This is a genomic window from Corynebacterium sp. HMSC074A01 (genome assembly GCF_001831515.1).
Classification (GTDB): domain Bacteria; phylum Actinomycetota; class Actinomycetes; order Mycobacteriales; family Mycobacteriaceae; genus Corynebacterium.
Window position 1 is genome coordinate 109,684 of record NZ_KV825628.1, and the last position, 44,802, is coordinate 154,485.

Genomic DNA, 44,802 nt, shown 5'->3' on the forward strand with positions numbered 1-44,802 from the left:
GCCACCCGGCTGCGCAAAGAGTATCTTCCACCGCGCCCACCACAAGACGGGGTGCGCATCCAACGCAGCGAACAACACGACAAGTTCATCATTCGCCTGACCGGCCCCACCAACGACTTACAGGACCTGGTCACCACGTTTGAAACCCCCGGCGAGGACGGCAAACCCATTGACCCGATCGACTGGCTGGTCAACAACCGCCACATCGTCCAAGCACCGGTGGCGATACACGCGATTATCACCGACAAGGACATCGACCACGTCCTCGCCGGCACGGATGACCGACCCGACCAGGAACCGGTCGTGGTGACCAACACTGGTGTGAAGATGACCACCAGCCAGGTGCTACGCCGCCACATCCTGCCTGATGGCTACATCACCCTGGCCGCACCACACCTGGGTCCAATCAATACTCACCGGGCGCGGCTTGCCTCGCCGGTGCAGCGCCTCGCCTTGGAGGCGGACTCGCCAACCTGTTGCTGGCCGGACTGCACCACCCCGATCTCGAAGTGCCAGGCCCATCACCTGACCGACTACGCCCAAGGTGGTGAGACACACCCGTCGAACATGTGCTGGCTGTGCCCGCACCACAACGCGGTCAACGGCCAGCCAGACCGGGGCCGGATGGCGCGCATCGACGGCCGGATCGCCTGGATCGGCCCCAAATACGGCACACCACGATTCACCGGCCGCGACTACGTTGACGCCGAAACCATCATCGGCGGACCCGCCCAAGGCACACCGGCCTCGCCCGGCTAGAACGCCATCGCCTGCGCGCGCCGAATCACCTCGCGCGCCCCGTGACCGTGCAACGCGTCGATCGGCCGACCCGGCAGCGAATCGTCTTCGGTGAAGAGATAGGAAAGGATTTCTTCCTCGGAGAAGCCGCCGTCGAAAAGCACGGTAATGGCCCCCGTAATGAACTTGCTCATCTCGCCATCGGCGAAGAGCAGGGCGGGCACCGCTTTGCGGCCATCCTTGCGGTAGAGGACGAGCTTGCGCGCGTTGACGAGGTCGTGGACCTTCGTCACCGGGACGCCGAGCATTTCGGCGACCGCGGGCAGGGACAGCAGTTCTTCGCCAGCGAGGAGATCATCAAGAGTATTCACGGCCCCGTAGTTTAGCGCCGCGGGGCCCATGTGCACCATACTGGTCTGCATGGATGTGGGAGACTACCTGGATCACCGATACGTCATCGACCGGCCGATCGCGCGCGGCGGCATGGCGACGGTCTACCGCTGCGTCGATACCCGGCTCGGCCGCGAGGTCGCCGCCAAGGTCATGCACCAGCAGTACGTCGACGACCCGGTCTTCCTCGAGCGTTTCCGCCGCGAAGCCCGCGCGATGGCGCAGCTGTCGCACCCGAACCTGGTCAACGTCTACGATTTCTCCGCCCAGGGCGACGAGATCTTCCTCATCATGGAGCTGATCACCGGCGGTACCCTGCGCGAGCTGCTCGCCGAGCGCGGGCCGATGCCGCCGCACGCCGCCACCGCTGTAATGCGCGGGATGCTCACCGGCCTTGCGGTGGCGCATGACAAGGGCCTGGTGCACCGCGACATCAAGCCGGACAACGTGCTGATCAACGGCGACCACCAGGTCAAGCTCGCCGATTTCGGCCTGGTGCGGGCGGCCGCCGACGCCTCGCACTCGACAGACCAGATCGTCGGCACCGTCAGCTACCTCTCGCCCGAACAGGTGGACGGCTCGGCGATCACCCCGGCCTCCGACGTGTACTCGGCCGGCATCGTGCTCTTCGAGCTGCTCACCGGCCGCACTCCATTTCGCGGCGACACCCCGCTCGCGCACGCGTACGCGCGGCTGAACGAAGAGGTGCCGCCGCCCTCGCAAGCAATCGACGGGGTGCCCATGCTTTTCGACGAGCTCGTCACCACCGCCACCGCCACCAACCCCACCGAGCGCTTCCACACTGCCGGCGAGTTCCTCGACGCACTTGTCGACGTCGCCCGCGAACTCGAACTGCCCGACTACACCGTCCCGGTGCCGCGGAATTCGGCGGCGAACCGCGCGGCGGCGCACCCGACGCGCTTCGGAGGCCGCGAGACCGCCGTACCGCAGCGAGAACGGCGCCTCTTCCCCGATCCGCCGGAGCCACAGACGCGAGTCGATGCGGCACCGGTCGCACCGCCTCCCGTTCCCCCGCCGGCCAAGCCCGCGCCGAAACCGCGCGTGCGGCGCGTTTCCAACCGCTCCGGGGCGGCGCTGGCGGCCTATGTGGTCTTCGCCGCGCTCGTTGCCGGCGCGGTTGGCGTCGGCGGCTGGTGGTTCGGCTCCGGCATGTACGGCGAGATCCCGCCGCTTGTCAGCCAGGCCGTGTCGGGCGCGTTTTAGTAGCGCAGCATCTCGGCGACCAGGAAGGCCAGCTCGAGTGCCTGCTCGGTGTTCAGGCGCGGGTCGCAGGCGGACTCGTAGCGGCCCGGCAGGTCGACATCCGAGATGTCCTGGGCACCGCCCAGGCACTCGGTGACGTTCTCGCCGGTGAGCTCGATGTGCACGCCACCGGGGTGAGTGCCCAGCTCGCGGTGGACCTCGAAGAAGCCTTGGACCTCGTCGATGATCTTGTCGAAGTGGCGCGTCTTGTACCCGTTGGAGGAGGTGAACGTGTTGCCGTGCATCGGGTCCGACTGCCAGACGACCTTATGGCCGGAGGCCTCGACAGCCTTGACGATCCCCGGCAGCACGGAGCGCACATTCTCGTGCCCCATGCGGATGACCATCGTGAGGCGGCCCGGCTCGCGATTCGGGTCGAGCTTGTCGGCGTAAGCCACAGCCTCCTCGGGCGTGACCATCGGGCCGAGCTTGATGCCGACCGGGTTGTCGATCATCGCGGCGAAGTTGACGTGGAAGTCCTCGATGCCTCGAGTGCGCTCGCCAATCCACAGCTGGTGGGCCGACAGATCGTAGAGGCGCTGCTTGCCGCGCTCGTCCTCGGCGAGGCGCAGCATCGCGCGCTCGTAGTCCACCAGCAGCGCCTCGTGCGAGGCGAAGATCTCGGAGGTGCGCAGGTTGTAGTCGTTGACCCCGCACGCATCCATGAACGCGAGCGAGCGGGAGATCTCGCGGGCGAGCGCCTCGTAGCGCGCCCCGGCCGGCGAATTCTTCACGAACTCGCGGTTCCAATCGTTGATGTGGTGCAGGTCCGCAGTCCCCGAGGCGACCAAAGCGCGCACAAGGTTCATCGCGGCCGAGGCGTTCGCGTAAGCGCGGACCATGCGGGCCGGGTCGTGGCGGCGGGACTCTTCGGTCGGCTCGACACCGTTGACGATGTCGCCGCGGTAGTTGGGCAGCCCGTTCGCATCCAGGTCGGAGGAACGCGGCTTGGCGTACTGGCCGGCGATGCGGCCGAGCTTGACCACCGGCATCGACGCCCCGTAGGTCAGCACCGCCGCCATCTGCAACAGCGTGCGCACGTTGGCGCGGATGTGCGGCTCGGTATTCGACTCGAAAGTCTCGGCGCAGTCGCCGCCCTGCAACAAGAAGGCCTTGCCGAGCGCCACGTCCTTCAGATGGTCCTTGAGCTCCTCGATCTCCGGGGCAAGCACCACCGGCGGCACCGACTCCAGGATCTTGCGCACATAGCGCGCCTGGTCCGCGTCCCAGCTGGGCTGCTGTTTCGCGTCGCGCTTGAGCACGTCCTGGAACTGCTCGTTAAGATCGCCCGGCAGCGGCGGGAGATCGGGCAGTACGTCTTTCGGGATATCAATTGTCCAACTCACGCCTTTATTCTTAGCACACCGGCTGTGTGCCCAGGACCGATTCCCGTGTACAGGTGTCCGCCGCTAGGTGTTCGGCGCGGTGGCGCGGCCAGTGGCATCCAGCGGCAGTATTTCCGCACATACGCGGTACTTTTTGACGTTGTGGCGGGCGTCGATAAGCGCATCGTGGTTGCCCTGCGGAGCCTTCGGCAGCTTCGGCCGACCCGCCATCTCCCAGTACTGTTTTAATTCATGCGTGAACCGCGGCATCTTGCGCGGCAGGCCCGTCATGTCGCCCCACAGCTGGGCGAAGAGCACGTGATCGTAGCCGCCGACCCACGCCCAGAGCTCAGGGCTTGTCGACGCCGCCGTAAGGAACGCGTACACCTCGTCGCGAATCACCCGCCGCGGCTTCCACGCCGGGTCACTGGCAGGCGGCAGCTTGGATAACACGTTGGCGCGCACCCACTCGCTTGCGTCGCGCGGGTCGAACTCCGTCGACACGGCGTAGTACTCGCGCCCATCTTCCGCCACGATGCCGATGGAGACGAGCTCGATGGTCGAGCCGTCCTCGATGAACTCCGTGTCGTAGAAGTACTTCATCCTATTTCTCGCCCTGCTCTTCCAGCTGGATGGGCAGGCGCTGCTCGCGCTCTTCGCGCGGGCGTGGCCAGAACATCACCAGCGCCACGATCGCCACCGCGATCGGCGCGGCGATCGTCGGGTGGAAGCCCACCTCCGAGGCGACGAGGTACAGCGCGACGGTGACCACAACGAGGACGACGCGCGTAATGAGATCCTTATCCATGTGCTTTACTCCTTGCGCGGCTCGGTGCCTTCCGGGTACTCGCCGGTGGCTTCGAGCGATTCCTTGATTTCACTGGCGTAGACGTCGACGTAGTCGTAGCCGGTCAGCTCAGCGAGCCGGTGCATGAGGTAATCGGTGAACGGGCGCGCCACCTCCCGCGACGCCGGGTCGAAGCCGTTTTCTGCGGCCCAGGCGTGGGGGTCGATCTGCTCGCTGATCTCGATGTGGATCTTCGCTGGCCGCGGGAAAGTCGTGCCGATCGGGTTGGCGTTGCGGGTGCCCACCATGCCGGTGAGCACGACCGGCACCCCTTCGGCCATGGCGATGCGGGCCACGCCCGTGCGCCCCTTGTAGATGCGGCCGTCCGGCGAGCGGGTGCCCTCCGGGTAGATGCCGAACAGGTCGCCGCCCTTCAGGACCCGGTGAGCCGCGGTCTGCAGCGCGTCGCCCGCGTCCTTGCTCTGGCGATCGAGCGGCACCTGGCCGACGGCGGTGAAGAACCACTTCTGGATCGCGCCCTTGAGCCCCGGGGTGGTGAAGTACTCGCTTTTCGCGGGGAAGGTCAGCTGGCGGCGCACCATCAGCGGCAGGTAGAAGGAGTCCATCACGGCCTGGTGGTTGGACACCATCAGCGCGGGGCCGGTGTCGGGGATATGGTCTGCGCCGTTGATCGTCGGCCGGTTCCACACTATGAGGAACGGGCCGAGGACGGCCTTGAACACCGAATACCACCTGTTTGTCATCGCCGTGCGCTTCCTATTGTTGTTCGTGCACCATCGTGCGGGCCAAATCAGCTACACCGATCATACCGGCCTGGGGTCCAAGCTCCGCGCACTGGATGTCGGCCACCGGCCGGTAGCCGGCACCGACCATGGTGGCGGCCATGGTCTCGCGCGCGGTATCGATGAACATGCTGGCGTCGGCGGCCACTCCCCCGCCCAGCACGATCAGCGCCGGGTCGAGCACGTCGGCGACGATCGCGAGACCGCGGCCCAGCCAGGTGGCGAAGCTGTCGAGCGCGGCGAGCCCGAGCTCGTCGCCGGCGCGCGCCGCCTCCATCACGTCCCGGCCCGTGGCGTGCTTGCCCACCACCTTGCGGTAGAGCCCGCAGCGCTTGTAGCCGCCGCGAGTGGCGATCTCGACCGCGCAATCCACCAGGGAGGAGCCGGAGGCGTAGCGCTCAAGGCAGCCCTGCTTGCCGCAGGAGCAGGCGCGCCCGCCGGGCACTACGGTGAGGTGGCCGAACTCGGGCGCGGTGCCAAAGGAGCCGCGGTAGATCTCACCGCGGTGCATGAGCGTTGCCCCGATGCCAGTGCCGACGGCGAAGAGCACCCAGGTCTCCGCGTCGCGGGCCGCGCCGAAGCGGTATTCGCCCCAGGCGGCGGAGTTGGCGTCGTGTTCGAGGCGGACGGGCAAGCCGAGCTCGTCGGCAAGCTTCTTGCGCAGTGGGTAGTCGTCGCGCCACGGCAGGTGCGGGGCGAAGCGGACGATTTCGCAGTCGGGGTCGAGGAAGCCGGCGACGGCAAGTCCGACGGCGGCGATGTCGTGCGAGGCGCGCAGCTGGTGTGCGAGCTCGACGATCGCGGCGGTCATTTCGCTCCCGGTTTGGGGGGTGGAGGTGGACGCGGCGTCGAGAATCTGCCCGTTGGCGTCGACGACGGCGGCGCGCAGGTTGGTGCCGCCGATGTCGAAGCCGATGGTGAGGGGGCCTGGGTGAAGTGACATAGGGGACGATTCTACTGCAAGTGTGCTGCCAGTCTTTCGGTGAGTACGTCCCACGCAAAATGCTTCTCGACGTGCACACGCCCCGCCTGACCCATCGCCCGGGCCCTTTCCGGGTCTCGCAGGATCTCGCAGGCGGCGGCCGCGAGCCCGGCGGTGTCGCGGCCGTCGACGACGATGCCGGTTGCGTCGGTGACGGTTTCCGGCGCACCACCAGAGTTGCCGGCGATGACCGGCACGCCGCAGGCCTGGGCCTCGAGGTAGACGATGCCGAGCCCCTCGACGTCTAAGCCCCCGCCCCGGGTGCGGGCGGGCATGGCGAAAAGGTCGGCGGTGGCGATGGCGTCGCGAAGCTGCGTGCGGGTGACCGCGCCGTGGAAGTGCACGCCTTCCGTGTCGCGGGCAAGCCGGCGCAGGCGGCGCTCGCCCGGCCCGGCACCGATGAGGTGCAGCTCGGTGCCCGGCACGGCGGCCCGGATGCGCGGGAGCGCCCGGATGAGTTGATCCTGGCCCTTGCGGGCGACAAGCCGGGAGGCGCAGACGATCACGGGGTTGGGTGTGTCCGGGCGCGGCTGGGGGCGGAAGAAGTCGGTGTCGACGCCGGAGGGCAGCGCGAGGAACTCCGGGTGGGGCCCGAAGGCCGATGCGAAGCGGCGGCGGGTGTACTCGGAGACGTAGGTGACCGTATCGGCGCTGTTGCCGATGCGGCGCAGCACCTGGCGGGCACCGGGAAGCATGGACCAGCCGACCTCGTGGCCGTGGGTGGTGGCCACGACTTTGCGCGCGCCCGCCTGCTTCGCCGCGGCGCCCATCACGGCGAGCGGGGCGGCCGCGCCGAACCAGACCGTGTGGATGTCGTGGGCGCGGATGAGCTCCTGCATCCGGCGGCGCACCCCCGGGGTCGGCAGCATGACGCTGGCCGGCCAGCGCACGACGGGAAAGGGCTGGGCGGCGTCCCACTCGCGCGCGGCGTCCGCGTCCTGGGTGGAGGCGAACACGACCAGCGAGTCGGGGCCGTTTCGTGCGGCGAGGTGGGAGGCGAAATCGCGCAGGTAGGACTGAATCCCCCCGAGTGTGGGCGGGAAATCGTTGGTGACCAGCAGCGTGCGCGACATCAGCCAGCAGGGCTAGTAGCGCACCGCGCCCTGCACCGGCATGGAGTTGACCGGCACAACCTGAACCGGGATGCCGTAGTCGGAAGCGTGGACGACCATGCCGTCGCCGATGTACATGCCGACGTGGGTCACCCCCGGGTAGTAGCCGATGATGTCGCCCGGCTGGAGCTCGCCCATGGACACCGGGGTGCCGCCCGCGAGCTGTGCCTGGGAGGTGCGCGGGATGCCGATGCCGTTCTGGCCGTAGGCCCAGACCATCAGACCGGAGCAGTCGAAGGCGTCCGGACCGGCTGCGCCCCAGCCGTAGGGCTTGCCGAGCTGGGCCATCGCGGCGGCGACGACGCCGGAGTCAGCGGCGGGCAGGTTCGCGCCGAGGCTAACGGGTCCGTCCTTCTCGATCCAGCGTTGGCGGTCCTCCTCGCTTAGGCCGTCGACCTTGGTCTCGATGTCGCGGATCTGGTCGTCGAGCTCGTCGCGCTCGCGGTTGAGCGTATCGAGCTGGGCAGCGAGCTGGTTGCGGTTGTACTGCGCTTCCGCCTTGGCGATGTTGGCGGTGCGGGCGCGGGAGGCGGCGAGCTCGTTGGCGTCGTTAAGCTCGGCGAGCGTGCGCTCCGCCTTGCGTGAGAGCGAGCCGAGGTAGGCGGCGCGGTCGATCGCGGCCTGCGGGCTGCCGGACTCAAGCGTGGTCAGGAAGACCTCCGAGTCCGTGTTGCGGTACTTCGACTGGGCCAGGTCGTTGACGTTGCGCTGGAAGCCCGTCTTCGCGCCGCGGGCCTTTTCGGCCTCGGCGCGAGCGGTGGCGGCGCGCTGGTCGGCCTCGGCGATCTTGCGTTCCGAATCGGCGACCTCGTCCTCGAGGGCCTTGATCTCCTCCGACTTCGCGGTCGCCTCGTGGGAGACCTCCTCGAGCTGCTCGATCAGCGCGTCGACGTCGTCGGCACCCGCGACCGGCGCGCACGTTCCCGCAGCGATGGCGATGATGCCGCTTGCCGCAAGTGCCCGGCGAGTGAAAAGAGAGTGTGAGCCCACGACAGATCCCCTTTGAAAAATCCGCAGCCGTGACCAAAGCGTGCTGCGATGTGTATAAAACCGTTACTACTATAGCCAGCTTGGCCCGCTAACAAAAGCACACCCGCCCAGTTCAATACGAACTGGTACGGGTGTGAAAGGTGGGGCGTCGAGAAGCTTTTTAGAAGCGGACGACGGAGTGCACCGGCATCATGTGCAGCGGGCGCTCGCCTACCGGCACGCCGCTGTTGAGCGCGTCGATGATGGTGCCGTTACCGGCGTAGATGCCGACGTGGGATGCGCCACCGTAGTAGACCACGATGTCACCCGGCTGGATGTTGTCCAGGGAGACCGGGGTGCCCGCGGAAGCCTGCGCCTGGGAGGTACGCGGGATGGACTTGCCAGCCTGCGCGTAGACCCAGGAGGTGAAGCCGGAGCAGTCGAAAGCGTTCGGGCCAGCGGCACCGTAGACGTACGGGGAACCAATCTTGGTGCGGGCGATCTCGACGATGCGCTCGCCCTGAGTCTTCTGCGGGGCCGGAGCCGGGGCAGCGACAGGAGCGGAGTACTGCTTAGCGACGGCCTGCGCCGGCTGCTGCTGCGGCAGCACCTGCGCCTCAACGTTGGCGATGAACTGGTTGAAGCCCGGCACGTTGGTGATACCCGGCAGCGCCTTCACCTGGGCGATTGCCTGCTGGTACTGGCCGCCATCGGCCTTACCAGCCAGGGACGGAACCCAAGCCTCGATGCCCGGAATGTTGGCGATGCCCGGGATGTTCTCAATGCCCGGGATCTCAGCGGAGACCGGGGAGTTCGGGACGCGGACCTCGGCGGCCTGCGCGGTGGTCGGCACCATCAGAGTGGCGCCTGCGACGACGGCGGTTGCGGCAGCCGCGGTGCGGACTGCGGTGTTCGTGGTCTGGCGACGGTGCTTTGCCATTGTAAGTTTCTCCATATCTTCTCTTCGCCTACCGGGTAGCCATTCGGGCTGGGCCGTGAGAATCTGCCCTGGCTCGCCTTGCTGCGCGCCATCCGCCCTCAATCAGTCAAGTGCGGTTCCCCGGTTCCACGACACTGAAGTCGTGGTGTGCGGCTCATATGTTCTGTTTTCGTACCTTGCAAGCAACGGCTGTTGTCGCAATGTCTCGAACAGATTACGAAACGGCAACAAGTTTGTCCAACCCTTGGGTTGTTACAAATCCGTTATTGAACCGTTTCCTTGCGTTTGCCAGAATTTTCTAGAGAATTCACACGGCCCCATGCGCGCGCTGCAATGCGAGATCCCGGCTATTACCTGGTGTTTTGCCGCAGTTCGGCTGGCTTCGCAAAGTACTGCCAATGTACCGCGCTGCATAAAAAGTTCTCGTGTGTTCTCCGTCACATCGTCGAAAAGCGGGCATATTGGGCCGTTATAAACCGTGATTTTCGGGCATAGAAAAAGGACCCATCCCCTTTCGGGATGGGCCCTTTCCTGACCGCTATTTCTTACAGCGTATTAGTGGCTGTTCTCGTGGGTCGCGTCGCGATCGTCGAGGTGCTTGGCCTCCTCGAGCTTGCGCAGCGTCTCCACCTCTTCGTGGTGCTTCTGCGCCTCAGAGTCGCGCACACGCTCGGTGACGCCAAGCTCAGCCGGCTTGAAGGCACCGATGGTCTCGGAGTCTGCGAAGCCAAGCTGGTTGAGCTGCTTCGGCACGCGAGCACCTGCGTACTCGAGCGGGATCGGGTGACCGTTCTCGTCGACCGGGCCGAGCGGCTGGTGGATCTCCACGAAGGCACCGTTCGGCAGCTTCTTAATCACACCGGTCTCGATGCCGTGCTCCAGGACCTCGCGGTCGGAGCGCTGCAGGCCGATGCACAGGCGGTAGGTGATGAAGTATGCCAGCGGCGGCAGCACGATCACGCCGATGCGGCCGAACCAGGTCATCGCGTTCAGCGAGATCTGGAAGAAGTGCGCGACGTGGTCGTTACCGCCGGAGATGGTCATCAGCATGAAGAACACGATGCCCATGACACCGATGGAAGTACGTACGGGGACGTCGCGCGGACGCTGCAGCAGGTTGTGGTGTGCGTCGTCGCCGGTAATCTTCTTCTCAATGAAGGGGTAGGTCAGCAGCAGGACGACCATCAGGCCACAGAGCAGGGCCACCCAGAACGCGCCCGGGATGGTGTAGTTGCCCAGGTAGAGCTCCCACGCCGGCATGACACGTGCGGCACCATCCGTCCAGAGCATGTACACGTCCGGCTGCGAACCGGCGGAGACCTGCGACGGGTTGTAGGGGCCAATGTTCCAAATGCCGTTGATGGTGGTCAGACCAGCCATGGCAGCGAGGACGCCGAAGACGAACATCATGAAGCCGATTGCCTTCACGGCGAAGACCGGCATGATGCGGATGCCCACAACGTTGTTCTCGGTGCGGCCCGGGCCCGGGAACTGGGTGTGCTTCTGGAACCAGACGAGCAGCAGGTGCGCGGCGATCAGCGCGAGGATGATGCCCGGCAGGATCAGCACGTGCAGGATGTAGAAGCGGTCCAGCATCAGGTCGGACGGGAAGTCGCCGCCGAAGATGGCCCAGTGCATCCAGGTACCGATGATCGGGATGCCCACAACGATGGCGGACATAATGCGCAGACCGACGCCGGAGAGCAGGTCGTCCGGCAGGGAGTAGCCCATGAAGCCCTCGATCATGCCGAGCAGGATCAGGGTGACACCGATGATCCAGTTCGCCTCACGCGGGCGACGGAACGCACCGGTGAAGAAGATACGCATCATGTGCGCGAACATGGCCATCATGAACATCAGGGCGGCCCAGTGGTGCATCTGGCGCACGAAGAGTCCGCCGCGGACATCAAAGGAGATGTTCAGTGCGGTGGCGTAGGCGCGGGACATTTCCACGCCGTTGAGCGGCAGGTAGCCGCCGTCGTAGATCACCTTGGTGATCGACGGGTCGAAGAACAGCGCCAGGTAGACGCCGGTCAGCAGCAGGATGATGAAGCTGTACAGGGCCATCTCGCCGAGCATGAAGGACCAGTGGCTCGGGAAGACCTTGTTCAGCTGAGGGCGCAGGACCCCCGCGATCGTGTACCGCGAGTCAACGTTGTCCGCGGCTTGTGCAAGTTTTGTACTCATTAGGACTTACGCTCCCAGAATGCCGGGCCGACGGGCTCGATGAAGTTGCCGTTGGCGATGAGGTAACCTTCTTCGTCAACAGTCACAGGAAGCTGCGGCAGCGCACGTGCGGCGGGGCCGAAGATCGGCTTGCCGTAGTGCAGCGCGTCGAACTGCGACTGGTGGCACGGACACAGGATGCGGTTGGTCTGCGCCTCGTACAGCGAGGTCGGGCAACCGATGTGCGTGCAGATCTTGGAGTAGGCGTAGTAGTCGCCGTAGTGGAAGTCCTCCTGGCCCTCACGCTCGACGACGCGCTTGGCGTCTGCGGAGCGCAGGCGGATCAGCATGACAGCGTTACGCGGGCCGTGCAGCGAGTGCATGTGCTGCTCGTACACGTCGCGCTTCGGGTCGTACTCCTTGCCGTCGTTGACGTCTTCCGCGTACAGCGGGAAGACCGTCTCCATAGACGCTGCAGCCAGGTCCTCCGGGCGCATGCGCACCAGGCGGGACACACCCGCGGTGGTGTAGTGCGAACCGGTCTCACCCTCGTGCAGCTCGGCGATTGCACCGGTGTCGCGGCCGAGGTAGACCTTGACGCCCTTCTCCTGGATGGTCCAGCCGTGGGTCCACAGCGTGCCATCGCCCAGGTAGTTGAGCTCGTGGCGCTCGCGCCACGGGTTCTTGATCATGCCGCCGAGCGGGGCAATGACCATCAGGCCGGCGAGGACGCCAGCGCCACCGAGGAGGCCCTGCATCGCCTTGCGACGACCAAAGGTGGAGGTCTCCCACGCGTCGTTCAGCAGCGCGGTGGTGGTGCGACGGTCAAGCTCGCTGGAGCGACCGTCGTGGCGGCGCTGCACCGAGATCTCTTCCGGGATGAACTTCTTCACGTACTGGATAATCGCGATACCCAGCGCGATGAAGCCCAGGCCAGAGGTCAGACCGAGCAGCGGGGTGTAGATCGTGTACAGCCACAGGCCTTCGTCACCGTGGAACTTTGCCTCCCACGGCCAGAACAGGTACACGCCCAGGAAAGCGATGCCGCACAGGATGGAGATCAGCAGCCAGATGTTGATGCCAGTGGCTGCGGCCTTCTCGCGCGGGTCGCCCTCGACTGGGAAGCGCTCCTTGCGGTAGGCCACCGTGACGTCATCAAGCTCGGTGCCGAGCGCGGCGAGCTCCGCATTGCTCATGCGGTCCAGCTCTTCTTTGGTGTAATTCTTCTTCACTTCACTCATGAGCGCGATCCAATCCAGATAGCAGCGGCAGCGACCAGGGTCACGCCAATGATCCACATAGCCATACCCTCAGAAACCGGGCCGAGGCCGCCGAGCGACCAGCCACCAGGGCTCGGGGTTTCCTTCGCGGACTTGATGAAGGCGATGATGTCCTTCTTCTCGTCTGCGGAGAGCTGGCGGTCGGAGAACTTCGGCATGTTCTGCGGGCCGGTCAGCATCGCCTGGTAGATCTCCTGCTCGTTGGCGGGATCAAGCACCGGGGCGTACTTACCGGAAGACAGCGCGCCACCACGGCCGGTGAAGCTGTGGCAGGAGGCGCAGTTCAGGCGGAACAGCTCGGAGCCGCGGGCAACGTCGGCGGCCTGAATCTGGCCGTCGTAGTTCTTGCCGCGCAGGGACTCCTTGGCCACCTCGCCGTTGTCGTCGTAGACGAGCTCAGGGCCGCCACCGTTGGCTGCGACGTAAGCAGCCAGGGCAAGCGCCTGGGACTCGGTGTAGCGCGGGCGCTTACGCTCAGCCTGCGCGTCGTTCGACATCATCGGCATGCGGCCGGAGTTGACCTGGAAGTACACGGCACCCTCGCCGGTACCAATCAGCGACGGGCCGCGATCCTCGACGCCCTCCAGGTTTGCGCCGTGGCACGTAATGCAGGCCACGTCGTAGATGTCCTTGCCCTCCTGGACCAGGGCCTGCTCATCGCGCTCGGCGGTGGCAACCTGAGCGTTCGGGGTCAGCGCGGAGGCCAGAAGGCCCGCACCGGTAAGCCCGAGCGTCAGCGCAGCGGCACCAGCGACGGTGCGTTGGGTCTTGCGACCGCGACGCTTCTTCTTAGGTGTGTTTTCCATCTTGCTTCCTTTTAGCGACTATTCAAGCTTTATCTGTTCCCTGGACTACTGCACCAGGTAGAGGGTGATGAACACGCCGATCCACACCACGTCAACGAAGTGCCAGTAGTAGGAGGTCACCATCGCAGCCGTTGCCTGCGCCGGGGTGAACTTCGACTTAGCAACGCGAAGCAGCACCACGATGAAGGCAAGAATGCCGGCGGTCACGTGCGCCATGTGGAAGCCGGTGATGATGTAGAACACCGAGCCATACACGCTGGACTGAACACTTACACCGTGCATGACCATCTCTGTCCACTCGTATGCCACGAGACCCAGGAAGATCACGCCGAGCAGCACGGTGACAGCAAACCACTTACGCAGGCCGTATACGTCACCCCTTTCTGCAGCGAACACGCCGAACTGAGAGGTCACAGAGGAAGCAACCAGAACGATGGTGATGATCAAGCCGAACATCACGTTCAGGTGTGCCGTCTGGTTCTCCCAGTCACCGGCAGCCAAGCCGTTTGCACGCGACGTAAAGTACATCGCGAACAAGCCAGCAAAGAACATCAACTCTTGGGCGAGAAACGCGATCGTGCCCACGCTGACCATGTTCGGTCGGTTCAGCGAGGGGACACGATTCTGCGGTGTCGCCATGCCTTGGTTAGAAATTGCGGTCGTCACGCATGTGATTATGGCCTGTTTTCGTCTGAAAGTCATCTCAGATACCCCCGAAATTATTCTGCCAATTCCGCCCCAACCAGCTATTTTCCCTGCTATGCGATTCTGGTAAAAACTTTTTTGAAAACCCGGGAACTTTTTTAAACGACTATCCGACGCGCATCCCTGCAGGTCACGGCAGCGCCACTTCCCTACCCCCGTTTTTCGCAACGTTTCGCCGATCGGTAGGCAGATATTCGCCCGCCAATTCGCTTCGGCGGCAAGTTCCCGAATGTGATCCTTCTCATACCCGCCAAGCGCAGAAAGCGGGTGGAAAACCTACTTTCGGATGACCCCTGTGCGGGTGGGCGTCGACAAGCATAAAGCCCCGACACCACAAGGTGCCGGGGCTTTGAGGCCTCCCGCGAAGGCGTGCGGGAGATGAAGGCGCTTAGTGCTTCTCGCGCGGGATGCCGTACTGCAGGTTGAGCTGCGTGGTGGTCCAGATGAGAAAGACCGCGCCGAAGGCGATCAGCCACAGCTGGTAGAAGGCGATACCCAGGCCGAGGAAGAAGATCGCACCGGACATAGCGGACGGCCAGATCGAGTGCGGGGAGAAGAAGCCCAGCACGCCAGCGCCGTCTTCAATCTCCGCTTCCTCCCAGTCCTCAGGGAGGACGTCCATGCGGCGCTCGGTGAAGTTGAGGTAGACCGCCATCATGAAGCACAGCGCCGTGGCGAGCACGAGCGCGACACCACCGACCCACTCGAGGCCGAAGAGGTAAGCATCCTCACCGATCCAGCTCGTGGAAACGATGTAGGCCACTGCCATCAGGGCCAAGAAGGTGCCGATTGCGTAGAAAACCTTTGAGCCAGCTCCCATTGTTCTGCACTCCTTCTTTCTTTAAACGGTGGTGGGGACGTTGGCGTTGCTACCGTCGCGGGTACCCAGACGGTCGGTAACAAACGGGTGGGTGGAGGTTGCGTACGGTTCCTCACCAATCGCCTTCAGTGCGTCCGAGTTCGGAGCCTGCGGGTTCTCGATACGGAAGTCCATGTACTGCTTGAACTTCTCCGGGGACACCGCGCGAACCTCGAAGTTCATCATGGCGTGGTAGGTACCGCACATCTCGGCACAGCGGCCGACAAACGCGCCTTCCTCATCGATGCGCTCGATCTGGAAGCTGCGCTGCTGCTGGTTGGACTCAGGGTGCGCGTAGACGTCGCGCTTGAACAGGAACTCCGGAACCCAGAACGCGTGGTTGACGTCACCGGAAGCGAGACGGAACTCGATCGCCGTATCGGTCGGGACCACGAGCACCGGAATCTCCTCGGAGGAGCCGATGGTCTCGATCTGGTTGAAGTTCAGGTACGACTGGTCGCCCATCGACATGCCGTGGATCGGGTTCGCGTTCGGCACGCCCTCCGGGTCGTACTTCGACTCTTCCGCTGCGGCCTGACGCTCCTCGTCACGGCCCTCATACTTCTGGCCGTTCGGGGTGAACTCGCCGTCAACCTCCGCGTAACCAAACTTCCAGTTCCACTGGTAGCCGGTGACATCAACGGTGACCTTCGGATCCTTGTCCAACGCAGTGGTCTTCGTCTGTGCCTGGACGGTGAAGAAGAACAGCACCATGACGATAAGAATCGGCACGATGGTCAGCGCCAGCTCAAGCGGCACGTTGTACTGCAGCTGCTTCGGGAACTCGCCCTCACCCTTCTTCTCCTTGGCCTTGCGGTTCCACTTGAAGATAGCGGTGAGGAACAGGCCCCACATCACGATGCCGATAATCCAGGCAGCAAGCCATACCCAGACCCAGAAGTTGTACATCTGCACACCCTCCGGGGTGACCGGGTCGGGCCAGCCCATGTCGAGCACCTTGGCCACAGCCTCCGGCGGGGCTACTTCACAGCCCGCGAGCGCGAAGCCGCCGAGCAGGAGCGAACCGGCCACGCCAAGCTTCTTGGCGAAGCTGCGCTTTGTTTCCTTTTCCACGTGTGTCTGCCTTCCTGTCCACACTTCACTTAAAACACTGAACGTCCATAGGTATGCCAGAGCATTCCTACCCATTCCTACCCAGTTAGATTAGTTCATCCCAAGCCCGTCCACGGAATTCTTACCGTCGCCCCCGAACTGCGGCGCTTTCGCTTCTCGACGCCCACCCGCCACCCTTGGCTTTTCCTGCCAGGCCACAGCAAATGTGTCCAGTGCCACACAAAAAGCGGAGATCTGACTAAAATGTTCATCCGAAAGTTGGCCCCCTTTCGGGGACGGGCTAAAGGTTGAAGCGCCACACCGGCGTCCGGTTCGCCGATCGAGGCGCGTGAACTCTATCCTTGGAAGGCATACCCGCGCGCATCCGTTGCGCACCATATATATAAGGAGAAGGTTCAACTTACGATGTGTGGCCTGCTTGCACTGCTTACCGCCGGTTCCAACGCCCGCACCTTCGTCCCCGCCGTGGACGAGGCGCTGCCCTGCATGTACCACCGCGGCCCCGACGCCGCCGGCACGTGGCACGACGCAGACGCGGTCTTCGGCTTTAACCGGCTGGCCATCATCGACCTGGAGCACTCCCACCAGCCGCTGCGCTGGGGCCCGGAGGACAATCCGACCCGCTACGCCATGACCTTCAACGGCGAGATCTACAACTACCTCGAGCTGCGCGAGGAGCTGCAGGCCGCGGGCTACACCTTTAATACTTCCGGCGACGGCGAGCCGATCGTGGTGGGCTACCACCACTGGGGCAAGGACGTGGTCAACCACCTGCGCGGCATGTTCGGCATCGTCATCTGGGACAGCGAGACAAAGACCATGTTCGCCGCCCGCGACCAGTTCGGCATCAAACCGCTGTTTTACGCCACCACAGAGGCCGGCACCGTGTTCGCATCCGAGAAGAAATCCATCCTGGCGATGGCGGAACCCCTTGGACTCGATCTCGGCGGTCAAGACAATGGGCTAGACCGGCGCGCGATCGAACACTACGTCGACCTGCAGTACGTACCCGAACCGGAGACCCTGCACACCGCTATTCGACGCGTAGAGTCCGGCTGCACCGTCACCCTTACCCCCGGTGGCGAGGTCGTCAGCGAGCGCTACTTCACCCCGCACTTTAAGTCCCAGCCAGTACCCAAGGGCAAGGAGCAGGACCTCTACGACCGCATCGCCGCTGCCCTTGAGGACTCGGTGGCCAAGCACATGCGCGCCGACGTCACCGTCGGTTCTTTCCTTTCCGGCGGCATCGACTCCACCGCTATCGCAACGTTGGCGAAGCGCCATAACCCGGACCTTTTGACCTTCACCACCGGCTTCGAGCGTGAAGGCTACTCCGAGGTGGACGTGGCCGCCGAGTCGGCCGAGGCGATCGGTGTGGAGCACATCGTCAAGATCGTCTCGCCCGAGGAGTATGCGAACGCGATCCCGAAGATCATGTGGTACTTGGACGACCCGGTCGCGGACCCCTCGCTCGTCCCGCTGTTCTTCGTCGCACAGGAAGCCCGCAAGCACGTCAAGGTCGTGCTCTCCGGCGAGGGTGCCGACGAGCTGTTCGGCGGCTACACCATCTACAAGGAGCCGCTCTCGCTCGCTCCTTTTGAGAAGCTGCCCTCTCCCCTGCTGCGCGGGCTGAACAAGCTCGGCCAGGTCCTGCCCGAGGGCATGAAGGGCAAGAGTCTGCTGCTGCGCGGCACCACCCCGATGGAGGAGCGCTACTACGGCAACGCCCGCTCCTTTAACTTCGAGCAGCTCAACCGGGTACTGCCCTGGGCCAAGCGCGAGTGGGATCACCGGGAGGTCACGGCACCGATTTACGCGGCGTCGACAAGCATGGACCCGGTCGCGCGCATGCAGAACCTCGACCTGTTCACCTGGATGCGCGGCGACATCCTGGTCAAGGCCGACAAGATGAACATGGCGAACTCGCTCGAGCTGCGCGTGCCTTTCCTCGACAAAGAGGTCTTCGAGGTGGCGCAGACGATTCCTTACGACCAGAAGATCGCGAACGGGACGACGAAGTACGCGCTGCGCCGCGCGATGGAGCAGATCGTGCCCGCGCACGTGCTCAACCGCCGCAAGCTCGGCTTCCCCGTGCCGATGCGCCACTGGCTCGCGGGTGATGAGCTGTACGGCTGGGCGCAGGACACGATCAACGAGTCGCAGACCGAGCACATCTTTAACAAGAAGGAGGTGCTCGAGATGCTCAAGGAGCACCGCGACGGCATCTCCGACCACTCGCGCCGCCTGTGGACCGTGCTGGCGTTTATGGTTTGGCACGGCATCTTTGTCGAGCAGCGCATCGACCCGCAGATCGAGCACAAGGAGTACCCGGTCAAGCTGTAGGGGGCGGCGCGGGGGCTGCGTTTGCCGCTCCCGTGCTCCGGCCGACCTGGCGTTTTGACGCCCGGCTTGTCGTTTTTGAGGCTGCTCCAAATGGAGCTAGCTCCATTTAGCAATCTCGTTTCCACGCGACCTGGGCTTTTCCGATCGCCGCAAGTCCAAATGGAGCTAGCTCCGTTTAGACCTCCAAAACCTGCGGACGCCAGAAGCCAGAAGCGGCCGCCACAAGGTAGTGCTAGCTCTACCCAAAGACTCCGCCTGCCACCATTGCCGACAAGCTCCTCGCGCAGCCAGAATCAAAGGCATGAGTACAACAAAGAAAGTTCTTCGTATCCTCGGCGGCGTTGCCGTCGCCCTCGTCCTCCTGATAGCGGCCGCCGGCTACGTTTGGGGCCCGACGCTGACCGCGCAGATGACCGGCCAGGCTCGCTTCTTCGGCACGGACACGCCGAAGCGTTACGCGAACACCGTGCTGGATCTGTCCGAATCGATGGGCATCTATGGCGACTCGGAGGAGTTCGCAGCCGCCCGCGCCGAGGTCGAGGAGGCGACCAAGCATGCGCGCCACAAGTACGAACTGATCGAGCCGCTCAACGCCGCGGTGCACGCCGCCGGCGGCAAGCATTCCAAGCTCCACTACGAAGAGGCGAACCAAGACACCGACGAGTCCCCGTCCGCCCAGGTCGGCGTCGAAACGACCGACGGCATCGCGCTCGCCACCGTGCCCGGTATCGGCCGCCACGACGACGTGCAAAGCTACGCTGACACGCTCTCCCGCGGCCTGATCGAGGCACGCGACGGCGGTGCCTGCGGCGCGATCGTCGACCTGCGCGGCAACGACGGCGGCGACATGGGCCCCATGGTCGCGGGCCTCAGCCCACTTCTCCCCGACGGCACCGCGCTCGAGTTCGTCAGCCGCATGAACACCACGCAGGTCACCGTCGATGGCAACGCCGTGCGCGGCGGCGGCACCCCGCTGGAAACCGCCGGCGGCAAGTGGGAGGCCCCCACAGCAGTGCTTGTCGACGACACCACCGCCTCCTCCGGCGAGGCCACCATGCTCGCCTTCCGCGGCCTCGATAATTCCCGCTCCTTCGGCACCCCCACGGCTGGTTTCGCCTCGGCGAATACGGTCTATGACTTCCCGGACGGCAGCGTGCTCATGCTCACCATCGCGAAGGACAAGGCCCGCACGGGCGAGGAGTTCGCCGAGGATCCGATCCAGCCCGACTCCCCCACCGCCACCGCCGACGAGGCCCTCGACGAGGCCAAAGCGTGGCTGCGCGAGCAGCACAGCTGCGGGGCGTAGGCGAGGTTCAGAAAGTGAACAACATCACGTCATCCAAATCATAAGCCAATTCACAGCATTCTGCTATTCTTTAGTTATGAAAAAGTCAATTGTGGCGCTAGGTCTGGCCGGCGCATGCATGTTTTCCCCAATGTCTGTACCAAATGCGCAAGCCACCGAGGTTGCTTCGCAAGAGGCTACTCAAGCAGAAGACAATGAGCTCTCCACAGGCGCAGCCGCCGCCATCACGATTGCCGCCATTCTTGCGGTAGTTGGCTTGGGTGCTGGCGCCACAGTTTGGGCAGTCCAGCAGCGACTCATCCCTAACCCCCTTCCGGGAGTTATTCCTGGGCCCCGCCCCCGAGCAAAAGCACCGGCACCGAAGCCAGCGCCGCGCCCGACAACCTCACCAGCAAAGGCTCCGCGGCAAGCACCCAAGCCTGCTCCGGCCCCGCGGTCTGTGCCCAAACCGGCTCCAGCACCAGCACCCCAAGCCCGCCCCGCACCTGCTAACCAGAACGGGAAGCGGCCTGCAAACGGCTACTACCGCAACTGCGCTGCAGCCCGCGAGGCTGGTGTAAATCCAATCTACGAATATGAGCCTGGCTACCGCTCTGCTTTGGACCGCGACGGCGATGGCGTCGCCTGCGAATAGCACAAAAACAATCGGCCAATGACAAATGAATCCCGCCCACCACACAGCTTGTCGCCTATGTGGTGGGCGGGATTCTTTCACGCGCGGGACTTAGTTGAAGGAGTCGCCGCAGGCGCAGGAGCCGCCAGCGTTCGGGTTGTCGATGGTGAAGCCCTGCTGCTCGATCGTGTCAGCGAAGTCGATCGTGGCGCCGGCCAGGTACGGCACGCTCATCTTGTCCACCACGAGGCGCACGCCGCCGACCTCGTCGGCCTTGTCGCCGTCCAGGTCACGGTCGTCGAAGTAGAGCTGGTAGCGCAGGCCCGCGCAGCCACCCGGCTGCACGGCGATACGCAGCGACAGGTCGGTGCGACCCTCTTGGTCCAGCAGTGCCTTCGCCTTCGCGGCGGCGGCGTCGGTCAGGTTCACCCCAGTGGCAGAGGTAGGTGCAGTCATGGAAATCTCTCCTTAAATATGTTGCCGGAGTTGGCCCCATCATAGTGCCCACCCGGAAGCGGCGCGCAACCGTCGCCGCCCAGGTGCCGGGCTCTTCATCTGTAACGCACCACCCCGGTGGCGTATTCCTACTTTCCTACGCCTGCTTGTAGCCTAGAGGGCGTGAAATTCCCCTGGCAGAAATCTGAGCAGAACACCGAGCAGCAGGCTGAGGCGGGCGCTGTGGACGACGGAGCGTCGATAAGCGAGGCCCAACCGGAGCCCACCTACCCCAAGGGCTACACCCCGCCGAAGGGCCGCCCGACGCCCAAGCGGCAGGACCAAGAGATCAAGCGCGGGGTCTTGCGCGACCCGGACGCGCTGACGCCGGCGCAGCGCTCGCAGCGCAACAAGGACCTGAAGGCCTCCATGACGAAGGAGGAATGGAAGGCGTATAAGAAGGAGCAGCGCGCGGAGAATCGCCGCGCGAACCGCGAGATCCAGGCGCGCATCGACGCGGGCGACGAGCGCTACCTCATGGACCGCGACAAGGGCGAGATCCGCCGTTACGTGCGCGACTGGGTCGACGCCCGCCGCTTCTTCAACAACTACGTCATGCCGGTCGCGCTCGTGTTGTTGCTGGTCATGCTGATCGGCACCTGGATGCCGCGCGTGGCCACCGTGCTGTCCGGGCTGACCATGGTGTTCATTCTGGCGATCTTCATCGAGGCTTTCATCATCGGCATCCGCGCGAACAAGGCGGTGCGCGCGAAGTTCCCGGAGACCACCGAGACCGGCTTCGGCCTGGGCATGTACGCCTTCTCCCGCGCGTCCCAGCCGCGCAACTGGCGCTCGCCGAAGCCGCAGGTCGCCATCGGTGCGAAGGTGTAAGCGATGACCGATCCCGCACCACGCTTTCCGGCCGTCGAGCCGCCGGACACGGGCCGCGCCCGCACGGTGTCGCGCCTGCTCGCGCGCAGTGTGCCGGGCCGCGCGCTCGGCCGGCTCGGCGATCTCGGCGCGCAGCTGGCAGGCGTGCAGGCTGGCGCGGACCCGGCCCCCTTTGCGCGCCCCCGCGCCGTGGTCGTGGCCGCCCGCCACGGCATCGCCGCGCGTGGGCTGTCCGCGTGGGATGAAGGCGCGACCGAGCGCCTGCTTACCCAGCTCACTGAGGGTGGGGGTCCGGCGCACAGCGCGGCGCGCGCGGCGGGGGCGACGGTGCGCGTGGTCGACGAGTTCGACGAGCCCACCGGCGCGATCGACACCACCCCCGCGATGACTGCCGCAGCCTGCGCAGACGCGATTGTCCGCGGCATGCAAGTCGCCGACGAGGAGGTCGACTCCGGCACCGACCTCATCATCCCCGGCAACGTCGGCGTCGGCAACACCACGATCGCCGCCGCGGTCTACGGCACGCTCACCCGCACCGAGCCCGTACTCGCAATCGGCCGCGGCTCCGGCATCGACGACGAGGTGTGGAAGGTCAAGGTCGCCGCGATCCGCGACGCGATGTTCCGCGCCCGCGGATTCGCCGACGACGTCGAGCGCGTGCTCGCAGAGATCTCCGGGCCGGACATGGCCTTCCTCGTGGGGCTCATCGCCCAGTCAGCGGTGCGCCGTACGCCAGTGCTTCTCGACGGCGCGTTACCCACCGTCGCCGCCTACGTCGCCGAGCGACTCGCCCCCGGCACCAAGCGCTGGCTGATCGCCGCGGGCTTAAGCCCCGAGCCTGCCCACATCGGCTGCTTACAGGCGCTCGATCTGACCCCCGTGCTCGCACTGGATATCACTGTGGGCCAGGCCACAGGCGCGCTCGCCGCCCTGCCGCAGCTCAACATGGCTGCGGAGATGGTCGGCGAGGTGCTCGAGTCGCTGCGCGCGGAGTAGGCGCGCTTAGGCCTCGACGAGCGTGGTGTTCCACCCGTGGGTGTCCTCCACGCTGCCGTCCTGGATGCCGCGGAGACGCTCGCGCAGCGCCATGGTGATTTCGCCGGCCTCGTTGTTGTTGATGGTGAACTCGCCGTCGGCGCTCTTCACGCGCCCTACCGGGGTGAGCACGGCGGCGGTGCCGCAGGCAAGCGTTTCGGTGATCGTGCCGTTTTCCACGCCCTCGCGCCAGTCCGCGACGGTGATCTTGCGTTCCTCGACCTCGTGGCCCATATCCTTGGCGACCTGCAGCAGCGACTTGCGGGTAATCCCCGCCAGAAGCGAACCAGACAGCGCCGGGGTAACCAGCTTGGCGTTGTCACCCGAGCCCTCGACGAACATGAGGTTCATGCCGCCCATTTCCTCGATGTACTTGCGCTCAATCGCATCCAACCAGACGACCTGGTCGCAGCCCTTCTCCTCCGCCTCGGCCTGGGCGAGCAGGGAGCCTGCGTAGTTGCCGGCAAACTTCGCGTCGCCGGTACCGCCCGGCGCGGCGCGGACGTACTCCTTGGAAACCCAGACGGAAACCGGCTTGACGCCACCGGAGAAGTACGCGCCCGCAGGCGAAGCGATGACGTAGTAGGTAAAGGAGTGCGAGGGCTTAACGCCCAGGGTCTTCTCCGTGCCGATCATAAAGGGGCGCAGGTAGAGCGCGGCCTCCCCGCCAGCAGCCGGGACCCACGCCTTGTCCACGTTGACCAGCTGGCGCAGCGACTCGATAAACAGCTCCTCCGGCAGCTCCGGCATGGCCAGGCGGTGCGCGGAGTGCTGCATGCGGGCCGCGTTCTGCTCGGGCCGGAAGGTGGAGATGCTGCCGTCGGCGTGGCGGTAAGCCTTCAGTCCCTCGAAGATTGCCTGCCCGTAGTGGAAGACGTTGGTCGCCGGGTCCAGGGTAATCGGCGCGTACGGGCGCACCTGCGCGTCGTGCCATCCTTTGTCCTCGGTCCACTCGATGGAGACCATGTGGTCGGTGAACTCCTGGCCGAAGGCCGGGTTGGCCAAAATGGCTTCGCGCTCTGCGTCCGTTGCGGGGTTGGGGTTTTGAGTAATAGCGAAATCAAGCGATGTCATGGGCACTACCCTACTCGCGGCCTCCGCCCCGTTTACCCGGGTACGCTGAAATAGCACTGGAATTTATTCAGGCTTGTAAAGAAAGGTGACTTTTTATGGCTTTTGATTGCTCGCTCCCCGTCCACGGCACGGCGGCGTCGGTAACCTGCGCGGAAAGCGCGCCTGCTGAGGCCGCGCGCCTCGTCCCGGTCGCGGCCGGCGAGTCCGGCCCCGAGCTGCCGGTGACCTCGCTTGTAACCGACGGCCTGCTCGATGCGCTGAGCAAGGTGGGCGCGAAGGGTAAGGTCGGCGAGTGCCACCGCCTGCTTGTCGACGGCACGTTGTTCATCGCCTTCGGCATCGGCCCAGCCGCGGACATCGACGACGAAGCGGTGCGCCGCGGCGTCGGCACTGCGGCCCGCTCTCTTGCCGGCGTGGAGAAAGCAGCGATCAGCGCCGAGTTCGGCGTGGGCCCGGTCGTGGAGGGCATCGTGCTTGGCAGCTACTCCTACCAGGGCTTCAAGGCCGCCGATGCGGCGGAGGCGGCCCAGGTAATCACCGAGGTCACCGTCGTTGACGCCGACGAGCAAGAATTCGAGGCGGCGCGCACCATCGCCGAGTCGGTGAACCTGGCCCGCGACCTGGTCAACACCCCGTCGAACTACCTCTACCCGGCCTCCTACGCCAAGGTCATGGAGGAAATCGGCGCGCAGGTGGGTCTGAAAGTCGAGGTCTTCGACGAGGACTACCTCGCCGAGCACGGCTTCGGCGGCATCACCGCCGTCGGTGGCGGCTCGCAGCGCCCGCCGCGCCTGGTCCACCTCGCGTTGAACCCGGAGGCCACCGGCACGCACACCGCGCTGGTGGGCAAGGGCATCACCTTCGACACCGGCGGCATCTCGCTGAAGCCCGGCCCGAAGATGGAGGACATGATCAGCGACATGGGTGGCTCTGCCGCGCAGTTCGCCGCGATTGTTGCCGCCGCGCGCCTGGGCATTGACATGCGCATCGACGCCTGGCTGCCGCTGGCCGAGAACATGCCGTCCGGCGCCGCCACCCGCCCGGGCGATGTCATCACCCACTACGGGGGCCTGACCTCGGAAGTCTTGAATACCGATGCCGAGGGCCGCCTCGTGCTTGCCGACGCCATCGCACGCGCCTCCCAGGACACCCCCGACTACCTCATCGAAACGGCCACGCTCACCGGCGCGCAGATGGTCGCGCTCGGCGCGCGCACCTCCGCTGTGATGGGCTCGGACGATTTCCGCGACGAGATCGCCGAAACTGGCCGCAGCCTCGGCGAGCCCGCCTGGGCCATGCCACTGCTGGAGGAGCAGGAGGCGCAGCTGAAGTCCCCGGTCGCAGACATCCGGAACATCCACAATTCTCGCAACGGCGGCATGCTCTTTGCCGGGCTGTACCTGTCCAAGTTTGTCAGCGAGGGGACCCAATGGGCCCACATCGATATCGCCGGGCCGTCGTTTAACACCGAGTCCCCCTTCGGCTACACCCCGAAGCGCGCCACCGGTGTGCCGGTGCGCACCATCATCGCCACCCTTTCGGCGCTCGCCGAGCGCTAGCTATACGGGTTCTCGCCGCGCTCAAACTTGGCGCGGCGTTCCCGTTGCTCGGCCCTTTTGCGCAGGATTCTCTCCTGCTCCATTTTTTTGCGCATGCGGTCTGGGTAACCGGTCTCCTCGACGTCGTAAAGCAAAATGCCCAGCATTTTCGCGACCTCATCGATGCCCTTGGGCCCGCCGATGCGGCGGCGGGTGTAGTTGCCCTGCTCATCGACGAGCACGACCGACATCTCGTTGACCATCGTCTCCGGCTCGATGTAGCCCTCGACGAACTTCCGGCCAGCGACCCACTGCTGTAAGTACTGCGCATCGTCAGGGCGGATGGTCTCACCGGGCGCGCGCGGGGGCTTGAAGGTGGAGGACTGCTTCCGTTTGCCGAAAAGGTTAAACACGCCCAACATCTTAGCGAGCGTACAAATCGCGCCCCCAAACGCGACGAGGCGGACGGAATACAGGTAGCCTGTTGACTGTATAGCTTCCGTTACAACGTTGAACTGCGAGGAGACTTAGAAAACATGGCGCACTCTGTAGAGATGCCCGAGCTGGGCGAGTCTGTCACCGAAGGCACGATTACCACGTGGCTGAAGGAAGTCGGCGATACCGTCGAGGTCGATGAGCCGTTGCTCGAGGTCTCCACCGATAAGGTCGACACCGAGATCCCTTCGCCGGTCGCCGGCGTACTCATCGAGGTCAAGGCTGAGGAAGACGACACCGTCGAGGTCGGCGAGGTCATCGCCATCATCGGCGAGGAGGGCGAAGAGGCTTCGGCTGGCGGCGATTCCGACAAGGCTTCCGACGACGCTGACGAGGCCGAAGACGAGGCACCTGCCGAGGAGAAGAAGGAGTCCAAGTCCGCACCGAAGTCCTCCGGGTCCGCCACGGACGTGGAGATGCCGGAGCTGGGCGAGTCCGTCACCGAGGGCACCATTACCACCTGGCTGAAGGAAGTCGGCGACGAAGTTGAGGTCGACGAGCCGCTGCTCGAGGTCTCCACCGACAAGGTCGACACCGAAATCCCTTCCCCGGTCGCGGGCACCCTGGTTGAGGTCCTGGCCGAGGAGGACGACACCGTCGAGGTCGGCGAGGTCATCGCGCGCATCGGTGATGCGGATGCGGCGGCGTCCTCTGATGACGCTGACGACTCGGATGACGCTGAAGAGAAGGCCGAGGAGCCTGCTGAGAAGAAGGAAGAAGCTCCGAAGCAGGAGAAGAAGTCTTCCGGTTCCGGCGCGGGCACCAAGGTTGAGATGCCGGAGCTGGGCGAGTCCGTCACCGAGGGCACCATTACCACCTGGCTGAAGGAAGTCGGCGACGAAGTTGAGGTCGACGAGCCGCTGCTCGAGGTCTCCACCGACAAGGTCGACACCGAAATCCCGTCCCCGGTCGCCGGCACCCTGGTGAAGATCCTCGCAGAGGAAGACGACACCGTCGAGGTCGGCGAGGCGATCGCCGTCATCGGTGACGCTGACGCGGCAGACGCAGACGACGCCGACGAGCCCGAGGCGGATGAGCCCGCCGAGGAGCCGAAGGAAGAGAAGGCCGAGGAGCCTGCAGAGAAGAAGGAAGAGGCTCCGAAGCAGGAGAAGCAGGAGCCGAAGGCGGAGAAGTCCGCTGCTTCCTCCGAGAAGCTGAACAACCGCGGCGGCGACGTCCCGTACGTCACCCCGCTGGTACGCAAGCTGGCCGACAAGCACGGTGTGGACCTGAACCAGGTCGAGGGCACCGGCGTCGGCGGCCGCATCCGCAAGCAGGACGTGCTCGCGGCGGCCAAGGGCGAGACCGCTGCTGAGTCCGGCTCCGCTGCAGCTGAGAAGCCGGCGGCGAAGGGCGCGCGCTCCAACTGGTCCACCAAGTCCGTGGATCCGGCAAAGCAGGAGCTGATCGGCACCACGCAGAAGGTCAACCGCATCCGTGAGATCACCGCCGCGAAGATGGTCGAGTCCCTGCAGACCACCGCGCAGCTGACTCACGTGCAGGAGGTCGACGTCACCCGCGTCGCCGAGCTGCGCAAGAAGTTCAAGCCGGCGTTTGTGGACAAGCACGGCGTCAACGTCACCTACCTGGCATTCTTCGTCAAGGCGACCGCCGAGGCGCTGGTCTCCCACCCGAACGTCAACGCGTCCTTCAACGCGGAGACCAAGGAGATCACCTACCACGAGGACGTCAACATCGGTATCGCTGTTGATACCCCGCAGGGCCTGCTGGTTCCGGTGATCAAGAAGGCACAGGATCTCAGCCTGGCCGAGATCGCGAAGGCAATCGCGGATCTGGCCGAGCGTGCACGCAACAAGAAGCTGCGTCCGGACGACCTGTCTGGCGCTACCTTCACGGTGACCAACATCGGTTCCGAGGGCGCGATGCTCGATACCCCGATCCTGACCCCGCCGCAGGCCGGCATCCTGGGTACCGCAGCGATCGAGAAGCGTCCGGTGATTGTCACCGAGGACGGCATCGACTCCATCGCGATCCGCCAGATGTGCTACCTGCCTTTCACCTACGACCACCAGCTGGTCGACGGTGCTGACGCGGGCCGCTTCGTCACCACGATCAAGGACCGCATCGAGGTCGGCGACTTCGAGTCCGACCTGGACCTCTAAGTCCCCCCGCCGCATAAACACGGCCCGCTTCCCCAGCGTTTGGGGAGGCGGGCCGTCTCGCTTTCCGGGGGCACCTGCCCTTTCCGTGCTTATTCGCGCCGCACCTTATACTGGCTAGTGTTTGGCACCACTTCGACCAAGGAGCGCGTTTTGGATTACATCTCCCGTCATATTGGCCCCGACCAGAGCGAACAGCGCAAGATGCTGGACACGCTGGGATACGAGTCGTTGGATGCGCTGATTGATGCCGCGGTCCCCTCCGGCATCCTCGCCGGCGGCCCGCTGAAGCTGCCGCAGGCGCTCACCGAGTACGAGGCACAGGACCGGCTCCGCGAGATCGCGAGCCAGAACACGGTGCTCAAGGCCTTCTACGGCCAGGGCTATCACTCCACGCTCACCCCGCCGGTGATCCGCCGCGGCGTGATCGAGGACGCCGGCTGGTACACCGCGTACACCCCCTACCAGCCGGAGATCTCCCAGGGCCGCCTCGAGGCCCTACTCAACTTCCAGACCATGGTGCAGGACCTCACCGGCCTGGACATCGCCAATGCTTCGCTTCTCGACGAGGCGTCAGCCGCCGCCGAGGCCGTCGGCCTTATGTCGCGCGCGGTGCGCAAGGGCCGCCGCGTGCTTCTCGACGCCCGCCTGCACCCCCAGGTCATCACCGTCGCCGCCGAGCGTGCCCGCGCCATCGACCTCGAGGTTGAGGTCGTGGACCTCTCTGAGGGCGTCGTCGGCGAGGATCTCGTCGGTGCCGTCGTGGCCTACCCGGGCACCGAGGGCGACATCGTGGACCCGCGTCCGGTCATCGAGGCGATCCACGAGCGCGGCGGTCTCGTCACCATCGACGCCGACATCCTCGCGTTGACCGTCCTGGAGTCCCCGGGCGAGCTCGGCGCCGACATCGCGATCGGTACGACCCAGCGCTTCGGCGTTCCACTGTTCTACGGCGGCCCGCACGCGGCCTTCATGGCCGTGCCGGAGAAGCTCAAGCGCCAGCTGCCGGGCCGCCTGGTCGGTGTGTCCAAGGACGCGGAAGGCTTCCCCGCCTACCGCCTCGCGCTCCAGACCCGCGAGCAGCACATCCGCCGCGAGCGCACCACCTCCAACATCTGTACCGCGCAGGCGCTGCTGGCCGTTGCCGCCTCCATGTACGCCGTCTACCACGGACCTCAGGGCCTCACCGAGATCGCGCGCACCATCCACGACTTTGCCGCCCGCTTCGCCGCCGGTATCGAGGCGGCCGGTAAGCGCGTCAAGCACGCCGAGTTCTTCGACACGGTGGCGGTTGAGGTAGAGGATGCGCAGGCGATCGTCGAGAAGCTTGCGCAGGCCGGCTACCTCGTGCGCGCCATCGACCACACCACCGTCGGCCTCGCCTTCGGCGAGGACACCTCCGAGGCAGACCTCGCCGCGCTCCTCGACGCCTTCGGCGCAACCGCCCCGGAGTCCGCCGAAGCCCGCCTGCCGGAAGCGCTCGCGCGCCGCACCGAGTTCCTCACCCACGAGACCTTCAACGCGATCCACTCCGAGACCCAGATGATGCGCTACATCCGCGCGCTCGGCGACAAGGACCTCGCGCTCGATCGCACGATGATCCCGCTCGGCTCCTGCACGATGAAGCTCAACCCGACCGCGGGCCTGGAGACCATCACCTGGCCCGAATTCGCCAACGTCCACCCCTTCACCCCGGCCGAGTACACGAAGGGCTGGGCCACGCTTATCGACGAGCTGCGGTCCTGGCTCGTCGAAATCACCGGCTATGCCGAGGTCTCCCTCCAGCCCAACTCGGGTGCCACCGGCGAGCTCGCAGGCCTGCTCGCGATCCGCCGCTACCACGTGGCCAACGGAGATACCGAGCGCGACATCTGCTTGATTCCGGCGTCGGCGCACGGGACGAACGCGGCGTCGGCAAGCTTGGCGAATCTGCGTGTCGTAGTGATCAAGACCGCCGCCGACGGCTCGATCGACCTGGACGACCTGGACGCGCAGCTGGAAAAGCACGGCGAGCACGTCGCCGCCATCATGCTGACCTACCCGTCGACCCACGGCGTGTACGAGTCTGACGTGCGGCTGGTGTGCGACAAGGTGCACGCGGCCGGCGGCCAGGTCTACATCGACGGCGCGAACATGAACGCGCTGACCGGCATTGCGCGCCCCGGCGACTTCGGCGGCGACGTCAGCCACCTCAACCTGCACAAGACCTTCACCATCCCGCACGGCGGCGGTGGCCCGGGTGTGGGCCCGATCGGCGTGGGCGAGCACCTCATCCCCTTCCTGCCGGGCGACGCCAACGTCACCCTCGCAGAGGCGAGCGCGCCGGTGCCAGGTGACAAGGGCGTGCCGGTCTCGGCCAGCTTCTACGGCTCGGCCGGCGTACTGCAGATCTCCTGGGCATACATCGCGATGAGCGGTGCGGAGGGACTCAAGTCCGCGACCCAGCACGCGGTGCTCGGTGCGAATTACCTGGCGCACCAGCTCACCGACTACTTCCCGGTGCTCTACACCGGCGACAACGGCATGGTTGGCCACGAGTGCATCCTGGACCTGCGCGAGCTGACTGACAAGTCCGGCGTGACCGCGGCCGATGTGGCCAAGCGCCTGGTGGACTACGGCTTCCACGCCCCAACCCTTGCTTTCCCGGTCGCGGGCACGCTCATGGTCGAGCCGACCGAGTCCGAGGACCTGGCGGAGCTGGACCGCTTCGTCGAGGCGATGCGCTCCATCCACGCCGAGATCCAGGAGATCATCGACGGCCGCGTGGCCTACGAAAACTCCGTGGTGCACCACGCGCCGTTTACCGCCCACTCGGTGGTGCGCGACGAGTGGCCGTACGAGTTCACCCGCGAGCAGGCGGCTTATCCGGTCGACCGGCTCGTGCACGCGAAGTACTTCCCGCCGGTGCGCCGCATCGACGAGGCCTACGGCGACCGCAACCTCGTGTGCGCCTGCCCGCCGCCGGAAGCTTTTGACATCAACGACTAAGGAGAACCACCAATGCCACAGACTCCACTGCATGCCACGCACGAAAAGCTCGGCGCGAGCTTCACCGATTTCGGCGGCTGGGAGATGCCGCTGAAGTACGGCTCCGAGCTAGAGGAGCACCGCGCCGTCCGCACCGACGTGGGCATCTTTGATTTGTCCCACATGGGTGAAATCAGCGTCCAGGGCCCCGACGCCGCTGCCTTTTTGGACTATGCCCTGATCTCCAGCTTCTCCGTGTTGAAGGAGGGCAAGGCGAAGTACTCCATGATCGTTGCCGAAGACGGCGGCATCATCGACGACCTGATCACTTACAAGTTCAGCGAGAACCACTTCATGGTGGTGCCCAACGCCGCGAACACCGCCGCCGTGTGGGCCGCGTTTGAGTCGCGCAAGGGCGACTTCGAGGTGCAGCTGACCAACAATTCCGAGGCGTTCGCGCTCGTCGCCGTCCAGGGGCCCGGTTCGCTCGACGCGCTGCAGCCATTGCTTAGCGACGACGCGTCCACCCTTTCCTACTACTCCGGGTCCTGGATGACCCTCGACGGCGTGGAAACCTTCGTCGCCCGCACTGGCTACACCGGCGAGGACGGCTTCGAGCTGTTCTGTCAGCGCGAAGACGCGCAGAAGGTGTGGGACGCCGTCATCGGGTCCGGCACCCCGTGCGGGCTGGCCTCGCGCGACTCGCTCCGCCTGGAGGCCTCCATGCCGCTCTACGGCAACGAACTGTCCACCGAGATCACCCCAGTCGAGGCAGGCATGGGCCGCGCCTTTGCGAAGAAGGAGGCGGACTTCGTGGGCAAGGAGGCGCTTTCCGGCCGCGAGCCGTCCGTGGTTATCGCGGGGTTGACCTCCGAGCAGCGCCGCGCCGCCCGCGCCGGCGCAGAGATCTTCCTGCCGGGTACGGAAGACAGCATCGGTGTGGTCACCTCCGGCCAGCCCTCGCCCACACTCGGCTACCCTGTTGCCTTGGCGCACGTCGCGCCGGAGCACGCGGAAGTTGGGACGGACGTGGAAATTGATATCCGCGGGCGTCGCTATCCGTTTACTATCGTAGAGACCCCGTTTTACTCCCGAAAGGACGCCTAACATGGCACTGCAGAAGGACTTCTACTACTCCGAGGACCACGAGTGGATCAACGTCGCCCCCGACGAGGCCGTGGGCACAACCGTGCGCGTGGGCATTACCGACGTCGCCGCTGACCGCCTCGGCGAGATCGTCTTTGCCGAGCTGCCGCAGGTCGGCGACACCGTCACCGTCAACGAGCAGTGCGGCGAGGTGGAGTCCACCAAGTCCGTCTCCGACCTGTTCTCCCCTGTCACCGGCACCGTCACCGCCGTCAACGAGGACATCGACGGCGCCTACGAGGCCATCAACAACGACCCCTACGGCGCCGGCTGGCTCTTCGAGGTCGAGGTTGAGGCCGTCGGCGAGCTGATGACTGCCGACGAGTACGCCGCCGAAAACGGCGTCGAGGACTAAACACTCAACATCTGCACGCGGGGCTAGAATGCGAAGGCATGACAGCCCCGCGTGACCCATTTTTCCCCGCCGACAAGTCCATCCGCGCCGACGCCGAAGTTCCGCTTGATGTGCGAGAGCTCGGCGTCGTGCCCTACCAAAAGGCCTGGGATCTGCAGGCGGACCTTGCAGCCAAGCGCGCCGCCGGGGAAATCGGCGACACCGTCCTCGTGCTCGAGCACCCGTCGACCTTTACCGCCGGCAAGCGCACCCAGCCCGAGGACATGCCGGAGGCTCACTACCCCGTCCCCGTGGTCAAGGTGGACCGCGGCGGGCGCATCACCTGGCACGGCGAAGGCCAACTCGTGGTCTATCCCATCATCAAGCTCGCCGAGCCTGTCGACGTGGTCGACTACGTCCGCCGCCTGGAAGAGGCCATCATCGAAACCGTGCGCGAGGCGGGTGTGACCACCGCGGGCCGCATCGACGGCCGCTCCGGCGTGTGGGTCCCCCACACCACGCCCGCCGCCGACCCGCGTGCGCCGAAGCGCGACCGCAAAATCGCCGCCCTTGGCATCCGCATCACCCGGGGGGTGACCATGCACGGCTTAAGCATCAACTGCGATAACACGCTCGCCCACTACGAGCACATCGTCGCCTGCGGCATTGACGACGCAGACGTCACGACAATGAGTCTGGAGCTGGGGGCAGATACGCGGGCGTCGACAATCGCCCCACGCATTGTCCACCACCTTGACCGCGCGCTTTCCGGCGAGCTCACCGTGGCAAACCACACCTTCGCCACCGCGCCAGATCCCACAAAAGGCCTGAAGAAACGGCCGCGCTAACCAGTGCTTGACACGTCCGTTAACGTAGGGGGCGTGACTGTAGCACCAGAAGGTAGAAAACTCCTCCGAATCGAGAAGCGCAACGCGCAAACCCCGATCGAGTCCAAACCGCGGTGGATCCGCAACCAGGTCAAGACGGGCCCCGAATACGAGGACATGAAGCAAAAGGTCAAAGGCGCGGGCCTGCACACCGTGTGCCAAGAGGCCGGCTGCCCCAACATCCACGAATGCTGGGAATCGCGCGAGGCGACCTTCCTCATCGGCGGGTCTCGCTGCTCGCGCCGCTGCGATTTTTGCGACATCGCCTCCGGCCGCCCCGACCCGCTGGATCGCGACGAGCCGCGCCGCGTGGCCGAGGAAGTCCGCGGGATGAACCTGAACTACTCCACCATCACCGGCGTGACCCGCGACGACCTCGAGGACGAGGGGGCCTGGCTCTACGCCGAGGTCGTGCGCAAGATCCACGAGCTCAACCCGCACACCGGCGTGGAAAACCTCACCCCGGACTTCTCCGGCAAGTCCGACCTGCTCCAGGAAGTCTTCGAGGCCCGCCCTGAGGTCTTCGCGCACAACGTAGAGACCGTGCCGCGCATCTTCAAGCGCATCCGCCCGGCGTTCCGCTACGACCGCTCGCTGGACGTGATCCGCCAGGCGCGCGACTTCGGGCTGATTACCAAGTCGAACCTCATCCTCGGCATGGGCGAGACCCGCGAGGAAATCCTCGAGGCGCTGGGCGATCTTGTCGACGCCGGCTGCGACATCATCACCATTACCCAGTACCTGCGCCCGGGCCCGACCTACCACCCGATCGACCGTTGGGTAAAGCCGGAAGAGTTCATCGAGTACCGCGATGCCGCCTACGAGATGGGCTTTGCCGCCGTCATGTCCGGCCCGCTCGTGCGCTCCTCCTACCGCGCCGGCAAGCTCTACGTCGAAGCGATGGAGCACCACGGCCGCGAACTGCCGGAGAACCTCAAGCACCTGAAGGAGACTTCCGACGGCGAGACGACGCAGGAAGCATCCACCTTGCTGAAGAAGTACGGGCCTTCCGACGACCACCCGGTCGTGACCCGCTAGGCGTCCTTTTTGCGGCCTCGCGCTGGCGCATTAACATAAGCGGCATGGCGAAGCAGGATGATAAGGCGGCCGCGAAGGCCGCCAAGAAGCAACAGCGCGAGGCAAAACGCGCCAAGAGCAAGCAGACGCGCAGCCAGGTGTGGCAGGCGTTCAAGATGCAGAAGGAGCGCGACAAGGCGCTCATCCCGATTATGGTCGGTGCCGTGCTCGGCATGGGGCTGTTGTTCTTCCTCATCGGCCTGCTCTGGAGTGGCCAGTGGTTCATGCTGGTCCTCGGCCTGATCCTCGGCGCCGTGCTGGCGATGTGGCTGTTCTCCCGCCGCCTGGAGAAGTCGATGTACGACCAGGTCGGCGACACCCCGGGCGCGGCCGGCTGGACGCTGGAGAACATGCGCAACACCATGGGCATCGTCTGGATCACCAAGACCGGTGTGCAGGCCAACACCCACATGGACACCATCCACCGCGTCGTGGGCAACCCCGGTGTCGTGCTTGTCGGCGAGGGCAACCCGAACCGACTCAAATCCATGATGGCCAAGGAGCACAAGCGCGTTGACCGCCTGCTGGCGGGCGTGCCGATCCACGAGGTCTACGCCGGTGAGGGCGAGGGCCAGGTGCCGGTGCGCGGGCTGCAGAAGCACCTGCTGAAGATGCCGAAGAACTACAAGAAGGACGAGGTTTACTCGCTCAACGCCAAGCTCGAGGCGATGGACGCGCGCAAGGGCCCGGGCCAGGTCTCCGGCCTGCCGGGCGGCCCGATGCCGCGCCAGGCGCAGAACATGGCGGGCATGAACCGCCGCATGCGCCGCATGCAGGAGCGCAAGGGCAAGTAAGTGGATGCCGAGGCCAGCGCCGCGCTGCGCTTGGGGTCGCTGCTGTTGACCTCCGGCGCGCCCGCCTACCGGGTGATCCGCGCGGTGAAGCGCTGCGCCCGCGCGCTTGGGCTTGACGACGCCGACGTGATCGTCGGCCTCGACACCTTGACCTGCACCTTCCACCGGGACGGCCGCTTCCGCACCCTGGCGGCCGTGCTGCCGGTACCCGGGGTCAACGCCTCCCGGATCGAGGCGCTGGAGAACTTCAGCCGCCTGGATCTGCACCACTACGTCACCGCCGCACAAGTCGAGGCAATGCTCGACGAGATCGAGGCGATCCCCGCCCCGCGCTGGAGCCCGCCGGGCATGGCGCTTGCCGCCGGGATTGCGTGCGGCGGTTTCGCCATTTTGAACCATTTCTCGCTGCTCACCGCGGCACTCGTGGTCATTGCGGCAGGCGTCGGCCAGTTCGTGCGGCACCGCCTCGCCGCGCGCCGCCTGCTGCAGCTGGGCGTAGTCATGGTCGCCGGCGCCGCCTCCACCCTGATCTTCTTGCTGCTCTCGCTCGCGGTCCCAGGCACGGACACGCAGCTCGCGGCCGGTTTCGTCCCGGCCATCCTCTACCTCATTCCCGGCTTCCCGCTGTTCGTCGCGATGAACGACCTGTCGCGCTTCGACTTCAGCGCCGGCATCCCGCGCCTGTTCTACGCGCTTGAGGTGATCGTGGCGATGATGCTCACCGTCGCCGTCATCGCCATGGTCACCGACGCGCCAGAGCCCCCGCTTGTCGACGCCACGCCCACCCCCACCTTCTACGCCGCCGCAGCCCTCGCCAGCTTCCTCAGTATCGGCGGCTTCGCCATTTTATTCAACGCTTCGAAGCGGATGGCCCTGCTCGCCGCCTCGCTCGGCGCGGTAGCCAACGTGCTGCGCATTGTGCTGCTGGATGCCGGGGTGGAGTTCTTTCTCGCCTGCTTCCTTGGCACGCTCACGATCGGGCTGCTCGGCTGGGCGCTCGGCCAGCGCTTCTTCGTGCCCCGCTCGACCGTGACCATCCCGGCGACGGTGGTGATGATCCCCGGCACCACGATCTACGCCGCGCTGCAGCAATTCACTTCCGGCGAGGTCACCGGCGGTATCTCCGCGACCACCGAGGTCGTACTCGCGGTCCTCTTCCTCGCCGGCGGGCTGAGTGTGGCCCGCCTCATCACGGATCGAAACTGGGCGCTACAGCGTCACATCGACTTCCAGACCGACTTGAGTTAGCCGCGGATCACCGTTGTGTTGGTGGCGCGGTCGTGCATGCCGCGCCCGTCGGCGTCGACAAGCGCTGCGGGCAGCACAAAGCCGGTCAGGACAGTGCGCAGGGCTGCGCGCCACAGGCCGACGGGTGCCTCGGCGTCGACACGCGCGATACCCATGCCGAGCACCGCCATGCCCGGCGTGCGCGCCATCAGCCAACCGGTAAGGATGCCCATGACCATCCACAGCAGATACGTCGCGGTCGCGGTGTCGCCGAGCGCGTGCGTCTGCGACGTGATCAGCGCCGCGATCCCCCAGGCAATACCCCAGTCGATCAGCACAGCGCACGCGCGCCGCATGACCGACGCCTGCGAGCCCGCCCCCTTCTCCGGCAACCCCAACCACTGACCCGGGTAATCCGGGACCGCATCGTCGCCGGAGAACTGGTTCGGTATCTCGGGGCCATCGCGCCACTTACGCTGCTGTGATCCTGCCATGGGCACTAGCCTAGCCGGGGCCTGCGGCCGGAGAAAATGGGCGCGTCCCACATTTGCGCGCCGGTGTTCTACTAAACTTGTGAGCGTTCAGATTTTCGCCCTAAAGGAGAGCACACGTGTCTTTCGAAAATATCGAGGACGTCACAAAATTTATCGCCGACGAGGAAGTCGAATTCGTAGACGTCAGGTTCACCGACGTTCCCGGCCGCGAACACCACTTCTCCATCCCGGCGTCCATGTTTGACCAGGAGGTTATGGAAGAAGGCCTCGCCTTCGACGGCTCCTCTATCAAGGGCTTCACCACCATCGAAGAATCCGACATGACCCTCATGCCGGATTTGGCCACCGCCAAGCTGGACCAGTTCCGCGAGGCGAAGACGCTGAACGTGAAGTTCTTCGTCAACGACCCGTTCACCCACGAAGCCTTCTCCCGCGACCCGCGTAACGTGGCGCGCAAGGCTGAGGACTACTTGGCGTCGACAGGCATTGCAGACACCTGCAGCTTCGGTGCCGAGGCCGAGTTCTACCTCTTCGACTCCGTGCGCTACGAGGCCGAAGGCCACCGCGCCTTCTACGAAGTCGATGCTGAGGAGGGCTGGTGGAACCGTGGCAAGGAGCGAGACGCCGACGGCGAGCCCAACCTGGGCTACAAGAACCGCTGGAAGGGCGGCTACTTCCCCGTCGCCCCCTACGACAAGACCGTGGATGTGCGCGACGCGATGGTGCGCAACCTGGACGCGGCCGGCTTCCACATCGAGCGCTTCCACCGCGAGGTCGGCAACGGCGGCCAGCAGGAAATCAACTACCGCTTCAACACCCTGCTGCACGCGGCCGACGACCTGCAGGACTTCAAGTACATCGTGAAAAACACCGCCGTCCAGTTCGGCAAAACCGCGACGTTCATGCCGAAGCCGCTCGCCGGCGACAACGGCTCCGGCATGCACGCCCACCAGTCCCTCTGGAAGGACGGCGAGCCGCTGTTCTACGACGAGTCCGGCTACGGCGGCCTGTCTGACATCGCCCGCTGGTACATCGGCGGCATCCTCGAGCACGCCGGTGCGGTGCTCGCGTTTACCAACCCGACGCTGAACTCCTACCACCGGCTTGTGCCCGGCTTCGAAGCCCCGATCAACCTGGTGTACTCGCAGCGCAACCGCTCCGCCGCGATCCGCATCCCGATCACCGGCACCAACCCGAAGGCCAAGCGCATCGAGTTCCGCGCACCGGACCCGTCGGGCAACCCCTACTTCGGGTTCGCCGCCATGATGATGGCCGGCCTCGACGGCGTGAAGAACCGCATCGAGCCGCACGCCCCGGTGGACAAGGACCTCTACGAGCTGCCGCCGGAGGAAGCCAAGGAGATCCCGCAGGCGCCGACCTCGCTCGAGGCGTCGATCGCCGCGCTGGAGGCCGACCACGACTTCCTCACCGAAGGCGACGTGTTCACCGACGACCTCATCGAGACCTACATCAAGCTCAAGCGCGAAGAAGAAATCGCGCCGGCGCAGCTGCGCCCGACGCCGCTCGAGTTCGAGATGTACTTCGACTGCTAAAACGCGCGTAAGCAAAAACCCCGAGGGTGTGCTCCCTCGGGGTTTGCTTATGCTCGGATGCCTAGGTCGAAGTCGTCGACGCCGGAAAGGCTGCGCGGGTCAAGGCGGGTGGTGATGCCGATCCGGTTCCAGGCGTTGATCGCCACGATCGCCATGAGCAGGTTTCTCGCGCCCTTCTCGCCGTGCAGGCGCTCAACCCGGTCCCAGAGCTCGTCCGGCACAGATTCGTCGCCGTGGATGTGTGTCACGGCGTCAGTGAGCTCGAGTACGGCGCACTCTTCGTCGGAGAATTGCTCCTTGTAGTCAATCCAGCGCTCAGTGCTGCTGATCTTTTCCTCGCTCCAGCCGTCTTTCTTCGCATCACGACGGTGCATGGCCAGGCAGTACACACACTGGTTGAGCGCGGAGGCCCGCAGCTGCACCAGGTGCGAATAGCGTTTGTCCACGCGTGCTCGGACGTACGTTTCCAGCCCGAGCATGGGCGCGTAGGCGACTTTCGGAATGGGTTTTCTGCTTGCAGACATACGGCAATGCTACGCGGCCCGGACCAAATTGGTCCGGGCCGCAAGTGGATCGTTTCTCGTGGGTCGCGTTCTTAGCCTTCCTGCGGCTCGATGATCGTGGCCCTTGCCTCGACGAACTCGATGCCGTGGCCCTGGCTGCCCAGTGCGATGGTGTCGCGGTCCAGGAGGTAGACGTCCGGCTTGGCCTGGAGGATGGTCTTCAGGTCGTCGGCGGCGGCCATGGCGGCCGGATCGCACAGCGCCTGGGTCTCGGCAAGGTCGCCGACGTGCAGCTTACCCTGCTCGTCGAAGTGGTAGGTGCCGTTGCCGGAGTTGCACCCGTCGCCGTAGGTCAGGGTGCCGTCGGGGTTGAACTCGAGGGTCACGTGGTCGTTGGCCTTCGCCTGCAGCGGACGCTCGACGGCGGGGCCGCGCAGGTGCTCAGGTGCTGGCTGTGCGTGCTCGGGCAGGGTGGTGATCAGGCCGCCCTGTTCGGCCGGAGCACCCGGCTGCTGGGCGCTCGAGCCCGGCAGTGCCGGTGCGCCGCCGATGAGGATGGAGCTGAGCCCCGCAGCACTCTCGACGATCGCGGGGTCAGACGACAGGCCCTGCGGCAGCTCCTGCGCGCCTGCGGTGCCTGCGGCGCCGCCCATCACGGCGACGGCAATGGTTGCGGTGGACAGTTTCTTCATGATCTTGGAAACCATGGCCCTCAACCTACCGAGCGAATTCGGGGAATCAACCACCTTGAGGGAACTAGAACGGTATATCCAGGGCACTCCTAAAAGCGGCGATCGAAGCTGAAAGTCGCATAAAAGTTGGCAAGAACAGTTGACGCATTGTTGTGTTTATACAACACTTTGAGTCATGTCCCCAAAGAAGAAACCAGTGGACCCGATCTACAACCGGGTCCGCGTGCTGCGCACTGAAAGGGACATGTCGCGCGTGCAGCTCGCGGACGCGGTCGGGGTCAATCCGCAATCCATCGGCGCGCTCGAGCGCGGCGACCACTACCCCAGCCTGGACCTCGCTTTCAAAATCTGCGACGTCTTCGGCCTGCCAGTGGAAGCCGTGTTCTCGCGTACCGAGTTCACACCAATGTCGACCGAAATCTACCGAACACGCTGAGAGGACACCTGATGGCACAGAAGACGGAACACGTGAGCGTCGCAAAACGAAAGAGGCTCATTCTCACTACGGACATCGGCATCGCAATTGTGCTTCTTGCCGCTGTACTCCAATTTTTCAACAGCGACCTATCCATGGCGCTGTGGATCGGCGGCGGGCTCATTGCCGCGGGCGGGCTTGTATGGCTGCGCAGATCGATCGGCGGTGCGGACCTGCCGGGCGCCGAGCTCGACGAATACGAAACGCAGCGGCACATGGAAGCCCGCGACGACGGCCTGCGCTTGTCGATCATGCTCGCCTCAGCCATGTTTGTCGTCGCGGGCGGTGTCGCGCTTGCGGCGCAGTTTTCGCCAGAGCTCTCGAGCATTGACGTCGCGCTGTTCTTTTCCAAGCTGGCCTACTGCCAGATGATTTGGGTCCCGTTCGCGGTGGCGCGCTCGCTGGCCGGCAAGATCAACCGCGACGAGCTCATCGCCTAGCTACTCGGCGACAAATTCGATCGCTTTGCCCTGGCTGCCCAGGGCAAGACCGCTGTCCAGCTGGTAGACGGCCGGGTGGGCGCGCAGCAGGGCCTTCAGCTCGTTCGCGTTGTCCATGGTGGCGGTGTCGCACATGACGCGGGTCTCGGAAAGGTCGCCGACCTGCAGCAGACCCTTCTCGTCGATGTGGTAGGTACCGTTGCCGGAGTTGCAGCCGTCGTCGTAGGTGAGCGTGCCGTCGCCGCGCAGCTCGAGCGTCATCGCCTTGCTCTGATTCGCCTGCCACAGGCCGACGACAGCATCCTTCGCCTCGGCGGCAGGCAGCGGCTGCGCGCCTTCCGGCAGGTCAACCATGATGCCGGACTGGGTTGTGCGCTGCTTCGCCGCGTCGACGCTCGCGCCGCCGAGCACGGTCGAGTTGAGCTGACCGACGCGATCGACGTCGATGTACTGCGCGAGATCAACGCTCGACGACAGCCCCTGCGCGCCGGCGGTCCCATCGCTCCCCGCCGCCAGGGCGACAAGCGCGGCTGCAGTGGTCATTTTCCTTGCGATACGTGAAACCATGCGGCCCAACTTAGTGGCGCGCCGCGCAGAATCAAGCCAACACATCGACCCCTTATGTATCCCCAAGCACTTTTGCTAGGTTGGGGTGAACACACAGACCCGAAAGCAAGGAGCCCGACCATGCCTTTCCGTTTCCGCCGCAGCAAGAAAGTTGGCCCGTTCCGCTTCACCATGTCGGGATCTGGCCTGTCGGCGTCTGTCGGCTCGGGGCCGTTCCGCTACACGTTCAATTCCAACGGCGGCCGCACCCGCACCGTGCGCACCGGCATCCCCGGCCTGCGCTACGAGGAGCGCGCCACCCCGAACCAGGTCCGCAAGAAGAAATCGCGCAAGCTCGAGCACGACGACAGCGCGCAGGCGGAGTTCAACGAGATTTCGCGCCAATACCGCGATTAGCCAACAGCCACCAGATCACGGCGGTGGCGAGCACCGTCATGCTTATCGACGCCACCATCTCCCCCACCGTCGCCTCAGCCAACCCAGCGACGTGCACGTGGAATGGGTCCGGCACGAAAGCGAACGTGTTCGCCACGGCGTGTACCGCCAGTGACGCCTCCAGCCCACCCGTCGACCACGTAAGAAACGCGCCACAGAGCGCGAACACCAGCACGCTGAGCTGCCCCTTCCACCCGTAGTCGTGAAACGAGACGAACAGGAATGCAGGGACGAGGTACGCCACCCAGGCGGAGCGGGTCCACTGGCCGACAACCTGCACCAGTGAGCCGCGGAACACGAGCTCCTCCGACAGTGCCTGCAGCGGGATCAGCGCGAGCAGGATGCACAGCGCCCCGAGGTTCGCCACGCTGAATGCTCCTATCTCTCGGGCACCACGCCACATCGAAAACACAAGCTCCGCGCCGAAAAAGACCAGCGCCGGCACCAGCGCGACGGCGAAGATTCGCCACCGGAAGCGGTACTCCACCGACCACAGGGCGGCGGGTCGCCGGCCGACCACGCGCGCGGCGATGAACGCGGCGGGGATCGTCGCCGTCTCGATCGTCCCGGCTGCAAGCGCCAGCCACGGGGTGTCGACGAATTCGAAGTCGCCGAGGGCTTTGACGGCGGGGTCGAAGAGGGTATCGGCGGCGTCGAAAAGCGCAAGCATCGCCGCGTAAAGAGCGAAGAAGAGCGCGAGGACGAGGACGAACTCGACGAGCGGACGCCACCAGCGCACGCGCCCGTCGCGACCTAGGAGATGGTAGGTGCCCATACCCTTAGCGTACTCCCGCAGACATAGGGATTACCATTGCGCGGGTGACTGAAAAATTTCGCGAACTCCCGCCGCCAGGCCCCGCGTGGGGCGGCAGCCTCATGGGCACCTCGATCGTCGCGCGCATGCTCGTCGAGGAGGACATGCTCGCCGCCGCCGGCGTCTTCGCCGCGATCGGCTGCGTGATCCTCGTCGTGCTCACGTTTGGTTTCGCGCGCTACCGGCAGCCCAGCTTCGCACGCACGACGATGGCCGAGTGGTCCATGTACTTTATCGGCATCCTCGCGCTCGGCGCCGCGCTCTCAGGGCTGACCGGCGCGGGCGTCTACCGGCTTGTCGGGTTCTGGATCGGCGGGCCGGTGACCGTGGTGACCTGGGCGATCCAGCTCACGCGCTTCGACGGCGCGCCGCGTTTTACGTGGGGGCTGCCGCTGGTCGGACCGATGATTTCGGCGTCGGTGGCCGGCTGGCTCGCCCGCGACTACGGGCAGGCCTACCACGTCATGGGCACGGTGTTGTTTTTCATGTCGCTGTGCACCGCCGTGCCGCTGTTCGCGCGCGTCTACTGGGCGGCGTGGCACGGCCGCGTCGATCTCGGCGGCGCGAAATCGGCGACCGCGTGGGTCCCGCTGGGTGTGGTCGGCCAGTCCACGACCGCGATGCAGATCCTCTTCCCCGGCACCGTCTCGATCTACTACGGCATGGTCGCGCTTGTCCTCGCGATCCCACTCGCCTGCTACGCCATGGCGACCTTCTACCCCAACGCCGTCCGCTGGGTCGACTACTCGCCGGCGTGGTGGTCGTGTACCTTCCCGCCGGGCACCGTGAGCATGGGCGGGCACCAGGTCGCGCTGGTTGCGGGCGCCGAGTGGCTCGACGCGGTGGCGCTGACCATCCCGGTGCTGCTTATCGCCCACTGGGCGCTGTGCTCGGCGCGCTTTGTCAGCTGGTGCGCACGCTGAGGACGGCCTCGGTGTAGTCAAGCAGCGGCGTCGGCACGCCTGCAGTCGCCGCTTTTCGACGGATCGCGCCCACCTGCGCGTCCAACTCGCTCGGCAGCCCGGCGGCGATGTCGCGGTGCATGGAGCTGGTCGCGCCCGCGTACTGCCGGTCGGCGAACGCGAGCGTCTGCTCGACCACATCCGCAGGCAGTTCGATGCCGTTGCCGCGGGCGGCGGCCTCGACTTCTTTCATGAGTGCGCGGAGTTGGGGCCGCAGGGCGTCGCGAAGCACGCCCATCGGTGCCTGCGCAACCGCGCCGAGCGCCCCAGTGGTGCTGACAAACATCGCCTTCGCCCACACATCGACGAGGATTGCTTCCGGGGTGAGTAAGTCGCCGCCGATGCCCGCCTCGTCGAGCGCTGCGCGAAACGCCAGGGCCACGTCGCTTCTCGACGCCCCCTCCACACGCCCAAAGTTCAACGACAACGGCCCCGGATTGAGCTGAATCTCGGCCGGCCCGACGCGGGTGGCATAGCAGCGCGCCACACCAGCGAAGACGCGGTCGGTGCCGAAAAGCGCGGCGGCCGTGTCGTGCACCTCCACCGAGTTCTGCGAGGTGACAATCGGCACGCCGTCCAGCTGGTGGGCGTCCTTGAGATCCGCGAACGTGGGGTTATCCGGCAGCGCTTTGGTGGCGACCAGCACGATGTCGGCACCGCCGAGCAGGTCGGCAGCGCTACCTGCGCGCTCCGCCGCGTGCACGCGGATCGTGCGCGCCGGCTCGTCCCCGTTTTTGAGCAGCAGGCCGCGCTCGCGCAACGCCTTGAGCGTTTCCCCACGGGCGACAAACGACACCTCGTGTCCAGCTTCCGCAAGCGCGCCGCCGAAATAGCCGCCGATCGCGCCCGCGCCAATACACAGCATTTTCATGCTGCTTAGTCTATCCCCGTTTGTGCTTACCCGGGTGCGCCTTGGGCGGGTCCGCCGATGATGGTTTCGGTATCGACGTAGTCGCGGCCGGTGAATCTCGGTGTGCCGTATTTCGGGCTGATCCAGGCGATCCGGCCGTCGATGCGGGCCATACGTCCCCGGTCTGGCCTACCGTTGACCGCGTTGTGGTGCGGGCACAGCCAGCACATATTCGACGGGTGGGTCTCACCACCTTCGGCGTAGTCGGTCAGGTGGTGGGCCTGGCACTTCGAGATCGGGGTGGTGCAGTCCGGCCAGCAACACGTTGGCGAGTCCGCCTCGATCGCCAGGCGCTGCACCGGCGAGGCAAGCCGTGCCCGGTGGGTATTAATCGGACCTAAGTGTGGTGCGGCGAGGGTGATGTAGCCATCAGGCAGGATGTGGCGGCGCAGCACCTGGCTGGTGGTCATCTTCACACCGGTGTTGGTCACCACGACAGGCTCTTGGTCGGGTCGGTCATCCGTGCCGGCGAGGAC

Annotated in this window: 46 protein-coding genes; 21 read left to right on the top strand and 25 right to left on the bottom strand. The window is 65.4% G+C overall.

What is annotated here, in order from left to right; translation table 11 throughout:
- The coding region (locus tag HMPREF2550_RS09225) for an HNH endonuclease signature motif containing protein (RefSeq protein ID WP_210400225.1) at positions 1–759 on the top strand (759 nt) is incomplete at its 5' end.
- On the opposite strand, the gene HMPREF2550_RS09230 is transcribed toward HMPREF2550_RS09225, so the two are convergent.
- A complete protein-coding gene (locus tag HMPREF2550_RS09230) occupies positions 756–1,139 on the bottom strand; it encodes an Rv2175c family DNA-binding protein (RefSeq protein WP_210399978.1) in 384 nt (127 codons plus the stop codon). The two genes, HMPREF2550_RS09225 and HMPREF2550_RS09230, sit on opposite strands and share 4 nt — an antisense overlap.
- A 19-nt stretch (positions 1,140–1,158) precedes the next feature.
- Between HMPREF2550_RS09230 and HMPREF2550_RS09235 the strand changes: the two genes are divergently transcribed.
- A complete protein-coding gene (locus HMPREF2550_RS09235; protein ID WP_070790785.1) occupies positions 1,159–2,352 on the top strand; it encodes a protein kinase domain-containing protein in 1,194 nt (397 codons plus the stop codon).
- Here HMPREF2550_RS09235 and HMPREF2550_RS09240 read toward each other — a convergent pair.
- The 14 genes from HMPREF2550_RS09240 to HMPREF2550_RS09305 all read right to left on the bottom strand — a co-directional run bounded on the left by HMPREF2550_RS09240 (position 2,349) and on the right by HMPREF2550_RS09305 (position 16,199).
- Positions 2,349–3,737 carry a class II 3-deoxy-7-phosphoheptulonate synthase gene (locus HMPREF2550_RS09240; RefSeq protein WP_070764463.1) on the bottom strand — a complete coding sequence of 463 codons (1,389 nt, stop codon included), beginning with the start codon at positions 3,735–3,737 and terminating at the stop codon, positions 2,349–2,351. The genes HMPREF2550_RS09235 and HMPREF2550_RS09240 overlap by 4 nt on opposite strands.
- Positions 3,738–3,800: 63 nt before the next feature.
- Positions 3,801–4,319 carry a polyadenylate-specific 3'-exoribonuclease AS gene (locus HMPREF2550_RS09245; protein ID WP_070764462.1) on the bottom strand — a complete coding sequence of 173 codons (519 nt, stop codon included), beginning with the start codon at positions 4,317–4,319 and terminating at the stop codon, positions 3,801–3,803.
- Between the two features lies 1 nt (position 4,320).
- Entirely contained in the window at positions 4,321–4,524 is a 204-nt protein-coding gene (locus HMPREF2550_RS09250; protein ID WP_070764461.1) for a hypothetical protein, read from the bottom strand.
- 5 nt (positions 4,525–4,529) lie between these two features.
- Entirely contained in the window at positions 4,530–5,267 is a 738-nt protein-coding gene (locus HMPREF2550_RS09255; RefSeq protein ID WP_070764460.1) for a lysophospholipid acyltransferase family protein, read from the bottom strand.
- A gap of 13 nt (positions 5,268–5,280) precedes the next feature.
- Positions 5,281–6,249, bottom strand: coding sequence for an ROK family protein (locus HMPREF2550_RS09260; protein WP_038591529.1), 969 nt, complete (start codon positions 6,247–6,249; stop codon positions 5,281–5,283).
- An 11-nt stretch (positions 6,250–6,260) separates the two neighbouring features.
- On the bottom strand, positions 6,261–7,361 hold the full coding sequence (locus HMPREF2550_RS09265; RefSeq protein ID WP_070790786.1) for a glycosyltransferase family 4 protein: 1,101 nt from the start codon (positions 7,359–7,361) through the stop codon (positions 6,261–6,263).
- Between the two features lie 12 nt (positions 7,362–7,373).
- On the bottom strand, positions 7,374–8,390 hold the full coding sequence (locus HMPREF2550_RS09270; protein WP_070764458.1) for a C40 family peptidase: 1,017 nt from the start codon (positions 8,388–8,390) through the stop codon (positions 7,374–7,376).
- Between the two features lie 160 nt (positions 8,391–8,550).
- Positions 8,551–9,309: a C40 family peptidase gene (locus HMPREF2550_RS09275; RefSeq protein WP_070790787.1), complete on the bottom strand. Its 759-nt coding sequence runs from the start codon at positions 9,307–9,309 to the stop codon at positions 8,551–8,553.
- A gap of 555 nt (positions 9,310–9,864) precedes the next feature.
- A complete protein-coding gene (locus tag HMPREF2550_RS09280) occupies positions 9,865–11,496 on the bottom strand; it encodes a cytochrome bc1 complex cytochrome b subunit (protein WP_070790788.1) in 1,632 nt (543 codons plus the stop codon).
- Positions 11,496–12,716: a cytochrome bc1 complex Rieske iron-sulfur subunit gene (locus tag HMPREF2550_RS09285; RefSeq protein ID WP_070790789.1), complete on the bottom strand. Its 1,221-nt coding sequence runs from the start codon at positions 12,714–12,716 to the stop codon at positions 11,496–11,498. The genes HMPREF2550_RS09280 and HMPREF2550_RS09285 overlap by 1 nt, the downstream gene beginning before the upstream one ends.
- The gene (locus HMPREF2550_RS09290) at positions 12,713–13,561 is read right to left on the bottom strand and encodes a cytochrome bc1 complex diheme cytochrome c subunit (RefSeq protein WP_070764455.1); all 849 of its coding nucleotides are present in this window, start codon (positions 13,559–13,561) and stop codon (positions 12,713–12,715) included. Before HMPREF2550_RS09290 ends, HMPREF2550_RS09285 begins: the two co-directional genes overlap by 4 nt.
- A gap of 45 nt (positions 13,562–13,606) precedes the next feature.
- Positions 13,607–14,227, bottom strand: coding sequence for an aa3-type cytochrome oxidase subunit III (locus HMPREF2550_RS09295; protein ID WP_210400226.1), 621 nt, complete (start codon positions 14,225–14,227; stop codon positions 13,607–13,609).
- Positions 14,228–14,654: 427 nt separating this feature from the next.
- Complete coding sequence (locus tag HMPREF2550_RS09300; protein ID WP_070790791.1) at positions 14,655–15,086, bottom strand: aa3-type cytochrome oxidase subunit IV; 432 nt, start codon at positions 15,084–15,086, stop codon at positions 14,655–14,657.
- A 21-nt stretch (positions 15,087–15,107) separates the two neighbouring features.
- The gene (locus tag HMPREF2550_RS09305; protein WP_070790792.1) at positions 15,108–16,199 is read right to left on the bottom strand and encodes an aa3-type cytochrome oxidase subunit II; all 1,092 of its coding nucleotides are present in this window, start codon (positions 16,197–16,199) and stop codon (positions 15,108–15,110) included.
- Between the two features lie 405 nt (positions 16,200–16,604).
- Between HMPREF2550_RS09305 and asnB the strand changes: the two genes are divergently transcribed.
- From asnB to HMPREF2550_RS12575, 3 genes are all read left to right on the top strand, one after another.
- Positions 16,605–18,542, top strand: coding sequence for an asparagine synthase (glutamine-hydrolyzing) (gene asnB, locus HMPREF2550_RS09310; protein ID WP_070790793.1), 1,938 nt, complete (start codon positions 16,605–16,607; stop codon positions 18,540–18,542).
- A 301-nt stretch (positions 18,543–18,843) separates the two neighbouring features.
- Positions 18,844–19,848 (top strand): S41 family peptidase, encoded by a 1,005-nt coding sequence (locus HMPREF2550_RS09315; protein ID WP_070790794.1) that lies wholly within the window; start codon positions 18,844–18,846, stop codon positions 19,846–19,848.
- A gap of 130 nt (positions 19,849–19,978) precedes the next feature.
- Positions 19,979–20,482, top strand: coding sequence for an excalibur calcium-binding domain-containing protein (locus HMPREF2550_RS12575; RefSeq protein ID WP_305764123.1), 504 nt, complete (start codon positions 19,979–19,981; stop codon positions 20,480–20,482).
- A 90-nt stretch (positions 20,483–20,572) separates the two neighbouring features.
- Here HMPREF2550_RS12575 and HMPREF2550_RS09320 read toward each other — a convergent pair whose 3' ends face one another.
- Positions 20,573–20,917: a HesB/IscA family protein gene (locus HMPREF2550_RS09320; RefSeq protein WP_038591565.1), complete on the bottom strand. Its 345-nt coding sequence runs from the start codon at positions 20,915–20,917 to the stop codon at positions 20,573–20,575.
- Positions 20,918–21,079: 162 nt separating this feature from the next.
- Here HMPREF2550_RS09320 and HMPREF2550_RS09325 point away from each other — a divergent pair, with 162 nt between their 5' ends.
- Both HMPREF2550_RS09325 and HMPREF2550_RS09330 read left to right on the top strand, forming a co-directional pair.
- Complete coding sequence (locus HMPREF2550_RS09325; protein WP_070790795.1) at positions 21,080–21,787, top strand: DUF3043 domain-containing protein; 708 nt, start codon at positions 21,080–21,082, stop codon at positions 21,785–21,787.
- 3 nt (positions 21,788–21,790) lie between these two features.
- Complete coding sequence (locus HMPREF2550_RS09330) at positions 21,791–22,783, top strand: nicotinate-nucleotide--dimethylbenzimidazole phosphoribosyltransferase (protein WP_070790796.1); 993 nt, start codon at positions 21,791–21,793, stop codon at positions 22,781–22,783.
- A gap of 6 nt (positions 22,784–22,789) precedes the next feature.
- On the opposite strand, the gene HMPREF2550_RS09335 is transcribed toward HMPREF2550_RS09330, so the two are convergent.
- Positions 22,790–23,896, bottom strand: coding sequence for a branched-chain amino acid aminotransferase (locus tag HMPREF2550_RS09335; RefSeq protein ID WP_070790797.1), 1,107 nt, complete (start codon positions 23,894–23,896; stop codon positions 22,790–22,792).
- A gap of 95 nt (positions 23,897–23,991) precedes the next feature.
- Here HMPREF2550_RS09335 and HMPREF2550_RS09340 point away from each other — a divergent pair, with 95 nt between their 5' ends.
- Positions 23,992–25,455: a leucyl aminopeptidase gene (locus HMPREF2550_RS09340; protein WP_070790798.1), complete on the top strand. Its 1,464-nt coding sequence runs from the start codon at positions 23,992–23,994 to the stop codon at positions 25,453–25,455.
- Here HMPREF2550_RS09340 and HMPREF2550_RS09345 read toward each other — a convergent pair.
- On the bottom strand, positions 25,452–25,847 hold the full coding sequence (locus HMPREF2550_RS09345) for an oxidoreductase (protein ID WP_070790799.1): 396 nt from the start codon (positions 25,845–25,847) through the stop codon (positions 25,452–25,454). The genes HMPREF2550_RS09340 and HMPREF2550_RS09345 overlap by 4 nt on opposite strands.
- Before the next feature lie 123 nt (positions 25,848–25,970).
- Here HMPREF2550_RS09345 and sucB point away from each other — a divergent pair, with 123 nt between their 5' ends.
- The 8 genes from sucB (at position 25,971) to HMPREF2550_RS09385 (ending at position 36,502) form a co-directional block, all read left to right on the top strand.
- Complete coding sequence (gene sucB, locus HMPREF2550_RS09350; RefSeq protein ID WP_070790800.1) at positions 25,971–28,052, top strand: 2-oxoglutarate dehydrogenase, E2 component, dihydrolipoamide succinyltransferase; 2,082 nt, start codon at positions 25,971–25,973, stop codon at positions 28,050–28,052.
- A 150-nt stretch (positions 28,053–28,202) separates the two neighbouring features.
- Positions 28,203–31,037, top strand: coding sequence for an aminomethyl-transferring glycine dehydrogenase (gene gcvP / locus HMPREF2550_RS09355; RefSeq protein WP_070790801.1), 2,835 nt, complete (start codon positions 28,203–28,205; stop codon positions 31,035–31,037).
- A 12-nt stretch (positions 31,038–31,049) separates the two neighbouring features.
- The gene (gcvT, locus tag HMPREF2550_RS09360) at positions 31,050–32,123 is read left to right on the top strand and encodes a glycine cleavage system aminomethyltransferase GcvT (RefSeq protein WP_070790802.1); all 1,074 of its coding nucleotides are present in this window, start codon (positions 31,050–31,052) and stop codon (positions 32,121–32,123) included.
- A gap of 1 nt (position 32,124) precedes the next feature.
- Positions 32,125–32,517: a glycine cleavage system protein GcvH gene (gcvH, locus tag HMPREF2550_RS09365; RefSeq protein WP_070790803.1), complete on the top strand. Its 393-nt coding sequence runs from the start codon at positions 32,125–32,127 to the stop codon at positions 32,515–32,517.
- 38 nt (positions 32,518–32,555) lie between these two features.
- A complete protein-coding gene (gene lipB / locus HMPREF2550_RS09370; RefSeq protein ID WP_070790804.1) occupies positions 32,556–33,344 on the top strand; it encodes a lipoyl(octanoyl) transferase LipB in 789 nt (262 codons plus the stop codon).
- A gap of 33 nt (positions 33,345–33,377) precedes the next feature.
- Entirely contained in the window at positions 33,378–34,421 is a 1,044-nt protein-coding gene (gene lipA / locus HMPREF2550_RS09375; protein WP_070764467.1) for a lipoyl synthase, read from the top strand.
- A gap of 44 nt (positions 34,422–34,465) precedes the next feature.
- Positions 34,466–35,254, top strand: coding sequence for a DUF4191 domain-containing protein (locus HMPREF2550_RS09380; protein WP_070790805.1), 789 nt, complete (start codon positions 34,466–34,468; stop codon positions 35,252–35,254).
- Positions 35,255–36,502 carry a threonine/serine exporter family protein gene (locus tag HMPREF2550_RS09385; protein WP_070790806.1) on the top strand — a complete coding sequence of 416 codons (1,248 nt, stop codon included), beginning with the start codon at positions 35,255–35,257 and terminating at the stop codon, positions 36,500–36,502.
- Here HMPREF2550_RS09385 and HMPREF2550_RS09390 read toward each other — a convergent pair.
- A complete protein-coding gene (locus HMPREF2550_RS09390) occupies positions 36,499–36,975 on the bottom strand; it encodes an RDD family protein (protein ID WP_070790807.1) in 477 nt (158 codons plus the stop codon). The genes HMPREF2550_RS09385 and HMPREF2550_RS09390 overlap by 4 nt on opposite strands.
- 116 nt (positions 36,976–37,091) lie before the next feature.
- Between HMPREF2550_RS09390 and glnA the strand changes: the two genes are divergently transcribed.
- Positions 37,092–38,528: a type I glutamate--ammonia ligase gene (gene glnA, locus HMPREF2550_RS09395; protein ID WP_070790808.1), complete on the top strand. Its 1,437-nt coding sequence runs from the start codon at positions 37,092–37,094 to the stop codon at positions 38,526–38,528.
- A gap of 47 nt (positions 38,529–38,575) precedes the next feature.
- Here the strand turns inward: glnA and HMPREF2550_RS09400 are convergent, their stop codons facing one another.
- Both HMPREF2550_RS09400 and HMPREF2550_RS09405 read right to left on the bottom strand, forming a co-directional pair.
- On the bottom strand, positions 38,576–39,052 hold the full coding sequence (locus HMPREF2550_RS09400; protein ID WP_070790809.1) for a carboxymuconolactone decarboxylase family protein: 477 nt from the start codon (positions 39,050–39,052) through the stop codon (positions 38,576–38,578).
- 71 nt (positions 39,053–39,123) lie between these two features.
- Complete coding sequence (locus HMPREF2550_RS09405) at positions 39,124–39,738, bottom strand: META domain-containing protein (RefSeq protein ID WP_070790810.1); 615 nt, start codon at positions 39,736–39,738, stop codon at positions 39,124–39,126.
- Between the two features lie 160 nt (positions 39,739–39,898).
- Here HMPREF2550_RS09405 and HMPREF2550_RS09410 point away from each other — a divergent pair, with 160 nt between their 5' ends.
- A complete protein-coding gene (locus HMPREF2550_RS09410; RefSeq protein WP_070790811.1) occupies positions 39,899–40,159 on the top strand; it encodes a helix-turn-helix transcriptional regulator in 261 nt (86 codons plus the stop codon).
- Positions 40,160–40,170: 11 nt separating this feature from the next.
- On the top strand, positions 40,171–40,638 hold the full coding sequence (locus HMPREF2550_RS09415) for a hypothetical protein (protein WP_070790812.1): 468 nt from the start codon (positions 40,171–40,173) through the stop codon (positions 40,636–40,638).
- On the opposite strand, the gene HMPREF2550_RS09420 is transcribed toward HMPREF2550_RS09415, so the two are convergent.
- Positions 40,639–41,181 (bottom strand): META domain-containing protein, encoded by a 543-nt coding sequence (locus tag HMPREF2550_RS09420; protein WP_070790813.1) that lies wholly within the window; start codon positions 41,179–41,181, stop codon positions 40,639–40,641.
- A gap of 144 nt (positions 41,182–41,325) precedes the next feature.
- Here HMPREF2550_RS09420 and HMPREF2550_RS09425 point away from each other — a divergent pair, with 144 nt between their 5' ends.
- Positions 41,326–41,601 (top strand): DUF4236 domain-containing protein, encoded by a 276-nt coding sequence (locus HMPREF2550_RS09425; RefSeq protein ID WP_070790814.1) that lies wholly within the window; start codon positions 41,326–41,328, stop codon positions 41,599–41,601.
- Here the strand turns inward: HMPREF2550_RS09425 and HMPREF2550_RS09430 are convergent.
- Positions 41,570–42,415, bottom strand: a complete 846-nt coding sequence (locus HMPREF2550_RS09430; RefSeq protein ID WP_070790815.1) for a CPBP family intramembrane glutamic endopeptidase — start codon at positions 42,413–42,415, stop codon at positions 41,570–41,572. The genes HMPREF2550_RS09425 and HMPREF2550_RS09430 overlap by 32 nt on opposite strands.
- A 44-nt stretch (positions 42,416–42,459) precedes the next feature.
- On the opposite strand from HMPREF2550_RS09430, the gene HMPREF2550_RS09435 reads away from it, so the two are divergent.
- Positions 42,460–43,377, top strand: coding sequence for an SLAC1 family transporter (locus HMPREF2550_RS09435; RefSeq protein WP_256380817.1), 918 nt, complete (start codon positions 42,460–42,462; stop codon positions 43,375–43,377).
- Here the strand turns inward: HMPREF2550_RS09435 and HMPREF2550_RS09440 are convergent.
- Together HMPREF2550_RS09440 and HMPREF2550_RS12350 are read right to left on the bottom strand one after the other, a co-directional pair.
- Complete coding sequence (locus tag HMPREF2550_RS09440; RefSeq protein WP_070790817.1) at positions 43,358–44,287, bottom strand: 2-dehydropantoate 2-reductase; 930 nt, start codon at positions 44,285–44,287, stop codon at positions 43,358–43,360. The two genes, HMPREF2550_RS09435 and HMPREF2550_RS09440, sit on opposite strands and share 20 nt — an antisense overlap.
- 26 nt (positions 44,288–44,313) lie before the next feature.
- Positions 44,314–44,802: HNH endonuclease signature motif containing protein (locus tag HMPREF2550_RS12350; protein WP_168167706.1), on the bottom strand; the 489-nt coding region annotated here is incomplete at its 5' end.

Excerpts from the sequence above, each read along its gene's own strand:
- HMPREF2550_RS09405 (WP_070790810.1), bottom strand. The coding sequence starts at position 39,738 with ATGGTTTCCAAGATCATGAAGAAACTGTCCACCGCAACCATTGCCGTC.
- gcvH (WP_070790803.1), top strand. The coding sequence starts at position 32,125 with ATGGCACTGCAGAAGGACTTCTACTACTCCGAGGACCACGAGTGGATC.
- HMPREF2550_RS09235 (WP_070790785.1), top strand. The coding sequence starts at position 1,159 with ATGGATGTGGGAGACTACCTGGATCACCGATACGTCATCGACCGGCCG.
- HMPREF2550_RS09260 (WP_038591529.1), bottom strand. The coding sequence starts at position 6,249 with ATGTCACTTCACCCAGGCCCCCTCACCATCGGCTTCGACATCGGCGGC.
- HMPREF2550_RS09440 (WP_070790817.1), bottom strand. The coding sequence starts at position 44,287 with ATGAAAATGCTGTGTATTGGCGCGGGCGCGATCGGCGGCTATTTCGGC.
- HMPREF2550_RS09320 (WP_038591565.1), bottom strand. The coding sequence starts at position 20,917 with ATGACTGCACCTACCTCTGCCACTGGGGTGAACCTGACCGACGCCGCC.
- HMPREF2550_RS09340 (WP_070790798.1), top strand. The coding sequence starts at position 23,992 with ATGGCTTTTGATTGCTCGCTCCCCGTCCACGGCACGGCGGCGTCGGTA.
- HMPREF2550_RS09335 (WP_070790797.1), bottom strand. The coding sequence starts at position 23,896 with ATGACATCGCTTGATTTCGCTATTACTCAAAACCCCAACCCCGCAACG.
- HMPREF2550_RS12575 (WP_305764123.1), top strand. The coding sequence starts at position 19,979 with ATGTCTGTACCAAATGCGCAAGCCACCGAGGTTGCTTCGCAAGAGGCT.
- HMPREF2550_RS09245 (WP_070764462.1), bottom strand. The coding sequence starts at position 4,319 with ATGAAGTACTTCTACGACACGGAGTTCATCGAGGACGGCTCGACCATC.
- asnB (WP_070790793.1), top strand. The coding sequence starts at position 16,605 with ATGTGTGGCCTGCTTGCACTGCTTACCGCCGGTTCCAACGCCCGCACC.
- HMPREF2550_RS09255 (WP_070764460.1), bottom strand. The coding sequence starts at position 5,267 with ATGACAAACAGGTGGTATTCGGTGTTCAAGGCCGTCCTCGGCCCGTTC.
- HMPREF2550_RS09265 (WP_070790786.1), bottom strand. The coding sequence starts at position 7,361 with ATGTCGCGCACGCTGCTGGTCACCAACGATTTCCCGCCCACACTCGGG.
- HMPREF2550_RS09400 (WP_070790809.1), bottom strand. The coding sequence starts at position 39,052 with ATGTCTGCAAGCAGAAAACCCATTCCGAAAGTCGCCTACGCGCCCATG.
- HMPREF2550_RS09250 (WP_070764461.1), bottom strand. The coding sequence starts at position 4,524 with ATGGATAAGGATCTCATTACGCGCGTCGTCCTCGTTGTGGTCACCGTC.
- HMPREF2550_RS09275 (WP_070790787.1), bottom strand. The coding sequence starts at position 9,309 with ATGGCAAAGCACCGTCGCCAGACCACGAACACCGCAGTCCGCACCGCG.
- HMPREF2550_RS09410 (WP_070790811.1), top strand. The coding sequence starts at position 39,899 with ATGTCCCCAAAGAAGAAACCAGTGGACCCGATCTACAACCGGGTCCGC.
- sucB (WP_070790800.1), top strand. The coding sequence starts at position 25,971 with ATGGCGCACTCTGTAGAGATGCCCGAGCTGGGCGAGTCTGTCACCGAA.
- HMPREF2550_RS09415 (WP_070790812.1), top strand. The coding sequence starts at position 40,171 with ATGGCACAGAAGACGGAACACGTGAGCGTCGCAAAACGAAAGAGGCTC.
- HMPREF2550_RS09425 (WP_070790814.1), top strand. The coding sequence starts at position 41,326 with ATGCCTTTCCGTTTCCGCCGCAGCAAGAAAGTTGGCCCGTTCCGCTTC.
- HMPREF2550_RS09300 (WP_070790791.1), bottom strand. The coding sequence starts at position 15,086 with ATGGGAGCTGGCTCAAAGGTTTTCTACGCAATCGGCACCTTCTTGGCC.
- lipB (WP_070790804.1), top strand. The coding sequence starts at position 32,556 with ATGACAGCCCCGCGTGACCCATTTTTCCCCGCCGACAAGTCCATCCGC.
- HMPREF2550_RS09315 (WP_070790794.1), top strand. The coding sequence starts at position 18,844 with ATGAGTACAACAAAGAAAGTTCTTCGTATCCTCGGCGGCGTTGCCGTC.
- HMPREF2550_RS09390 (WP_070790807.1), bottom strand. The coding sequence starts at position 36,975 with ATGGCAGGATCACAGCAGCGTAAGTGGCGCGATGGCCCCGAGATACCG.
- HMPREF2550_RS09330 (WP_070790796.1), top strand. The coding sequence starts at position 21,791 with ATGACCGATCCCGCACCACGCTTTCCGGCCGTCGAGCCGCCGGACACG.
- HMPREF2550_RS09285 (WP_070790789.1), bottom strand. The coding sequence starts at position 12,716 with ATGAGTGAAGTGAAGAAGAATTACACCAAAGAAGAGCTGGACCGCATG.
- HMPREF2550_RS09430 (WP_070790815.1), bottom strand. The coding sequence starts at position 42,415 with ATGGGCACCTACCATCTCCTAGGTCGCGACGGGCGCGTGCGCTGGTGG.
- HMPREF2550_RS09420 (WP_070790813.1), bottom strand. The coding sequence starts at position 41,181 with ATGACCACTGCAGCCGCGCTTGTCGCCCTGGCGGCGGGGAGCGATGGG.
- HMPREF2550_RS09380 (WP_070790805.1), top strand. The coding sequence starts at position 34,466 with ATGGCGAAGCAGGATGATAAGGCGGCCGCGAAGGCCGCCAAGAAGCAA.
- HMPREF2550_RS09280 (WP_070790788.1), bottom strand. The coding sequence starts at position 11,496 with ATGAGTACAAAACTTGCACAAGCCGCGGACAACGTTGACTCGCGGTAC.
- HMPREF2550_RS09230 (WP_210399978.1), bottom strand. The coding sequence starts at position 1,139 with ATGGGCCCCGCGGCGCTAAACTACGGGGCCGTGAATACTCTTGATGAT.
- gcvT (WP_070790802.1), top strand. The coding sequence starts at position 31,050 with ATGCCACAGACTCCACTGCATGCCACGCACGAAAAGCTCGGCGCGAGC.
- HMPREF2550_RS09290 (WP_070764455.1), bottom strand. The coding sequence starts at position 13,561 with ATGGAAAACACACCTAAGAAGAAGCGTCGCGGTCGCAAGACCCAACGC.